50 protein-coding genes and 1 tRNA gene (1 of these 51 running past the window's edge) are annotated in these 57,671 nt (G+C 71.4%); 32 read left to right on the top strand and 19 right to left on the bottom strand.

Features of this window, described 5'->3' with window-relative positions; all coding sequences use genetic code 11:
* The 4 genes from PSH03_RS05985 to PSH03_RS06000 form a co-directional block, all read left to right on the top strand.
* The coding region (locus PSH03_RS05985) for an SCO7613 C-terminal domain-containing membrane protein (protein WP_372494709.1) at positions 1-638 on the top strand (638 nt) is incomplete at its 5' end.
* A gap of 136 nt (positions 639-774) precedes the next feature.
* Entirely contained in the window at positions 775-1,824 is a 1,050-nt protein-coding gene (locus PSH03_RS05990) for a fatty acid desaturase family protein (protein WP_210785372.1), read from the top strand.
* A 154-nt stretch (positions 1,825-1,978) separates the two neighbouring features.
* Positions 1,979-2,272, top strand: coding sequence for a 4a-hydroxytetrahydrobiopterin dehydratase (locus PSH03_RS05995; RefSeq protein WP_210785371.1), 294 nt, complete (start codon positions 1,979-1,981; stop codon positions 2,270-2,272).
* The gene (locus tag PSH03_RS06000) at positions 2,269-3,423 is read left to right on the top strand and encodes an FHA domain-containing protein (RefSeq protein WP_210785370.1); all 1,155 of its coding nucleotides are present in this window, start codon (positions 2,269-2,271) and stop codon (positions 3,421-3,423) included. The genes PSH03_RS05995 and PSH03_RS06000 overlap by 4 nt, the downstream gene beginning before the upstream one ends.
* A gap of 53 nt (positions 3,424-3,476) precedes the next feature.
* Here PSH03_RS06000 and rocD read toward each other — a convergent pair whose 3' ends face one another.
* The 3 genes from rocD to PSH03_RS06015 form a co-directional block, all read right to left on the bottom strand.
* Entirely contained in the window at positions 3,477-4,691 is a 1,215-nt protein-coding gene (gene rocD, locus PSH03_RS06005) for an ornithine--oxo-acid transaminase (RefSeq protein WP_210785393.1), read from the bottom strand.
* On the bottom strand, positions 4,691-5,506 hold the full coding sequence (gene ddaH / locus PSH03_RS06010; RefSeq protein ID WP_181518433.1) for a dimethylargininase: 816 nt from the start codon (positions 5,504-5,506) through the stop codon (positions 4,691-4,693). Before ddaH ends, rocD begins: the two co-directional genes overlap by 1 nt.
* Positions 5,507-6,124: 618 nt before the next feature.
* Entirely contained in the window at positions 6,125-7,024 is a 900-nt protein-coding gene (locus PSH03_RS06015) for a sulfite exporter TauE/SafE family protein (protein WP_238688496.1), read from the bottom strand.
* 309 nt (positions 7,025-7,333) lie between these two features.
* Between PSH03_RS06015 and PSH03_RS06020 the strand changes: the two genes are divergently transcribed.
* Positions 7,334-8,143, top strand: coding sequence for an Fpg/Nei family DNA glycosylase (locus PSH03_RS06020; RefSeq protein ID WP_238688497.1), 810 nt, complete (start codon positions 7,334-7,336; stop codon positions 8,141-8,143).
* A gap of 140 nt (positions 8,144-8,283) precedes the next feature.
* Here the strand turns inward: PSH03_RS06020 and PSH03_RS06025 are convergent, their stop codons facing one another.
* Positions 8,284-9,165: an aminoglycoside phosphotransferase family protein gene (locus tag PSH03_RS06025; protein ID WP_238688498.1), complete on the bottom strand. Its 882-nt coding sequence runs from the start codon at positions 9,163-9,165 to the stop codon at positions 8,284-8,286.
* 100 nt (positions 9,166-9,265) lie between these two features.
* On the opposite strand from PSH03_RS06025, the gene PSH03_RS06030 reads away from it, so the two are divergent.
* From PSH03_RS06030 to PSH03_RS06045, 4 genes are all read left to right on the top strand, one after another.
* A complete protein-coding gene (locus PSH03_RS06030) occupies positions 9,266-10,117 on the top strand; it encodes an LLM class flavin-dependent oxidoreductase (RefSeq protein WP_238688499.1) in 852 nt (283 codons plus the stop codon).
* Positions 10,114-10,539, top strand: a complete 426-nt coding sequence (locus tag PSH03_RS06035; RefSeq protein WP_238688500.1) for a nucleoside deaminase — start codon at positions 10,114-10,116, stop codon at positions 10,537-10,539. Before PSH03_RS06030 ends, PSH03_RS06035 begins: the two co-directional genes overlap by 4 nt.
* A gap of 235 nt (positions 10,540-10,774) precedes the next feature.
* The gene (locus tag PSH03_RS06040) at positions 10,775-12,040 is read left to right on the top strand and encodes an AGE family epimerase/isomerase (RefSeq protein WP_308194355.1); all 1,266 of its coding nucleotides are present in this window, start codon (positions 10,775-10,777) and stop codon (positions 12,038-12,040) included.
* Positions 12,037-12,990 carry a carbohydrate kinase family protein gene (locus PSH03_RS06045; RefSeq protein WP_238688501.1) on the top strand — a complete coding sequence of 318 codons (954 nt, stop codon included), beginning with the start codon at positions 12,037-12,039 and terminating at the stop codon, positions 12,988-12,990. Before PSH03_RS06040 ends, PSH03_RS06045 begins: the two co-directional genes overlap by 4 nt.
* Positions 12,991-13,194: 204 nt before the next feature.
* On the opposite strand, the gene PSH03_RS06050 is transcribed toward PSH03_RS06045, so the two are convergent.
* The 3 genes from PSH03_RS06050 to PSH03_RS06060 all read right to left on the bottom strand — a co-directional run bounded on the left by PSH03_RS06050 (position 13,195) and on the right by PSH03_RS06060 (position 16,781).
* Positions 13,195-14,163 (bottom strand): LacI family DNA-binding transcriptional regulator, encoded by a 969-nt coding sequence (locus tag PSH03_RS06050; RefSeq protein WP_238688612.1) that lies wholly within the window; start codon positions 14,161-14,163, stop codon positions 13,195-13,197.
* A gap of 72 nt (positions 14,164-14,235) precedes the next feature.
* Complete coding sequence (locus PSH03_RS06055; RefSeq protein WP_210785363.1) at positions 14,236-15,615, bottom strand: FAD-dependent oxidoreductase; 1,380 nt, start codon at positions 15,613-15,615, stop codon at positions 14,236-14,238.
* A 23-nt stretch (positions 15,616-15,638) separates the two neighbouring features.
* Complete coding sequence (locus PSH03_RS06060; protein WP_372494710.1) at positions 15,639-16,781, bottom strand: carboxylate-amine ligase; 1,143 nt, start codon at positions 16,779-16,781, stop codon at positions 15,639-15,641.
* Positions 16,782-16,936: 155 nt separating this feature from the next.
* Here PSH03_RS06060 and PSH03_RS06065 point away from each other — a divergent pair, with 155 nt between their 5' ends.
* The 3 genes from PSH03_RS06065 to PSH03_RS06075 all read left to right on the top strand — a co-directional run bounded on the left by PSH03_RS06065 (position 16,937) and on the right by PSH03_RS06075 (position 19,537).
* On the top strand, positions 16,937-17,230 hold the full coding sequence (locus tag PSH03_RS06065) for a DUF6412 domain-containing protein (protein ID WP_238688503.1): 294 nt from the start codon (positions 16,937-16,939) through the stop codon (positions 17,228-17,230).
* A 102-nt stretch (positions 17,231-17,332) separates the two neighbouring features.
* Complete coding sequence (locus PSH03_RS06070) at positions 17,333-18,088, top strand: YidC/Oxa1 family membrane protein insertase (protein ID WP_238688504.1); 756 nt, start codon at positions 17,333-17,335, stop codon at positions 18,086-18,088.
* A gap of 63 nt (positions 18,089-18,151) precedes the next feature.
* Positions 18,152-19,537 (top strand): chitinase, encoded by a 1,386-nt coding sequence (locus PSH03_RS06075; protein ID WP_238688505.1) that lies wholly within the window; start codon positions 18,152-18,154, stop codon positions 19,535-19,537.
* Between the two features lie 51 nt (positions 19,538-19,588).
* On the opposite strand, the gene PSH03_RS06080 is transcribed toward PSH03_RS06075, so the two are convergent.
* Both PSH03_RS06080 and PSH03_RS06085 read right to left on the bottom strand, forming a co-directional pair.
* Positions 19,589-20,260, bottom strand: a complete 672-nt coding sequence (locus PSH03_RS06080) for a DedA family protein (RefSeq protein ID WP_238688506.1) — start codon at positions 20,258-20,260, stop codon at positions 19,589-19,591.
* 70 nt (positions 20,261-20,330) lie between these two features.
* Entirely contained in the window at positions 20,331-20,945 is a 615-nt protein-coding gene (locus PSH03_RS06085) for a DUF1349 domain-containing protein (RefSeq protein WP_238688507.1), read from the bottom strand.
* 85 nt (positions 20,946-21,030) lie between these two features.
* Here PSH03_RS06085 and PSH03_RS06090 point away from each other — a divergent pair, with 85 nt between their 5' ends.
* Entirely contained in the window at positions 21,031-22,683 is a 1,653-nt protein-coding gene (locus PSH03_RS06090; protein WP_210785357.1) for an alpha-amylase family protein, read from the top strand.
* Between the two features lie 43 nt (positions 22,684-22,726).
* Complete coding sequence (fabG, locus tag PSH03_RS06095) at positions 22,727-23,485, top strand: 3-oxoacyl-ACP reductase FabG (RefSeq protein WP_238688508.1); 759 nt, start codon at positions 22,727-22,729, stop codon at positions 23,483-23,485.
* Positions 23,486-23,593: 108 nt separating this feature from the next.
* Here the strand turns inward: fabG and PSH03_RS06100 are convergent, their stop codons facing one another.
* Positions 23,594-24,010 carry a hypothetical protein gene (locus tag PSH03_RS06100; protein WP_238688509.1) on the bottom strand — a complete coding sequence of 139 codons (417 nt, stop codon included), beginning with the start codon at positions 24,008-24,010 and terminating at the stop codon, positions 23,594-23,596.
* Positions 24,003-24,395: a hypothetical protein gene (locus PSH03_RS06105; RefSeq protein WP_181539482.1), complete on the bottom strand. Its 393-nt coding sequence runs from the start codon at positions 24,393-24,395 to the stop codon at positions 24,003-24,005. The genes PSH03_RS06100 and PSH03_RS06105 overlap by 8 nt, the downstream gene beginning before the upstream one ends.
* A 322-nt stretch (positions 24,396-24,717) precedes the next feature.
* Here PSH03_RS06105 and PSH03_RS06110 point away from each other — a divergent pair, with 322 nt between their 5' ends.
* Positions 24,718-25,620, top strand: a complete 903-nt coding sequence (locus PSH03_RS06110; RefSeq protein ID WP_238688510.1) for a Gfo/Idh/MocA family protein — start codon at positions 24,718-24,720, stop codon at positions 25,618-25,620.
* Positions 25,621-25,782: 162 nt separating this feature from the next.
* On the opposite strand, the gene PSH03_RS06115 is transcribed toward PSH03_RS06110, so the two are convergent.
* A complete protein-coding gene (locus PSH03_RS06115) occupies positions 25,783-25,974 on the bottom strand; it encodes a DUF2795 domain-containing protein (protein ID WP_210785757.1) in 192 nt (63 codons plus the stop codon).
* 128 nt (positions 25,975-26,102) lie between these two features.
* Between PSH03_RS06115 and PSH03_RS06120 the strand changes: the two genes are divergently transcribed.
* Entirely contained in the window at positions 26,103-27,359 is a 1,257-nt protein-coding gene (locus tag PSH03_RS06120; protein WP_238688511.1) for an erythromycin esterase family protein, read from the top strand.
* Positions 27,360-27,462: 103 nt separating this feature from the next.
* On the opposite strand, the gene PSH03_RS06125 is transcribed toward PSH03_RS06120, so the two are convergent.
* From PSH03_RS06125 to PSH03_RS06135, 3 genes are all read right to left on the bottom strand, one after another.
* The gene (locus tag PSH03_RS06125) at positions 27,463-29,688 is read right to left on the bottom strand and encodes an MMPL family transporter (RefSeq protein WP_238688512.1); all 2,226 of its coding nucleotides are present in this window, start codon (positions 29,686-29,688) and stop codon (positions 27,463-27,465) included.
* A complete protein-coding gene (locus PSH03_RS06130; RefSeq protein ID WP_210785754.1) occupies positions 29,688-30,275 on the bottom strand; it encodes a TetR/AcrR family transcriptional regulator in 588 nt (195 codons plus the stop codon). The genes PSH03_RS06125 and PSH03_RS06130 overlap by 1 nt, the downstream gene beginning before the upstream one ends.
* A 102-nt stretch (positions 30,276-30,377) precedes the next feature.
* Positions 30,378-30,812, bottom strand: a complete 435-nt coding sequence (locus tag PSH03_RS06135) for a winged helix-turn-helix transcriptional regulator (protein ID WP_238688513.1) — start codon at positions 30,810-30,812, stop codon at positions 30,378-30,380.
* Positions 30,813-30,887: 75 nt separating this feature from the next.
* Here PSH03_RS06135 and PSH03_RS06140 point away from each other — a divergent pair, with 75 nt between their 5' ends.
* The 6 genes from PSH03_RS06140 (at position 30,888) to PSH03_RS06165 (ending at position 37,907) form a co-directional block, all read left to right on the top strand.
* Positions 30,888-32,372 (top strand): MFS transporter, encoded by a 1,485-nt coding sequence (locus tag PSH03_RS06140; protein WP_238688514.1) that lies wholly within the window; start codon positions 30,888-30,890, stop codon positions 32,370-32,372.
* Between the two features lie 31 nt (positions 32,373-32,403).
* Positions 32,404-33,363, top strand: a complete 960-nt coding sequence (locus PSH03_RS06145) for a DNA polymerase domain-containing protein (RefSeq protein WP_210785752.1) — start codon at positions 32,404-32,406, stop codon at positions 33,361-33,363.
* 60 nt (positions 33,364-33,423) lie between these two features.
* Complete coding sequence (locus PSH03_RS06150; protein WP_441005694.1) at positions 33,424-33,882, top strand: helix-turn-helix transcriptional regulator; 459 nt, start codon at positions 33,424-33,426, stop codon at positions 33,880-33,882.
* 5 nt (positions 33,883-33,887) lie between these two features.
* On the top strand, positions 33,888-34,298 hold the full coding sequence (locus tag PSH03_RS06155; RefSeq protein ID WP_210785750.1) for a VOC family protein: 411 nt from the start codon (positions 33,888-33,890) through the stop codon (positions 34,296-34,298).
* 29 nt (positions 34,299-34,327) lie between these two features.
* Positions 34,328-36,709: an ATP-binding cassette domain-containing protein gene (locus PSH03_RS06160; RefSeq protein WP_210785749.1), complete on the top strand. Its 2,382-nt coding sequence runs from the start codon at positions 34,328-34,330 to the stop codon at positions 36,707-36,709.
* A gap of 283 nt (positions 36,710-36,992) precedes the next feature.
* Positions 36,993-37,907, top strand: a complete 915-nt coding sequence (locus PSH03_RS06165) for a hypothetical protein (protein ID WP_238688515.1) — start codon at positions 36,993-36,995, stop codon at positions 37,905-37,907.
* 89 nt (positions 37,908-37,996) lie between these two features.
* On the opposite strand, the gene PSH03_RS06170 is transcribed toward PSH03_RS06165, so the two are convergent.
* The 4 genes from PSH03_RS06170 to PSH03_RS06185 form a co-directional block, all read right to left on the bottom strand.
* A tRNA-Arg gene (locus PSH03_RS06170) sits at positions 37,997-38,071 on the bottom strand.
* A gap of 90 nt (positions 38,072-38,161) precedes the next feature.
* Positions 38,162-38,854, bottom strand: a complete 693-nt coding sequence (locus PSH03_RS06175) for a winged helix-turn-helix domain-containing protein (protein ID WP_210785747.1) — start codon at positions 38,852-38,854, stop codon at positions 38,162-38,164.
* A 238-nt stretch (positions 38,855-39,092) separates the two neighbouring features.
* Positions 39,093-39,761 carry a DUF305 domain-containing protein gene (locus PSH03_RS06180; RefSeq protein ID WP_238688516.1) on the bottom strand — a complete coding sequence of 223 codons (669 nt, stop codon included), beginning with the start codon at positions 39,759-39,761 and terminating at the stop codon, positions 39,093-39,095.
* Between the two features lie 8 nt (positions 39,762-39,769).
* The gene (locus PSH03_RS06185) at positions 39,770-40,567 is read right to left on the bottom strand and encodes a thioredoxin-like domain-containing protein (protein WP_210785745.1); all 798 of its coding nucleotides are present in this window, start codon (positions 40,565-40,567) and stop codon (positions 39,770-39,772) included.
* A gap of 97 nt (positions 40,568-40,664) precedes the next feature.
* Between PSH03_RS06185 and argS the strand changes: the two genes are divergently transcribed.
* The 10 genes from argS to PSH03_RS06235 all read left to right on the top strand — a co-directional run.
* Positions 40,665-42,332 (top strand): arginine--tRNA ligase, encoded by a 1,668-nt coding sequence (argS, locus tag PSH03_RS06190; protein WP_210785744.1) that lies wholly within the window; start codon positions 40,665-40,667, stop codon positions 42,330-42,332.
* Position 42,333: 1 nt separating this feature from the next.
* Positions 42,334-43,719: a diaminopimelate decarboxylase gene (gene lysA, locus PSH03_RS06195; RefSeq protein WP_238688517.1), complete on the top strand. Its 1,386-nt coding sequence runs from the start codon at positions 42,334-42,336 to the stop codon at positions 43,717-43,719.
* 8 nt (positions 43,720-43,727) lie between these two features.
* Positions 43,728-45,038, top strand: coding sequence for a homoserine dehydrogenase (locus PSH03_RS06200; protein ID WP_208740978.1), 1,311 nt, complete (start codon positions 43,728-43,730; stop codon positions 45,036-45,038).
* Between the two features lie 139 nt (positions 45,039-45,177).
* Positions 45,178-46,227: a threonine synthase gene (gene thrC / locus PSH03_RS06205; RefSeq protein WP_238688518.1), complete on the top strand. Its 1,050-nt coding sequence runs from the start codon at positions 45,178-45,180 to the stop codon at positions 46,225-46,227.
* 141 nt (positions 46,228-46,368) lie between these two features.
* Positions 46,369-49,647, top strand: coding sequence for an efflux RND transporter permease subunit (locus PSH03_RS06210; protein ID WP_210785742.1), 3,279 nt, complete (start codon positions 46,369-46,371; stop codon positions 49,645-49,647).
* A gap of 135 nt (positions 49,648-49,782) precedes the next feature.
* Positions 49,783-50,454, top strand: coding sequence for a polysaccharide deacetylase family protein (locus PSH03_RS06215; RefSeq protein WP_238688519.1), 672 nt, complete (start codon positions 49,783-49,785; stop codon positions 50,452-50,454).
* Positions 50,455-50,560: 106 nt separating this feature from the next.
* Positions 50,561-51,805, top strand: a complete 1,245-nt coding sequence (locus PSH03_RS06220; protein ID WP_210785741.1) for an MFS transporter — start codon at positions 50,561-50,563, stop codon at positions 51,803-51,805.
* A 64-nt stretch (positions 51,806-51,869) separates the two neighbouring features.
* Positions 51,870-52,814 carry a homoserine kinase gene (gene thrB, locus PSH03_RS06225; RefSeq protein ID WP_210785740.1) on the top strand — a complete coding sequence of 315 codons (945 nt, stop codon included), beginning with the start codon at positions 51,870-51,872 and terminating at the stop codon, positions 52,812-52,814.
* 297 nt (positions 52,815-53,111) lie between these two features.
* Complete coding sequence (gene rho / locus PSH03_RS06230) at positions 53,112-55,274, top strand: transcription termination factor Rho (RefSeq protein ID WP_238688520.1); 2,163 nt, start codon at positions 53,112-53,114, stop codon at positions 55,272-55,274.
* 197 nt (positions 55,275-55,471) lie between these two features.
* Positions 55,472-57,671, top strand: the 5' portion of a protein-coding gene (locus PSH03_RS06235; protein ID WP_238688521.1) for a phosphodiester glycosidase family protein. The gene runs 1,295 nt beyond the window's last position; the window shows 2,200 of its 3,495 coding nt (coding positions 1-2,200); it begins with the start codon at positions 55,472-55,474; its stop codon lies off the right edge, out of view.

The following is a 57,671-nucleotide window of genomic DNA, read 5'->3' on the forward strand; positions in this document are numbered from 1 at the left end:
CCGCGCAGGCCGTCGCGCTGGTGGCGGCGGTGCTCGCCGTCGAGGCGGCGCGGCACCTCGCCACCGTCTGCGTGCTCTGGGGCGTCGCCGTGGCGCTGCGGCTGCTGCGCCGGGGCGAACCGGCCGGGCGGCGGTGGGCGTTCGCCGGGATCGCCGCCGGCAGCGAGCTGCTCGGGGCCTGGGTGCTGCTGGCCGCCGGTGGAGTGACAGTGCTGGAGGCGTACACCCTGCCGGCCGCGGCGCTCGCTGTCGGAGCGGGTCTGTTGGCGCTGCGCACCCGGCCGGGGCTGACCAGCTGGCCGGCCCTCGGCCCGGGGTTGGTCGCGGCGTTGCTGCCCAGCCTCGTGTCGGTGCTGGCCGGGGCGGACCCGCAGCCGTGGCGGCGACTGCTCCTCGGCGCGGCGGCGACCGGCGCGGTGCTGGCCGGCGCGACCCGCCGGTGGCAGGCGCCGGTGCTGCTCGGCGGCGGGGTGCTGACGCTGTTGGCGCTGCACGAGCTGGCCCGGGGATGGGATCTGCTGCCCCGGTGGATCTACCTGGGGATCGGCGGGCTGGCGCTGGTCGGGCTCGCCGCCACCTACGAGCGGCGTCGCCGTGACCTGGCTCGACTGCGTGCCGCGGTGGGCCGACTGAGCTGAGTCGAACCAGTAGGGGTAGGGCCTGCCCTACCCCCCATTCGGGGGTTGTCGGGGTTACTCAGGGCTACCGCGATCGGGAGACTTGACATTAAGCCCGAACCACCCCGGTACGGGCGCAAGCGGAACGGGAGCAGCGATGGCGCTCGGAGCGGTGGCGGAACCGCCGGTACGACGGCGAGGCAGTGACTACGCACAGTTGTCCCGACGGATCAGCCAGGCAGGCCTGCTGGAACGGCGCCCCGGCTGGTATGTCACCCGCATCGTGCTCACCCTCGGGGCCTTCGTGGCCGGCTGGGTGGCCGTGTTCATGCTCGGCGACTCCTGGTGGCAGCTTCCGCTCGCGGCAGTGATGGCAGTGGCCACCACCCAGGTCGCCTTCCTCGGTCACGACGCCGGGCACCGCCAGATGTTCCGTCGGCGTGGCCCCAGCGAGTTGGTGGGGCTGCTCGCCGGCAACGTGGCGGTGGGGATCAGCTACGGCTGGTGGGTCGACAAGCACAACCGCCACCACGCCAACCCGAACCACGAGGACGAGGACCCGGACGTCGGCGCGGGTGCCCTGGTGTGGACGCCCGAGCAGGCGTTGGAGACCCGTGGGTTCGGCCGTTGGATGGCTCAGCGGCAGGCGTACTTCTTCTTCCCCATGCTGCTGCTCGAGGGCCTGAGCCTGCACGTGGCGAGCATCCGGGCGATCGTCGGCCGGGAGGACGGCAAGTACACCGTCCCGATGCGGCGCCGGGCGGTCGAGGCGGCGTTGCTCGTCGCGCACACCGCCGCCTACGTGGCGCTGCTGTTGGCGGTCATGTCCCCGGTCAAGGCGCTGCTCTTCGCCGTCGTGCACCAGGCGCTGTGGGGCCTCTACATGGGCTGCGCGTTCGCGCCGAACCACAAGGGCATGCCGATGCCGACCGCCGAGGACGAGCTGGACTTCCTGCGTAAGCAGGTGCTGACCTCCCGCAACGTGCGCGGCAGCCGACTGGTGGACACCACGCTCGGCGGTCTCAACTACCAGATCGAGCACCACCTCTTCCCGAACATGCCCCGCGCCAACCTGCGCCGGGCCCAGCCGATCGTCCGCGCCTACTGCGTCGAGCAGGGCATCCCGTACGCGGAGACCGGGCTGGTCGAGTCGTACCGGCAGGCGCTCGGTCACCTGCACGAGGTGGGCCGGCCGCTGCGCGGCTGAACAGCACGGCCGCTGCGCGGCTGACACGATATTGATCGGCGGGGCGGCATCTGACGATGCCGCCCCGCCGTCGCGTTCCTGGCAGTTCGCTCCGCCACCGCCACCGCCGGTGGCGCGTCCGGTCAGCCAGCCGCCCCACCGGTAGGGTCTGGTCATGGCAGACCTGCTCACCGCGGACGCGGTGCGAGAAGAGCTGAGCCGGTTGCCCGACTGGTCGGGTGACCCGACCGGCATCGGTCGTGACGTCCAGCTCGGCAGTTTCCCGGCGGCCATCGCTGTGGTGGACCGGGTGGCGACGGTGGCCGAGGAGCTCGACCACCATCCCGACATCGACATCCGATGGCGGACCCTGACCTTCCGCTGTGTCACGCACTCGGCCGGTGGGGTCACCCACCGGGACATCGAGCTGGCCCGGCGAATTGACGACATCGTCCGGAGTGCGGCATGAGATTCGAGATCAGCAAGGTTCTGGATGCCATCGAGGGTCGGGTCTGCACGGACCCGTCACTGGCCCGAGCCGTGGTCGACCTGGCCGAAGTGATCCGCTACCAGGACATCGACGGTGGCCGACCGGCCAGCCTGCTACGCCTCGGCATGGTCATCGACGCGCTCTCCCGCGAGCTGGAGGAGGACAGCGTCCAGGTCTACGCGGTGGTGCACCGGGCGTTGCTCTCCGACGCCGACCTCACCTCGAACGAGCGGATGGTCGTCCGCCGCTGGGCCGACGACGGGCTCGTCGAGGTGCTCGACAACCCGGGTGACCGGATGTTGGAGGTCGCCGACCTGCTCGGTCTGCCGGTGCTCAGCCGGGTCCGCTTCGACGGGTTGCGCGGTCGGTTCCCCTGGCTGGTCGAGCAGCCTGGTCGGGTGGTCGCACCGGTGCCGGGTGCCGGCGGGCCGGTGTTCATCGCGCACGTCGGTGGCGGGCACTCGCCGGTGGCCGGCAAGCGGTCGCCGACCGGCGTCAAGCTGCTGGCCCGCCAGTGGCGCTGCCCGGAGTCGGGCTGCGCGCTGTTCGGCGGCGGTGGTGGGGGTGGCGCGTTCGCCGACCTGGCCGGGGGTGCCGACCGCAGCCCCGCAGCGCAGCCGCCGCCCGCGCTGCGGGCCGGCGTGCCCACCTGCCCCCGGCACGGCGTACGGCTCGGTGACGCCGGCCCGCGTCCGCGTACCGAGGTGCTCGCGGTGCGCGTCGGTGGCCTGGTCCGACGGCGGTTCGTGCTCAGCGAGGAGCAGCCGATCGTGGCCGGCCGGGCTCCCGAGCAGGACGGCGGGATCATGCTCGGGCAGTGGCTCAACGACGAGGCCCGGCGGTGGATCAGCCGTGGTCACGTCCGCTTCGAGCTGCGGGTCGGCGAGGTCATCGTGACCGACGTCAGCACCAACGGCTCCGGCATCCGCCCGGCCGGTTCGATGACCGAGTCCGACCGGATCCCGCTGGCGCCGCAGCAGTCCCGGGTGCTGGGTGAGAACGACATGGTGGAGCTGTACCCGGGGGTGCAGATCGGTCGGGCCGAGGAGTTGCCCACCGGTGCCCCGTTCACCCCCACCTCGGTGATGGCCGAGGCCCCGACGATGGCCATGCGCCTGCCCCGCCCCTGACGCGAAAGGCGGGCGCCGGAACCCCGACGCCCGCCTTTCACCACGGTCCTGGATCAGCCGGCCAGCACCTCGGCCAGCCGGGTCACCGCCAGGTCGATCTCCTCCTCGGTGATCACCAGCGGCGGGGCGAGCCGGATGGTGGAGCCGTGGGTGTCCTTGGCGAGGATTCCGCGCGCGGCAAGCCGCTCACACGCCTCCCGACCGCTCATCAGCGCCGGGTCGATGTCCAGACCGGCCCACAGGCCACGGACGCGTACCCCGACCAGCCCCTTGCCGAGCAGCCCTTCCAGGCCGGCCCGCAGCCGCTCACCCAGCTCGGCCGAGCGGCGCTGGAACTCGCCGGTGGCCAGCAGCCGGACCACCTCGATGGCCACCGCGCAGGCGAGCGGGTTGCCGCCGAAGGTGGAGCCGTGCTGACCGGGCTTGAGCACGCCGAGCACGTCGGCGTTCGCAGCCACCGCGGACACCGGCACGATGCCGCCGCCGAGCGCCTTGCCGAGCAGGTACATGTCCGGCACGACGCCCTCGTGGTCACAGGCGAAGGTCGCGCCGGTACGCCCCAGACCCGACTGGATCTCGTCGGCGATGAACAGCACGTTGCGCTCGGTGCAGACCTGGCGTACGCCCGGCAGGTAGCCCTCCGGCGGCACCACCACACCCTGCTCACCCTGGATCGGCTCCAGCAGCACGGCCACTGTGTTCTCGTCGATCGCGGCGGTCAGCGCGGCCAGGTCGCCGTACGGCACGACAGTGAACCCCGGGGTGTACGGCCCGAAGTCGGCGCGGGCGTCCTCGTCGGTGGAGAAGCTCACGATGGTGGTGGTCCGGCCGTGGAAGTTGCCCTCGGCGACCACGATGTTGGCCTGCCCGGCGGCCACGCCCTTGACCTGGTAGCCCCACTTGCGGGCCACCTTGATCCCGGTCTCCACCGCCTCGGCGCCGGTGTTCATCGGCAGCACGAGGTCCTTGCCACACAGCTCGGCCAGTTCCCGGCAGAAGTCGGCGAACTGGTCGTGGATGAACGCCCGGCTGGTCAGCGTCAGCCGGTCCAGTTGGGCATGCGCGGCGGCGATCAGCTGCGGGTGCCGGTGGCCGAAGTTCAGCGCGGAGTAGCCGGCCAGGCAGTCCAGGTAGCGGCGGCCGTCCACATCGGTGAGCCAGGCGCCCTCGGCGGACGAGATCACCACCGGCAGCGGGTGGTAGTTGTGCGCGGTCCAGCGCTCGGCGTCCCGGACCGCTCCCGGCGTACGCAGCTTGTCATCCACTATCACTTGCTTGCCTTTCCCTGACGGAGTCGCAGCGTGCAGCACTTCGGTCCGCCGCCGGCCTTACGTAGCTCGGACAGGTCGACCCCGATGGTCTCGTAGCCCCGGTCGCGCAGCTTGGCGGCCAGGTCGGTGGCCTGCGCGGGCAGCACCACGTGCCGCCCGTCGCTGACCGCGTTCAGCCCCAGCACCTCGGCGTCGGCCATGGTGGCGTGCACCGCGTCGGGGAACAGCCGGCGCAGCACGGCCTGGCTGCCCGGGGAGAACGCCTCCGGCAGGTACGCCACGGTCCGCTCGTCGAGCACTGTCAACGCGGTGTCCAGGTGGTAGAAGCGTGGGTCGACCAGTTGCATGGTGATCACCGGGTAGCCGAAGACCTCCTGCAACTGGGCGTGTGCGGCGTGCGCCGTGCGGAAGCCGGTGCCGGCCAGCAGGTGGTCACCGGCCAGCAGGACGTCGCCCTCGCCCTCGTTGACGTGCTTCGGGTCGTACATCTCGAAGCCGGCGGCCTCGAACCAGGCCCGGTACGCGGGCGCCTCGTCGGCGCGCTGCGGGTCGCGGAACTGCACGGCCATCGCCTTGCCGTCGATCACGGTGCCGCCGTTGGCGGCGAAGACCATGTCGGGCAGGCCGGGCACCGGAGTGATCTCCTCGACGGTGTGGCCCAGGTCAAGGTACGTCTGGCGCAGCTGCTCCCACTGCCGGACGGCCAGCGCGGCGTCGACCGGCGCGCTCGGGTCCATCCAGGGGTTGATCGCGTAATCGACGGCGAAGTACGTCGGCCGGCACATCAACAGGCGCTGGCTGGTGGCGTCCATCGTCATTGTCCTGCTCCCAGGGGTCGGGCGCGCCCGGCCACCGTGGCCCACGGGCTGGCGCCGTTGCTCAACGGTATGCGGCGTCAGCGGCAGGATCCACCACCGAGAGTTGCGCAGACCGGAGATTCGTTGCGTGTAGCGGGCCATCTGAAACGAATCGTTGCGTTGGAGCGTGGAGGCGCCGGTGGCCGGTGGGCCGGTGGCCGAGAGCTGTGGGCCGAGAGCCGGGGCCCGGGAGCCGGCGGGCTCGCTCGCAGCCTTTGCTCTGCTGCCCTATGTGCACCACCAGACCGGGCCACCCGCACCGACGAGTACCGGATCCGCCGGCCACTTTTCGGCGCCGCGCGACGGTCGCCTGCCGGACGGACGCCCCGTGGCGCATATAGGTATGCAGAGCAAAGGGTGTTGTATGTGGTTCTCCCGGCTGCGGGGACGCACGAGATCGCCGCTCGGCGACCTGGACCGGAAGGAACCGTCGAACCCTGGAAACACTTCAGGGGCGGCGAACCGCCGCCCCTGAAAGGGTGTCGCCCGGCCGGTGAACCACCGGACTGATCGGGCTGCCGGCGAACCGCCGGCTGTTCGCCGGTGCATCACCGGCGAGCGGAACAGTGCCCGCTAGAAACGATCCACAAACTGTGAGTCAAGCCACTCTCGGAAGCGCGGCACCCAGTCGCCGTCGGTGGTCGGCCAGTCGAACTGCCCGGTCATCGCGAGCACCCCGATCACGACCGCGGCCAACCCGATCAGCACGCCGAAGAGCGCGTCGGTCTTGCCGGCGACGTGCCGACGACGGGTGGCCATCAGGCCGAGCACCGCGAGCACCGCACCGAACGCGCCGAGCCCGATGCCGTACCCGGCCAGGGTCCCGGTCAGCACGAACATCGCGCCGGCGACCGAGACGATCAGGCCGAGGGTGGCGAGCAGGCTGGCCCGCGGCTTCGGGCCACGCGTCACCGGCGGCTCGGGCGTGCTCACGCCCGGCGTCGGGTCGACCGGGCGGTCCGTGGTGACCCGATCGGTGGAGTCGGGCCGACGGGTGGTGCTGTCGGGGTCGGCGCCCCGCTCGGCGGTGCGCGCCGTGGCCGGGGCGACGGTGGGCCGGGAGTCGGTTTCCACCGTGCGGGCCGTGCGGGGCTCGGGTGTGACCGGGCTGGTCGTGTCGGTCACCGGCTCGGGTGCGACGGGGCGGGTCGTGCCGTTCACGGGCTCGGGTGCGACCGGGCGGGCGGTGCCGCGGGGCTCGGTCTCCGCCGGTCGCGCGGTGGCGGCTCGGGCCACCGCCGCCCGCTCGTTGGCCCGCCGCTCGGCCTCGCTGGTCTGGCTGTCGGTCGCGCCGGCACTGCGGTACGTCGTCTGGTCGGCGTCCCGGTCGGTGACCACCGGGCGACCGACGCCGTCGTCGGACTGCCCGGTCTCGGTGACCGGGGCGTCACGGCCGTCCACGCGGCCGTCGAGGTTCTCGTCCCGCGTCGGTGCCGGCTCGGACCGGCGGGACAGCGAAGGAATCCTGACCACTACACACCTCCTGATGCATGCGTGGTGGCCGACGGAAAGGGTGGCACCCACGCGGTGTCGCCCCTCAAATACCCACCTGGGCGTTTCCTGACACCAATCCTGGGTACGGACGCTGAGACGGCCTTGACCGGCCCGGTTGGCCGTCGTCGACTCGGTTGCCTGGAAGTCGCGGTGTCCCGTCTCCGTGGACACCCTGGTTTCCTGAAACCCGGGTCGATCAACGCGGCGGGGACCGGGTTGATCGGGCGGCGGCGGGCCCGAGCCGATCAGCGCGGTCCGGTCGGGCGGGGCTGGCTATCCTTGGCACCTGTGCCAGAGGGACACACGATCCATCGCCTGGCGGCCCGGCACGCCGAGCTGTTCGCCGGGGACAAGCTGCACGCCGCCAGCCCGCAGGGCCGCTTCGCCGAGGGCGCCGCCCGGCTCTCCGGGACCGTGCTGGAGGGCACCGAGGCGTACGGGAAGCACCTGCTGCACCACTACGCCGGCGAGCTGACGTTGCACGTACACCTCGGGTTGTACGGCAAGTTCACCGACGGACCGGGGGAGCCGCCGGAGCCGGTCGGGCAGGTGCGACTACGGCTGGCCAGCGACCGGCACTGGCTCGACCTGCGTGGGCCGACGGCCTGTGAGCTGCTCACCCCACCCGAGGTGGCCGCGCTGCGGGACCGACTCGGGCCGGATCCGTTGCGCGCCGACGCCGACCCGGAGCGGGCGTACGCCCGGATCGCCCGCAGCCGCACCCCTCTCGCCGCGCTCCTGCTGGACCAGTCGGTGGTGGCCGGCACCGGTTTGATCTTCGTGACCGAGGCGCTGTTCCGGGCGGGACTGCCGCCGACGATGCCGGGCCGACAGTTGACCAGGACCGGCTGGGACGCGCTCTGGGTCGACCTGGTCGGCTTGATGCGGCTCGCGGTCGAGCACGGCCGGATCGACACGGTCCGCGACGCGCACCTGCCGGACGCGATGGGCCGGCCGGCGCGGGTGGACCGGCACGGCGGCGAGGTGTACGTCTACCGCCGCCCGGGAGCACCCTGCCACGTCTGCGGCACCAAGGTCAGCCGCGGCGAACTGGCCGCCCGCAACCTCTACTGGTGCCCCACCTGCCAGACCACCTAACCCGCCCCGCCCCACACCGGCGCCGATCTTGCAGTTTCTGTTGTCGACATGGGCGGATATGCGCCGTAGGTCGGGACAGAAAGTGCAAGATCGCGGGGCTGGGTCGGGTAGCGCCGCCCCCGTGATCGCCGAGCCCGGCCTCAGTCGGTGTCGAGCAGCCAGCGGACCACCTCGATCTTCTCGGGGAAGACGGTGTCGTCGGCGAGGCTCCAGGACAGCGTGTGCCCGACCGTCCAACCCCGGACCCGTTCCCGGTCCAGGCCCAGTTCGGTGCTGAGCCGGTGCAGTCGATGCCGGACGGCGGCCGGTGAGTGGCCCAACTCCGGGCCGCGCACCATCGGCACGACCGAGAACTCCCGTTCCCCGATGAGCGGCTTCGGGTCGATCGCCAACCACGGCCCTCGGCCGGCGGCGAGCGCGTCGGCGGCGAGGATGTTGCCGGCGTGCAGGTCCTGGTTGACCAGCACCTGCTCGCCCTGGCTCGACGCCAGGCCGGTGAGCAGGTCGAGCGCCGCGTCCAGCAACCGCCGCTCGTACGGCCGACCAGCCCGTTCCCAGGACCGGGGCATCCGGTCGATCCAACCGGCGGCCTCCTGCGCCAGCGGGGTGAACGGCGCGCCGGCCGGTCGCCAGAGCCGGGGGAGCAGTCCGATCACCACGTCCAGGGCCCGGTCCGGCGGAAGATCGTGCAGGGGGGTGCCGGGCTGGCAGCGTTCGAGCAGCAGGGCACGCCGCCCGGGGTCGTGGGTGAGCAGACGGATCGCCCCGTGGCCGTCCCAGTGGGCCAAGGCATCGGCCTCGTACCGGCTCTCCTCGTCGGGGTACTGCAGCTTCAGCACCGCCGCAGTGCCGTCGGGCAGGTGGGCCGGGAGTGCCAGTGACGCGTACGCCTGCCGGAAGGGCGGCCCGACCCGCAGCGACCAGCGCTCGGCGCACTCGTTCAGCCACGTCGGGAGTGCGGCCAGCCAGGCGCGACCCGACGATGTTCCGCGTACCCAGTCGAGTCCCTCGGGCAGATCCATCCGGTGCTCCTGAGTCGTGCGGCGATTCGTGCCGGCTGCCAGGTGATTCAGCCCGGCCACGGGCGTTCACACATCGGTCCACAGTGGCTAGCGTGGACGGGTGCAGATTGGTGTGAACGTACCGAACTTCGCCCCGGGTACCGACCCCGACGTGCTGCGTCGGTGGGCGCAGACGGTGGAGGGTCTCGGCTTCGACCTGTTGATGGTCTCCGACCACGTCGTGGTGACCCCGGACGTGGCCGAGCAGTATCCGGCGCCGTTCTACGAGCCGTTCACCACGCTGTCCTGGCTGGCCGGGGTGACCAGCCGGGTTCGGCTGGGCACCACGGTGCTCATCGTTCCGTACCGGCACCCGCTGCTCACCGCCCGGATGGCGGCGAACCTCAACCGGCTCAGCGGCGGCCGGCTCGTCCTCGGTGTCGGCGTCGGCTGGGCCCGGCAGGAGTTTGAGGCGCTCGGCGTGCCGTTCCGGCAGCGCGGCGCGCTGACCGACGAGTACCTGCACACCATGCGCGAGGCCTGGCAGGACGCCGACGACTACGACACGGCGGCGATCCCGATCTGGGTCGGCGGCAACAGCGAGGCCGGCATGCGCCGCGCGGTACTGCTCGGTGACGCCTGGCACCCGCTGCGGGTCACGCCGGGACGGCTGGCCGAGGCGGTCGGACGACTGACGGACATCGCCGACGAGTTGGGTCGCCCAGTGCCCGCGTTGGTGCCGCGGATCGCGCTCCAGGAGACCCGAGAACCGATCACCGACCCGGAGCGGCTCGCCGGTGTCGGCACCATCGATCAGATCGTCGCCGACCTGGACAAGCTTCGTGCGCTCGGCGCGGAGACGGTGGTGCTGGACCCGTTCAACGGCGACCTGACCGAGATCCGCCAGCCCGAACGCGCCTGGCGGACCCTTGCGGCAGTGGTCGCACATCACGCAACCCAGGAGGACCGATGACCCCCGACGACGAGAAGTTTCTCCGCCACGCCGTGGAAATCGCCAGGCGGGCGGGAGCTTCCGGCGAACGGCCGTTCGGCTCGTTGCTGGTCGACGCGGCCGGCGTCGTCCTGATCGAGGACCACAACACAGTGGTCTCCGACGCGGACATCAGCGCTCATCCGGAGTTGAAGCTGGCCCGGTGGGCGGCTCGGGAACTTGCCCCCGAGGCAGCCGCCGGCACCACCATGTTCACCAGTTGTCAGCCCTGCGCGATGTGTGCGACGGCGATCGACCGGTCCGGCCTCGGGCGGGTGGTGTACGCGCTGTCCACCGAGCAGTTCGAGGAGGTCAAGCCGGCCACCCCGCCGCTGCCTCCGGTCCGCTATGAGGGGCCGGCGTTGTTCGATGAGGCACGCCAGCCGATCGACGACTACTACTGACCGGAGCTGCCCCGCGGCGGTGTGACGCAGCCGGAATTGACAGTCGGCCGGCTGCCGGAGCAGGGTTGAGCGGTGACAACGATGTCAACGGGCAAATGGGAGGATAAGCCTCCCGCCGCGCGCCGACCCTGGCCAGTCGATTCGTGGCGTACCGTTGGCGGTTTTGCGGCGCGGACCCGGTCCGTCGCCGATCCTGGCCGTATGTCCCTTTCCTACCCGACGGTGACCAGCTGAGATGACCGACGTGCCCCGATCCGACGCTGTAACGACCCCTGCTCCGGCGGGGTCACCAGACCTGCCCGATCTGGACGAGTTCCTCGTCGACCAGACCCGGACGCTGCTCGACACCGCCCGCCGCTCGGTCCGGCCTGAGGGCGGTTTCTGGTGGCTCACCGACGACCGCACCCCGGATCGCGGCGAACCGGTCCAGACCTGGATCACCTGCCGGATGACCCACGTGGCCGCCCTCGCCCACCGTAACGGCGACCCGGACGCCGCCGCCCTGGTGGACCACGGGATCGCCGCGCTCAGCACGCTACTGCGCGACGACCGGTACGGCGGCTGGTTCGGCGCGGTGGACCAGCAGGGAGCGCCCGTCAACGACCGCAAGGCCGGCTACGACCACGCGTTCGTCCTGCTCGCCGCCTCCAGCGCCGCACGCGCCGGACGGCCCGGCGCGGACCGGCTGCTCGCCGACGTGCTGACCGTCGTGCGGGACCGGTTCTGGGACGACGACGCCGGCGCCGTCCGCGAATCGTGGAACCGGGACTGGACGGTCACCGAGGACTACCGGGGCGCCAACAGCAGCATGCACATGGTCGAGGCTTTCCTCGCCGCTGCCGCCGCCACCGGCGACGCGAGCTGGGCCGACCGGGCCCTGCGGATCGCCACCCACCTCGTGCACGGTGAGGCGGCCCGACACGACTGGCGGCTGCCCGAGCACTTCACCACCGACTGGACGCCGCTGCCCGACTACAACCGGGACCAGCCTGCCGACCCGTTCCGGCCGTACGGCTCCACGATCGGGCACTGGCTGGAGTGGGCCCGGCTGCTGCTGGAGTTGGAGGCGGTGCTGCCGCAGCCACCCCGCTGGCTGCTCGCCGACGCCCGCGCCCTGTTCGCCGCCGCCGTGCGTCGCGGCTGGGCGGTCGACGGCGCGGACGGCTTCGTCTACACCATCGACTGGGACGACCGGCCGGTGGTGCGCTCGCGGATGCACTGGGTTCTCGCCGAGGCCATCGGTGCGGCGATCACCCTGCACCGCCGCACCGGGGACACGGTCTACCTCGACTGGTACCGGGTCTTCTGGGCGTACGCCCGTCGCAGTCTCATCGATCAGACCGGATGGCGGCACGAGTTGGACGCGCAGAACCTGCCCTCCGACACCGTCTGGCACGGCCGACCGGACGTCTACCACGCCTACCAGGCGGTACTGCTGTCCCGCGCGGCCGACGGGCTCGGCGGCCCCGGCCCGCTCGCACCGGGGGAGGTGACCGCGTGATCGTCGTCGCGGGTGAGGCGCTGATCGACCTCGTCGTCACCGCCGAGGGGCAGCGGGCCGTGCCCGGCGGCTCCCCGGCGAACGTCGCGGTCACCCTGGCCCGGCTCGACCAGCCGGTACGGCTGCTGGCCCGACTCGCCAGCGACGAGTACGGTCGGCAACTCGTCGAGCATCTGAGCGCCAACCGGGTGGACCTGGAGTGGGCGGTACGCGCCGAGGAGCCCACGTCGGTGGCGGTGGCCACCCTGAACGCCGCCGGGCAGGCCAGCTACGAGTTCCGGCTGGCCGGTGCGGCCGACTGGCAGTGGACGCCGCAGGAGCTGCCCGAGCTGGCCGGTTCACCGGCGATCGCGCTGCACACCGGATCCCTCGCGCTCGCGTTGGCACCCGGCGCGGACGCGCTGGAGGGCCTGCTCGCCCGGGAACGCCGGCGCGACGGGCTCACCGTCTCCATCGACCTCAACCTGCGCCCGAGCATCGTCACCGATCGGGCGGCGGAGCAGGAGCGGGTACGCCGGCAGATTCGCCTCGCGCACCTGGTGAAGGCCAGCGACGAGGACCTGGCCTGGCTCTACCCGGACCGTTCGGTGGCCGACGTGATGACCGAATGGCGGACGGCCGGCGTGTCCTGCGCCGTGGTGACCCGGGGCGGGGACGGCGCCTGGCTGCTCGCGCCGGACGGCTCGCTGCACGAGGAGCCGGCGGTCCGCACCACGGTGGTCGACACCGTCGGTGCCGGCGACTCGTTCACCGGTGGCCTGCTGGCCGCGCTGGCCGACCTCGACGCGCTCGGTGACCGCCCTGCCGACCGGCTCGCCGCGGTGACCCCGCAACAGTGGGGTGCGGTGCTCCGGCAGGCCGCTACTGTGGCCGCGCTGACCTGCGGCCGTCGGGGTGCCGACCCGCCCCGCCGCTCGGAGGTAGCGGCCCGCCTCACCCCCGCAAACTGACTCCTTTGCTCTGCACCCGCGGATGCGACGGCTACGAGCCGTGACCGACCGTGACCGACCGTGACCGGTGGTGACCGACCGTGACCGGTGCGCATGAGGGTGCAGAGCAAAGGAGGGGGCAGGGGGTTGTCGGCCTTGCTCCTCCGGGGCGAGCACGTCCTGCTCAACGCTCGCGGTTCCGCCACCGGATGGGGTGGGCGGGGGTCAGGTGAGGCCGCGGGGTCGGAGCCGCGTGGGGAGCACCGTGGTTGTCGGTGGGGAGTCGTCGCCGGCTATGCGCTCGAACAGCCGTTCTGTGGCGACCCTCGCCAGCTCCCGGGTGTCGTAGGCGACGACGGTCAGCGGTCGGGGCATCAGGTGGGCCAGCTCGAAGTCGTCGAAACCGACCAGCGCGGCGTCACTGCCCCGCCGGTGCAGCTCCTGGAGCGCGCCGACGGTGAGCCGGTTGTTGGCGCAGAAGAACGCGGTGGGCGGCTCCGGAAGGTCGAGCAGCGCGGCGACCGCCCGGCCGGATTCCTCGGGAGCGATGAGCCGTTCACGGATCAGCGACTCGTCCGGCTCGACTCCGGCGGCGTCCAGCGCCGCCCGTGCCCCGGCCAGCCGCTCCCGCATGGTGGGCACGCTCGGCGCGCCGAGCAGCAGCCCCACCCGTCGGTGCCCCTCGTCGAGCAGCGCGCTCACCCCGGCGTGGCTGCCACCTCGGTTGTCCAGCAGCACGGCGTCGGCCTGCAGCCCCTGCGGCGGCCGGTCCAGGAACACCACAGGCATGCCCAGCTCGACCTCCCGGCGCAGGAACGAGTGGTCGAGGCCCGCCGGCACCACCAGCAGGCCGTCGACCCGGCGCTGGGTGAAGTCCTGGAGCAGGGCGCGTTCTCGCTCCGGGTCCTCCTCCGACGACGCGGTGATCAGCATGGTGCCGTGGGCGGCGGCGATCTCGGCGGCGACACTGGCGATGGTCGCGTAGAACGGGTTGGCGATCTCCTCGATCAGCAGCCCCACTGTGGCGTTGAGCTGCCGGGAGCGCAGGTTACGAGCGATGTCGTTGCGCCGGAAGCCCAGCTCGGCGATGGCGGCCAGCACCCGGCCGACCAACTCCTGCCCCACCGGCTCGTCGTTCACGACCCGGGAGACCGTCTTCAGGCTGACGTCGGCCCGCCGGGCCACGTCGACCATCGTGGGACGCCGACGCACTGTCGGCCGGGTCGGGGTCTGGGTCACGGGGTGGTCCTCCACGGCGGGCGCGGGTCAGCGGTCGAGGGCGGCGAGCGCGTCGACCGCTTTTCGGGCAGCGATGAGCACCGGATCCCACACCGGCGCGTACGGCGGAGCGTAGCCCAGGTCCAGCTGCGTCATATCGTCCACCGTCATGCCGTTCCACAGCGCCACGGCCAGCGAGTCGATCCGTTTGGCCGCCTCGGACCAGCCGACGATCTGCGCGCCGAGCAACCGGCCGCTGGGGCGCTCGGCGATCAGCTTGACGGTCATCGGCCGGGCACCCGGGTAGTAGCCGGCCCGGTTGGTCGACTCGGCGATCACCGAGACGAACTCGAAGCCGGCAGCCGTGGCGTCGCGCTCGCGCAGACCCGTCCGACCCACCTCCAGGTCGCAGACCTTTGTCACCGCCGTGCCGATCACGCCCGTGAAGGTGGCGTACCCGCCACCGATGTTGATTCCGGCGACCCGGCCCTGCTTGTTGGCGTGCGTGCCGAGCGGCACGTGCACCGGCAACCCGCTGATCCGGTGCAGGGTCTCGACGCAATCGCCGGCCGCCCAGACCCCGGGGTGCCCGGGCACCCGCATCCGCCGGTCCACCCGGATCGCGCCGGTCGGCCCGAGGGGCAGCCCGGCCGCCTCGGCGAGCGCGGCGTTGGGGCGTACGCCCAGACCCATGACCACGACGTCGGTCGGGATCGGCCCCTCGGCGGTGACCACGGCGGACACCCTGCCGTCCCGCTCCTCCAGGCCGGTCACCGGCAGGCTGCCGCGGATCGTGATGCCGAGGCCGCGCATCGCCTCGGCGACCAGCTCGCCCATGTCGCTGTCGACGGTCGACATGGGCTGCTCGCCGGCTTCCACCAGGGTCACCGAGAGGCCGCGTTGGATGAGGGCCTCGGCGATCTCGACGCCGATGTACCCGCCGCCGACCACAACGGCCCGGCGCGGCTGCGGGTCGGCGTCCAGCCAGTCGCGTAGCGCCGCACCGTCGTCGAGGGTCTGCATGCCGAACACGCCGCCCGCGTCGGTGATCGCCCACGACGGTTTCACCGGCACCGCGCCGGTGGCGTACATCAGGTCGTCGAAGCGCTCGCGGACCTCGCCGCCGCCCTTGAGGTCCCGGGCCACCACCTCGCGGCGTTCCAGGTCGATGGCCGTGACCTCGTGGCGCATCCGGACGTCCATCGCGTACTCGGTGCGGAACGTCTCCGGGGTGCGGGCGATCAACGCCTCGGGGCCGGGAACCAGGCCGCTGATCCAGTACGGGATGCCGCACGCCGAGTAGGAGGTGAAGTGGCCCCGCTCGAAGACCACGATTTCCAGGTCGCCACGGTCACGGCGGCGTCTGGCCTGGGACGCCGCCGACATTCCGGCGGCGTCCCCGCCGATGACGATCAGCCGTTGCGCCACGGGTTCATCCTGTCACGCGGTGATCAGCCGCGGGTCTGCCGTGCGACGTCCTGCACCACGTCGGTGAGTCGGCCGGTGCGCTCGAACACCGCGCGCTGCCGCGCCGCGCCGCTGCCGTGCCGGCGCAACCCGCCCAGCAGGTCGGTCACCTCGGCCCAGTCGCCGTGCTGCTCCAGCGCCGGCCGCATCCGCTCCACGAACCGGTCCAACAGTTCCCAGGCTGGGCGCAGCTCACCGTTCGTGACGTCGACGGCTTCACCTTCCAGGCCGTCATGGGCGGCCCGCCAGTGCGCCCCGACCAGCAGGTGGTGGTCGGTCTGCAACGCCGGCCGGCCGGCCTCGACATCCGCCATGGCGGTGGCCACCAGCGCCCGGACCAGCGCGGCGACCAGCACCGCGTCGTCCACCGACGGGCAGACGTCGCCGATCCGCAGTTCCACTGTCGGGTACTTCGCCGACAGGCGGGCGTACCAGTAGAGCATCCCCTCGTCGAGCATCACCCCGCTGGAGATCAACTGGCGGATCAGCCGCTGGTAGTGCTCGTGCGACTCCAGGTACGGCGTCGGCGCCACCGACGGCCAGCGCTCCCACTCCACCGAGCGCCAACTGGCGTAGCCGGTGTCCTCGCCCCGGGAGAACGGCGAGTTGGTGGTCACCGCGTGCAGCATCGGCATCCACGGCCGTACGTGGTTGAGCACCTGCACACCGGTGTCCGGGTCGGGCACCCCGACGTGTACGTGCATGCCGTTGTTGCCGGGGCCGGGGACGAGCAGCCGGAACCGCTCGATCATCCGGTCGAAGCGGGGCTTGTCCACCACTGGCGGCACCGGGCCGTCCACCGGGCCGGTGCCGATGGCGAGCAGGCGTACGCCGGCCCGCTCGGCGGCGTCGGAGAGCGCCCGACGCAGTACGCCGAGGGAGTGCCGGATCGACGAGAGTTCCAGGCCGGGCGGGCTGCCGATCTCGATCTGACTGGTCTGGAACTCCCGCTCCACCTGCCCGCGAAGTTCGGCCGGCACCTGCTCCATGACCAGGTCCACGGCCGGAACCGCGGCCCCGGTGTGCGGGTCGACGAGCAGGAACTCCTCCTCGACACCCACGGTGAGCAACCCGGTCGCCGCAGCCATGTCGCTGGGCGCCTCCGCCACCTGACCGGTCATCGACATCACCCGTCCGTTCCTACCGTCGCGGTCCGTCCGCGTTGGTCCTTCGTTGGTTACCCAACGTGGCGATGCCGGGAAACGTGGCGGCGGCGCGTCGTGCTCGGGGCGGGCCGCCGGATTCGGCTGGGTGACGTGACAGCGGGTCCTATGCTGGGCCCGTGTCGGTGCTGCTGGGCTATGTCGGGGTCGCGTGGATGTCCGCGTTCGCCCAGCTCACAGTGCTCGCGGGCCGTCCGGTCGACCTGCTGGCGGGCGCCGCGTTGACCGCCCTGGTGCTGCTCGCGGTGGTGCTGGCGGCCCGGGTGCACGACCGGGCGGGCGTGCCCGGTGCCGGTCGGCGGTGGGCCGGGCTGCGGGCCCGCTCCCGAAGCCGCCGAATGCCTCGCCAGATCGACCCGGATGCGGCCGGTCGTCATCGTCCCCGTGCTCCGGGGCACCCCTCGGCCGCGTAGCGCCACGCCGCCGCGCGGCCGATCCCGCCGTCACCGGCCCCCCTTGTTGAGCGGACACCGCCCGGGGGAGGGCCTCACCGGAATCGGACCGAGGGGTTTCCCATGCTTGCCTTCGCACCGCTGCACGACGCTGTCGCCGCTGCCGGCAGCGCGCTGTCCTGGCTCACCGAGCTGCTCGAACCACTGGCCGGCGGCGGAGCGACCGCTGCCGCCATCGTGCTCTTCACCATCGCCGTCCGCCTGCTGATCTCGCCGCTGACCGTCGCGCAGGTCCGCGGCGAGCGGCGCCGCGCGGCGCTCGCCCCGCAGGTGCGTGACCTTCAGAAGCGGTACGCGGACGACCCGGCGACGCTTCAGCGGGAGGTGTTCACGTTGTACCGCGAGGCCGGCGCGAACCCGATCGCCGGGTGCCTGCCGCTGCTCATCCAGGCGCCGTTCCTGCTGGTGCTGTACCGGTTGTTCAGCACCAGTGAGGGTGGCACCGGGTTGCTGGACGAGCGGTTGGCCGGCGTGCCACTGGGTCACCATCTCAGCGACGGGCTGGCCGGTGCGGCCGGACCGCTGTTCGGCGTACTGCTGGTGGTGTTGCTGGTGGTGGCCTGGTGGTCGTCGCGGCGGGCCCGGCGGGCGTCGGCGGCGGTGGGCACGGTGGCCGGTACGCCGACCGAGGGACCGGGGGCGGCCACGCTCGGCCGGCTGCTGCCCCTGCTGCCGTTCACGACAGTGCTGGTGGCGCTGGTGCTGCCGCTCGCCGCGGTGATCTACCTGGTGACCACCAGCGTGTGGTCGGCTCTTGAGCAGGCGGTGCTCCGCCGCCCGCAGGCGGTCTCGACGCGCCCTCTGGACAGAAACAGTTAACTGTCTTAATAATTGGCAGCAACGTTGACGTCCATAAATGCCCGTCCGGGCCCGGAGGGTCGCATGAAACGCTCCAGATCGCTTGTCCTGTCCCTCGTCGCCGCCCTCGCGGCGACACTCGGCGCGGCCTGGGTGGCGCTGCCCGCGTACGCCGCCGGCGCCACCGCCAGCTTCGTCAAGACCGCCGATTGGGGCTCCGGCTGGGAGGGGAAGTACACCATCACCAACGGCGGCAGCTCGACCATCAACGGCTGGAGCCTCGCCTTCGACCTGCCGTCCGGCACCACCCTCGGCAGCTACTGGGACGCGTTGCTCAGCTCGTCCGGCCAGCGGCACACCTTCACCAACCGATCCTGGAACGGCACGATCGCCCCCGGCGCGTCGGTCTCCTTCGGCTTCCTGGCCAGCGGCTCCGGCTCACCGGGCGGCTGCCAGCTCAACGGCGCGTCCTGCGGCGGCGGCACCCCACCCACCACGCCGCCACCCACCACGCCGCCACCCACCACCCCACCGCCGACGACGCCCCCGCCGACCGACCCGCCCACCGGTGGGTTGCCGAAACACCTGCTCACCGGGTACTGGCACAACTTCGACAACCCCGCCGTCGAGCTGCGGCTACGCGACGTCCCCGCCGAATACGACCTGGTGGCGGTCGCCTTCGCCGAGGCCACCGCGACTCCCGGCGCGCTCACCTTCGGCGTCGACCCCGGGCTGGCCGCCGCGCTCGGCGGCTACACCGACGCGGACTTCACCGCCGACGTCCGCACCCTGCACAGCCGGGGCAAGCGGGTGATCCTCTCCGTCGGTGGTGAGACCGGCCGGGTCACAGTGAACAACGCCGCCTCGGCCACCGCGTTCGCCGACACGGCCGCCGCGTTGATCGCCCGGTACGGCTTCGACGGGATCGACATCGACCTGGAGAACGGGCTCAACCCCACGTACATGGCGCAGGCGTTGCGAGCGCTGCGGGCCACTGTCGGGTCGGGGCTGATCATCGCGATGGCGCCGCAGACCATCGACATGCAGAACCCGGCCGGTGGCTACTTCAAGCTGGCGCTCGACATCAGGGACATCCTCACCGTCGTCAACACCCAGTACTACAACTCCGGCGCGATGCTCGGCTGCGACCAGAACGCCGCATACGGCCAGGGCACCGTGAACTTCATCGTCGCGTTGGCCTGCATCCAGTTGGAGGCCGGGCTCCGCCCCGACCAGGTCGGCCTCGGCCTGCCCGCCGGAGCGGGGGCGGCCGGCGGCGGCATCGTCGCGCCCAGCGTGGTCAACGCCGCCCTGGACTGTCTGGCCCGGGGCACCAACTGCGGCAGCTTCCGCCCACCGCGCACCTACCCCGGCATCCGGGGCGCGATGACCTGGTCGGTGAACTGGGACGTCAGCAACGGCAACGGCTTCGCCAACACGGTGGGCCCGCACCTGGACACCCTGCCCTGAGCGCGCTCGCCGGCGTCCGGGCAGGACGCCGGCGGTAGGCGGTAACGCGGATCAGCGACCGGCGGTCACCGACCGCCGGTCGTCGCGACCCCGACGCTTGCGAACCTTACGGATCGCCCAACTGACCACCATCGCGACGAAGACCGCGGCGATCGCGTAGTTGAACCAGTCGCTGTAGCGCTCGACGTCCTGCCAACGGCGCCCGAGCGCGTAACCCGCGCCCACGATGAGACCGTTCCACACCCCGCTGCCGATGGTGGTGAGCAGGATGAACTCACCCAGCGGCATCCGGTTGGCCCCGGCCGGCACGGAGACCAGACTGCGGACCACCGGCACCACCCGGCCGATCAGCACCGCCCACCGGCCGTGCCGCTCGAACCACTTGTCGGCCTTCTCCAGGTCGTCGCTGTCCACCAAGGGGATGTGGTCCAACCAGCGCTTGAGCCGTTCCTCGCCCAGCGCCGCGCCCAGCCAGTAGAGCACCAACGCGCCCACCAGCGAGCCGACCGTCGCGGCCAGCACCACGAGGAAGACGTTGAACTCGCCCTCGTGCGCCAGGAAACCGGCGAGCGCCAGCACGATCTCACTGGGGATCGGCGGAACGATGCTCTCCAGCGCCACCAGCAGCGCCACTCCGACCGGACCCATCGCCTCGATCACCGAGGCCACCCAGCCGGTCAACCCGGTGAACTCGGACGGGTCGCCAGCCTGGGCGTACGCCATAGGTCGTCCTTCCGGTCCGCTTTCGGGGATCGGAGGGTCATACCCGGCGGGGCCCGAACTACACCTGCGCTCAGTGCTCCGGGTGCAGCGCGGTGTCCGCCGGCCCCTGTCGCCAGCCAGTGAACACCACTGTCAGGCCGGCGCGGGACGGCGCGCAGCAGAACGGGCCCGCGACGGCCTCGGCCGTCGGGTCCAGCGGGGCGAGCCGGACCAGTCGCCACGGCTCGTCGTCGACCCGGGCGCGGACGGTCAGCGCGTCACCGGCCCGGCTCACCCGGACGGTCACCTCCCGGCCCGCCCACTCCGGCACCGGCCCCACCGACCAGTCGGAGAACTCCCGGGTCACCACCGCGCCGAGCTGCGCCTCGCCGTCGCTCACCTCCACGCCCGCCTTGGTCCAGGTCCGTTCGTCGACGCGGACGAACGCGCCGGCCTGGTCGAACTGGGCCGAGAAGTCGAGCCGGAAGCTCACCTCCATGGCGGCGCCCACCGGCAGCGGCGCCAGCAGCGCCGGGCCGTTGTCGTGCACGAAGCCGTAGCTGGTCCGCCGCCAGAAGTCGCTCTCCGCCGCCGGCTCGACGATCAACTCGCCGGCCGGGCCCTCCTCGACGCGTACCGGCGGGTGCAGCCAGCTGCCCCGGGACCAGTCCAACAGTTCGCTCGGCGGTACGAGGTCGTTCTCCATGGCGGCACGGTAGCCAACGCCACCCCGCGCCCGCCGCCCGCCGGACGGGTTTGCCGCGGTGATCGAACGGAGATGTTCCTCCGGCATGGGTGACCGTTGGTATTCCGAAGCCGTCGTCTACTGCCTCGACATCGACACGTACGCCGACTCCGACGGCGACGGGGTCGGTGACATCCGTGGGCTGATCGGGAGGTTGGACTACCTGGCCCGGCTCGGGGTGACCTGCCTGTGGCTGCACCCGATCCACCCGTCGCCCAACCGCGACGACGGCTACGACGCCACCGACTTCTACAACGTGGACCCGCGCTTCGGCACCCTGGGCGACTTCGCCGAGCTGCTGCACCAGGCGCAGAACCGGGGCATCCGCGTGATCATCGACCTGGTGGTCAACCACACCTCCGACGAGCACCCGTGGTTCCAGTCCGCCCGCTCCTCGCCGGACTCGCCCTACCGGGACTGGTACGTCTGGTCCGACACCGAGCCGGACGACAGGCACCAGGGCATGGTCTTCCCCGGCGAGCAGGACGAGACCTGGAGCTACGACCGGACCGCCAAGGCGTGGTTCTACCACCGGTTCTACAAGTTCCAGCCGGACCTCAACTTCGCCAATCCGCAGGTCCGGGACGAGATCAAGAAGATCATGTCGTTCTGGCTCCAGCTCGGCGTCTCCGGCTTCCGGATGGACGCGGTGCCGTTCATCATCGAGCTGACCGAACCGGGCAACCCGAACTCCCCGAAGGACTTCGAGTTCCTGACCGAGATGCGCCAACACGTCCAGTGGCGCCGCGGCGACGCCGTCCTGCTGGCCGAGGCGAACGTCGAACCGGACCAGCTACCGACGTTCTTCGGCGACGCCAGCGGTTCCGGCAACCGGATCCACATGCTCTTCGACTTCATGCTCAACGGGCGACTCATGCTCTCCCTGGCCCGCCAGGACCCGGAGCAGTTGATCGACGCGTTGCACGACACCCCGAAGCTGCCGGTCGGTGGGCAGTGGGCCACCTTCCTGCGCAACCATGACGAGATCGACCTGTCCCGGCTGACTACCGAACAGCGCAACCAGGTGTACGCGGAGTTCGGCCCGGACGAGAACATGCGCATCTACGACCGGGGCATCCGTCGCCGACTCGCCCCGATGCTCGGCAACGACCGGCGGCGCATCGAGCTGGCGTACGCCCTGCAGTTCTCGATGCGCGGCACGCCGGTGCTGCGATACGGCGAGGAGATCGGGATGGGTGAGGACCTGTCGCTGCGCGGCCGGGACTCGATCCGTACCCCGATGCAGTGGTCGTACCAGCCGAACTCCGGCTTCTCCACGGCGGACCCGGAGAAGCTGGTCCGCCCGGTCATCGACAAGGGTGAGTTCGGCTACCAGACGGTGAACGTCACCGCCCAGCGGGGCGACCCGAAGTCACTGCTCGCCTGGTTCGAGCGCATGATCCGTACGCTGCGGGAGGCGCCGGAGATCGGCTCCGGCTCGACCAGCCACATCGACGTGCCGGTGCCGCCCGGCGTGCTGACGCACCGGGCGGACGGGCCGACCGGGACGATGGTCTTCGTGCACAACCTGGGCACCGACGACGTCGAGGTGGATCTCAGCAGCCTCGAACCGGAGGCCGACCTGCCGATCGACGTGCTCGCCGACCGGGGCTACGGAGAGTTGGGCAAGCTCGGCGCGGTGAAGGTCTCCGGCCACGGATACCGGTGGATTCGCCTATGCCGGGGGTCGGCCTGTTGAGGTTAAGCTCCTCCGATCGACCCCAAGTTACCGGGAGGTAATCATGTCGGAGGAGTCCCGCGTCGCCATCGTCACCGGAGCCGCACGCGGCATCGGCGCGGCCACCGCCCGACGGCTGGCCGCCGACGGAATGGCAGTCGCCGTGGTCGACATCGAGGAGGCGGCCACGAAGGAGACGGTGGACGCCATCGCCGGTGCCGGTGGCCGGGCGCTCGGGGTGGGCGCCGACGTGTCCGACCGGGACCAGGTCGAGGCGGCGGTGAGCCGCATCGCCGCCGAGCTGGGCGCGCCCACCGTGCTTGTCAACAACGCCGGTGTGCTCCGCGACAACCTGCTGTTCAAGATGACCAACGCCGACTGGGACACGGTCATGGGGGTGCACCTGCGCGGCGCGTTCCTGTTCAGCCAGGCCGCCCAGAAGCACATGGTGGACCGGAAGTGGGGGCGGATCGTCAACCTCTCCAGCACCTCCGCGCTGGGCAACCGGGGCCAGGCGAACTACGCCGCCGCCAAGGCCGGTCTACAGGGCTTCACCAAGACGCTCGCCATCGAGCTGGGTCCGTTCGGGGTGACAGTGAACGCTGTCGCGCCCGGCTTCATCGTCACCGACATGACCGCGGCCACCGCCGCCCGCATGAAGGTCGACTTCGACGACTTCCAGAAGCACGCCGCCGCCGAGATCCCGGTCCGCCGCCCGGGCCGGCCGGAGGACGTCGCGCACACCATCTCGTTCCTGGCGAGCGAGGGCGCGGGCTTCGTCTCCGGTCAGGTCATCTATGTCGCGGGCGGCCCACGGGACTGACCCGTACCCCCGACGAGGGCGCTCCGGCAGGTGGGCCGGCGCCCTCGTCGCCGGGCCTCGTCGCCGGGTCAGCCGGGTCGGCACCGGGTCAGCCGGTTGAGCGGCGGGTCAGGCGGGGGCGTGGCGGGTGCGCCAGAGCCAGATCAGGCCGAGCACCGGCAGCACCAGTGGGATGTAGCCGTACCCGCTGCCGAACTGCGACCAGACCGTCTCGTCCGGAAAGAGGTCCCTGTCGACCAGGCTCAGGATGCCGACCGCGACCACCCCGACCAGCTCCACCGAGCAGCACGCCAGCGCGACCCGACGGCCGGTGTGACCGGCTCGGGCCAACCCCACCGCCGCCACGATGTAGATGAGCGCGGCCACCCCGGAGAGCAGGTACGCCACCGGCGCCTCGTCGAACTTGGTGGCGAGCTGCAGGCCCGCCCGACTCGTCGCCGCGATCGCGAAGAGCAGGTAGACCGCGATCAGCAGCCGACCCGGGCCGGAGTTCGTGCGCTGCCGAGCCGGTCCTGTCTCAACCACCGAGCACCTCCCAGGTCTGCTGCAACCGGACCACCACCACCGGGGTCACCAGGCAGACCGCGCACACGATCGCCGAACCCCAGCGGGTCGGTTCCATCCGGGCCAGCACCCAGGCCAGTGGCGGCAGGCACACCAGCGTGACCAGGTAGCCGAAGAACGCGCCGGGCTCGCCGGGCCGATCCCCGCCGCCGACCGCGACGAGCGCCAGCACGCTCAACACCAACAACGCCACTTCGAGTACGGCCAGACCGACGAACTGCACCCGGTCCGGCGGTCGGTGGCGTACCGCCGCCACCAGCGCCCACACCGCCACGAGCAGCGACAGCACGATCGGCACTGTCGCGACGATCCCGTCCACCGGCGAATCGGCGCCCACGCTGGTCACCGGCGCCACCCGGTCGTTGCCTCGGTCACCGGCACAGCCTACTAACCGTCGTAGTAAAGGGGTGCCCTGCCTCTCCGCGTGTGACGCGCACCCGTCCAGGGGTCCGCAGCCCCGGTGCCACGCTTCTCGGACGGGGTCAGTCGCCTGCTTGCAGCCAGGAGACGGAGACGGCGAGGAGCGGGTCCGGTCCGTCGTTGTGAATCTGGAAATGAAGGTGAGCTGCTTCGATTGGTCGAACCCGCCGCCGTCATGGCCGCCCGGGCGACTAGCGTGGATCACGTCCGTGGCGTTGTCGCGGTGCGGGGAAACAGCGGAGGTACACGTGCTGCGGTTCGGCTTGTTCGGCACCGGTCACTGGGCGATCGAGACGCACGGGAAGGCGCTGCACGCCCATCCCGACGCGGAGTTGGTCGGGGTGTGGGGCCGCAACCCGGAGCGGGCCTCCGCGCTGGCCGAGCGATACGGCGTGCCCGCCTACGCCGACGTCGACGCGCTGATCGAGCAGTGCGAGGCGATCGCCGTCGCCCTGCCGCCGGACATCCAGGCCGACATCGCGGTCCGGGCCGCCCGCGCCGGCCGCCACCTGCTGCTGGACAAGCCGCTGGCGCTCAGCGTGGCCGACGCCGACCGGGTCGTGGCCGCCGCCGAGGAGTCCGGGGTCGCCTCGGTCGTCTTCTTCACCCAGCGGTTCCAGCCGAACGTGACCGCGTTTCTCGCCGCCACCGCGGCCGCCGGGGGCTGGCAGCACGGCCGGACCACCGCGTTCGCCTCGATCTTCCAGGACGGCAGCCCGTACGGCGGCTCGTTGTGGCGTCGGGAGCACGGTGCGCTCTGGGACATCGCCCCGCACGCGCTCTCGATCCTCCTGCCGGTGCTGGGCCGGGTGACGCAGGTGGCGGCAATGGACGGACCGAACGGGATGGTGCATCTGCTGCTCACCCACGAGGGCGGTGCCACGAGCAGCGCCTCGCTCTCCCTGGATGCCCCGACCGAGTCGATGGCCCGGGAGTTCGTGTTCTACGGCGAGAACGGCATCGAGAACGTCCCGTTCGGCGAGAACGACGCCGCCACCGCGTTCGGCGTCGCCATCGACCAGCTGGTCGAGCAGGTGCGGGCCGGCACCCGGGACCACCGCTGCGACGTCCGCTTCGGCCGCGAGGTCGTCACCATCCTCGCCGCCGCCGAAACCGCCCGAACCGAATCCCGCACCATCCCCCTCCCCTAACACCCCACCCCACCCCACCTCACCCCACCCACCCCAACCGCCAGCCCAAGTTGATCAAGAGGTTTGCGTCACGACACGCCACGCGGCATGACGCAAACCTCTTGATCACCCGGGTTCGGGCTGGGCGGGGCCGGGTTGGGGCTGGGGTTGGGTTGGGCGGGTTTAGGTGGGGGTGGAGAGGGCGGCGTTCAGTTCGTCGGGGGAGTTGAACTGCTCGGGTGTTAGGGCCTGGAGCATCTGCAACATTGCCGTGCTGGCCCCGTTCTCCTGACCCCAGCGGATCAGGTCCTCCCGCGAGACCGGGTAGTCGAGCCCGGCCAGGTACTCCTGCAACTGAACCCCGGTGACGGTCATGTCGGCCGGCTACCCGCTCGCGGTGGTCGTACACCGGCGGGGTTGGGGCCCACGACGGCCCGGCGGTCGGCGTGTCGGCCCGCGACGCGCGCACGGTTTGCCGCAGCGGCGGCCGGGTAGCCGCTGGCATGCTGGTTCAGCGGCTCGGCGCGCCGAGCGATTTCGACCCGTTGCTGGAGCGCGTTCGGAACGCCAGGGTGGTGATGATCGGTGAGTCCACCCACGGCAGTTACGACTACTACCGGTTGCGCGAGCAACTCACCCGCCGGTTGATCGCGGAGTGCGGTTTCTCCTTCGTCGCCGTGGAGGGTGACTGGCCCGACTGCGATCGGGTGCACCGTTCGGTGACGGCCGCGCCGGGCGGCGCGCTCGAACCGCAGCTCGCACTCGACCAGTTTGAGCGATGGCCGACCTGGATGTGGGCCAATGCCGAGGTGGCCCGGTTCGCCAGCTGGTTGCGGGCCTGGAACGTGGAGCGGCCGGAGGAGCAACGGGCCGGGTTCCACGGCCTCGACGTCTACAGCCTCTGGGAGTCGATGCAGGCGATCTTCGACTACCTGGGGGAGGAGGACCCGAAGTCGCTGGAGGCGGCGCAGGACGCGTACCGGTGCTTCGAGCCGTACGGCAAGAGGGTCGAGGAGTACGGTGCGGCCAGCCGGTTCGTCTCCGCGCGGTGCGAGGAGGAGGTTGTCCGGTTGCTCGCCCGTACCCGCGAACACGCTCTCTCCGACGGCCCGGACCGCTTCTCGGCCTGGCAGAACGCGGAGGTGGTGGCCGGCGCCGAGCGCTACTACCGGGCGATGGTGGCCGGCGGGCCGGACTCGTGGAACATCCGCGACACCCACATGCAGGACACCCTGGACCGGCTGTTGGACCGCTACGGCCCCGACGCCCGGGGCATCGTCTGGGCGCACAACACGCACGTCGGGGATGCGCGGGCCACCGACATGGCCGCCGACGGCATGGTCAACATTGGTCAGTTGGCCCGGGAACGGCACGGCGAGGACGCGGTGGCCCTGGTCGGCTTCGGCAGCTACCGGGGCACTGTGATCGCCGCACCCCGGTGGGGTTCACCGCCCGAGGCGATGGTGGTGCCCCCGGCTCGGGAGGGTTCGATCGAGCGGCGGTTGCACGAGCTGATGCCGGAACGGGCGGTGCTGATCTTCGGCGGTGACGACCAGCCGGGCTGGGTCACCGAGACCGTGGACCACCGGGCGATCGGGGTCGTCTACGACCCGTCGTTCGAGTCCTGGGGCAACTACGTGCCCACCCGGCTCGGCGACCGCTATGACGCCTTCATCTGGTGCGACGACACCACGGCCCTGCACCCGCTACCGGTGCCGGCGGTCCCCGGCGAGATGGAGACCTACCCGGCGGGCGTCTGACGCCCGCTCGATCGCATCGATCATGGAGTTGTGGTGCTGGACGAAGGCCCCTGATCGGGGCACGACGGGCACCACAACTCCATGATCGACAGGGTGGTGGGGGTCAGACGCGGGTTGGGGTGCGGTCTTCTAGGTGGGTGCGCAGGCCCTCACCTTCGATGTCCACGTTGGGCAGGGCGCGGTTGAGCCAGCGGGGCAGCCACCAGGCGCGGTCGCCGAGGAGCGACATCACCGCCGGGACGATGGTCATCCGGACCACGAACGCGTCGATGGCGACACCGATGGCGAGCGCGAAGCCCATCGACTTGATCACCGGGTCTTCCAGGAAGACGAAGCCCCCGAAGACCGAGATCATGATCAGCGCGGCGGCCGTGACCACCCGTGCACCGTGCCCCATGCCACTGATGGTGGCCTGCCGGGCCGTCTCACCGTGCACGAAGTCCTCCCGCATCCGGGACACCAGGAACACCTCGTAGTCCATGGCGAGCCCGAACAGGATGCCGATGAGCAGGATCGGCAGGAAGCTGATCAGCGGGCCGGGCGTGTCCAGGCCGACCAGGTCGGCGAGGTGCCCCTGCTGAAAGACGGCCACCGTGATGCCGAACGTGGCGGCGACGGTGAGCAGGAAGCCCAGCGCCGCCTTGATCGGCACCAGCAGCGAGCGGAACACCAGCATCAGCAGCAGCACCGAGAGCCCGACCACCAGCAGCAGGTAGATCGGTAGCGCGTCGGAGAGCTTCTCGGAGACGTCGATGCCGATGGCGGTGACGCCGGTGAGCAGCACGTCCGCGTCGGGGATCCCGCTCACCGCGCCACGGATGTCGTGCACCAGGGTCTCGGTGGCCTCGTCGGTCGGGCCGGTCTTCGGCACCACGCCGAGCAGCGCGGTCCGGCCGTCCGGGCTGAGCTGGGGCGGCGCCACCGCGAGGACGTTCTCGGTGCGCTGGAGCAGGGCGGTGACCTGCGGCACGGCGGCCGAGGTGGCCTGTGGCGTGTCACCGGCGACCACCACGGCGAGCCGGCCGGTGAAGCCCGCTCCGAAGCCCTCGACGGTCAGGTCGTTCGCCACCCGGGCGGGCGAGCCGACAGCGGCCGTCGCGGCGCCCGGCAGGGCCAGCCGCATGTCCGGCGTGGGCAGCGCGAGCAGCCCCAGGCCGAGCAGGCCGACCAGGATGACCGGTACGCGGAACCGGGTGACCAGTCGCGCCCAGCGGAAACCGAACCGGTTGCGCTCCTCGGTCGTGGTCGTCGTCGCGGCCGGCCGGTCGGTGACGTCCGAGTCGTCCTCGTCAGCGGCGGTGCCGTCGGTGGGAACGGAGCGCAGCCGGCGGGGGAGCACCCGGCGACCGGCGAAGCCGAGCAGCGCCGGCTGGAGGGTGATGGCGACCAGTACGGCGACGGTGACGGTGCCGGCGGCGGCGAGACCCATCACGGTGAGGAACGGGATGTCCACCACGGCGAGCCCGGCCAGGGCGATGACCACTGTGGCGCCGGCGAAGACCACTGCCGAGCCGGCGGTGCCCACGGCCCGGCCGACCGCCTCCTCCGGGGACAGGCCGTCGAGCAGGTTCTGCCGGTGCCGGGAGGTGATGAAGAGTGAGTAGTCGATGCCGACCGCGAGACCGAGCATCAGCGCCAGGATCGGCGCGGTGCTGGTGAGCTGGACGACGCCGCTCAGCGCGAACAGTCCGGCCATGCCGGCGCCCACGCCGATCAGCGCGTTGAGCATCGTCATGCCGGCGGCGACCAGGGAACCGAACGTGATGATCAGGACGATCGCGGCGACCAGTACGCCGAGCGCCTCGGTGGAGCCGATCTCCGGCTCGCCGCCGAGCACCTCGCCGCCGGGGGCGACCTGCCAACCCTGCGCCTTTGCCGCTGCGCCGACCTGCTCGTAGGCGGTGCGCTGCTCGTCGGTGACGTCGTCCCCGCCGCTGGCGAACTGGACCTGGACCAGCGCGTACCGGCCGTTGGGTGATACCGCGCCGACCTGGAGCGGGTTGACCGCGCCGACCACGCCGGGCAGTGCCGACGCCTGCTGGACGAGTTCCTGCACCACTGCCTGACCCTGCGGGGTGGCCAGTTGGCCGTCGGCGGGCGCCTTGACCGCGATGGTGCCGGTGGCGCCGCTGGCAGCGGGGAACTGGTCGGCCAGCAGGTCGAGCGCGCGCTGGCTCTCGGTGCCGGGCATTGTGAAGTTGCTCGCCGTCGGGCCGCGCAGGGTCGCCGCGGCCAGGCCGGCGGCGACGAGTACGACGAGCCAGAGCGCGACGACGAGCCGTCGCCGGCGCAACGCGCCCCGGCCGAGCCGGTAGAGCAGGGTGGCCATCAGGAGTCCTTGTCCTCGGTCGTGGGTGGATGGGGCAGTGGCGCGTCGACGGGTTCGACGGCCCGCCGGGCGAGGGTGAGCAGGGCGAGGCGCAGTTCGTCGTCGGGGATGTCGGCGAACTCGCCGCACGCCTCGGAGATGCCGGCGAGCAGCACCAGCGCGGCGATCCGGGCGCCCGGCCGGTCGGAGTGCCCGGCCAACGCGTCCCGCAGCCGGTCGGAGATCTCCTGGATGTGCGCGAAGGCCGGCTGGCACAGCAGTTCCGGGAACTCGCCGCGCAGTACCGCGATCTCCTGCCGGAACCGGACCGCGAGGTCGACGAAGCCCTGTGCGGCGACTTCCTGCGCGGCAGCTCCGGTCAGGCCGGTGAGCTGTTCGTCGAGGCTGCGGAGCACCTCGATCGCGGGGGCCATCAGCTCGGCGAGCAGGGCTTCCTTGTTGGCGAAGTGGTAGAGCACCGTGGCCTTGGAGCAGCCGACCTCCCGGGCGATGTCCTGCAGGGAGGTGCCCCGGTAGCCGGTCACCGTGAACTGCCGCGCCGCCGCGGCGAGGATCTCGCCGTGCGTGTCGGGTACCGCTCTGACCATGCCCGGTCCACCTCCCGCAGACCAGCATGCCTGACCGATCGGTCAGACCCTGACCGATCGGTCAGATGGAAGCGGTGGCGTTCGCCACACCCCTCGCTGGGTTTACCCGGCGTGCTGGGTGTCGTACCTGGTCCGCGCCTCGGCGATGGCCCGCCGGTGCCGCTCGGCCCAGCTGGTCAGCGCGACCAGCGACTCGTAGAGCTCCAGCGCCATCGGGGTGGCGGTGTATTCGACCTTGGGCGGAACGGTCGGGTAGACAGTGCGGTGCAGCAGGCCGTCCCGCTCCAGGTTGCGCAGCGTCAGCGTGAGCATCCGGCGGCTGATCCCCTCGATGTGCCGCTCCAGCTCGGTGAAGCGCACCGGCCCGTGCGAGGCGGCCACCAGGATGCCGATGCTCCACTTGCCGCCGACCCGGTCCAGCACCTCGCGGACGGTGCACGCCCGAGCCTGGCCCGGGGTGAACGGCACGTTCTCGGCCGCGCAGGTCAGCTCGGCCTTGACCAGCGCGGACACATCGCTGTTCCTCTGGGACATCAAAGTGCCTCCTTCCGCTCCGGTTCATGGTCACAGACGATGACCTCGGTAACAAACAGTGCACCAAGGAGGCGTTTCGTGGAGCGTGTCGTCCCATCCCGTTGGCCGGCGCTGCTGGTGCTCTGCGCCGGCAGCCTGATGATCATCCTGGATGGCACCGTCGTCGCGGTGGCGCTGCCCGCCATCCAACGCGACCTGGGCTTCAGCGCCGCCGACCTGGCCTGGGTGGTGAACGCCTACCTGGTCGCGTTCGGCGGGCTGCTGCTGCTCGCCGGCCGGCTCGGTGACCTGCTGGGCCGGCGCAGGGTCTTCCTGGCCGGCGTCGCGTTGTTCACAATGGCCTCGCTGGCCTGCGCGGTCGCCACCGGGCCGGCCCTGCTGGTGGGCGCGCGGTTCGGGCAGGGCATCGGCGGCGCGCTGGCCATGGCGGTCAGCCTCGGCATGATCGTCCGGCTCTACCCCGAAGCGGCCGAGCGGGCCCGCGCCATCGCCGTCTTCAGCTTCACCGGCGCCGCCGGTGCGTCGGTCGGCACTGTCGCCGGAGGGGTGCTCACCCAGGCCGCCGGCTGGCGGACGATATTCCTGGTCAACGTGCCGATCGGGGCGGTCATCCTCATCGCGGCCCTCCGCCGGCTCCCGGCCGAACGAGGGATCGGCCTGCGCGCCGGCCTGGACCTGCCCGGCGCGCTGCTCGCCACCGCCGGGCTGATGGCCGCCGTGTTGGGCATCGTCGGCACGGGCGAGCACGGCTGGACCAGCCCTCGGACGCTCGGCGCGGTGGCCCTCGCGGCACTGCTGCTCGGCGGGTTCGCGCTGCGTCAACGGGTGGCGGCGGCCCCGCTGGTGCCGTCCCGGGTGCTGCGCGTCCCGGGCCTGGTGGCGGCGAACGCCGTGCAGTTCCTCATGGTCTGCGCGTACTTCGGGTTCCAGTTCCTGCTCGCCGTGGAGCTGCAACTGGTGCTGGGGCTGGATGCCGCCGCGACCGGCTGGGCCTTCCTACCGACCCCGGTCGTGATCGCCGTGGTCTCGCTCGGCCTGGCCGGTCGGCTGATCGCCCGCTTCGGTGCCCGGATGGTTCTGCTGGTCGGGCTCGGCCTGGCGACCGTCGGCTTCCTCCTGCTCGCCCGGCTGCCCGCCGACGGCGGCTACGTCGCGGACGTACTCCCGGCGATGTTGATCTTCGGGGTGGCCGGCGGGTTGACCCTGCCGGCGGTCACCACACTGGCCATGGCCGGCGCGACCGACACCGACGCCGGGCTCGCCTCCGGCCTGGCCAACACCACCCAACAGGTCGGCGGGGCGGTCGGCCTGGCCGCGCTGGCCACCCTGGCCGCCACCCGCAGCGACGGGCTGCGGGCCGCCGGCTGGGCCGAGACCGCCGCGCTCGCCGGCGGCTACCGGACCGCGTTCGCCGTGGCCGCCGCTCTGGTGGTCGCCGCGTGGCTGGTGGCGCTGACAACCCTGCCCCGACGCCCGGCCCGGCCGTCGTCGGTCACCGATCCGTCGGAACCGGCCGGGGTGGGTGCCGGAATCGATCCGTACCGAAGCGCCGCGTCCAGTTGACCGACGGCACCGGGGCCGGGAGGGTGGTCGGGTGAGCGAGGCTGACGAGACCCGGGACGGCGTGGCCCTGACCAACCTGGACCAGCCGCTGTCCGACCGCGACGACGCGACGAAGCGTGACCTGGTCGACTACCTCGACGCGGTTCGGGACCGCCTCCTCCCGCAGTTGCGGGGCCGGCCGCTGTCGGTGATCAGGGTCCGCCCCGGCCAGCCGCCGTTCATGCAGAAGAACCTGCCCCGCTACACCCCGGACTGGGTCCGCCGGGCACCGGTCTGGGCGGAGGCGTCGCACCGGGAGATCTCGTACGCCCTCTGCGACGACCGCCGCACCCTGCTCTGGTTCGCCAACCAGCGGGCCGTGGAGTACCACCCGACGCTGGCCACCGTGGCGGATCTGCACCGCCCGACCCACCTGATCCTCGACCTGGACCCGCCGGACGGCGACGGGTTCCGCGCGGCGGTCGACGCCGCCCTGCTGGTCCGTCAGGCGCTCGCCGACGCCGGCCTGGCCGGCGCCGTCAAGACCAGCGGCGCCAAGGGCGTGCACGTCTTCGTCCCGGTGACCGACGAACCAACGGCCGAGGAGTTGGCCGCCGCCACCCGGGCGCTCGCCGTCCGCGCCGAGCGGCTCGACCCGGCGCTGGCCACCACGGCGTACATCAAGGAGGACCGGGGTGGCCGGGTCTTCGTGGACGCCACCCGGGCGGGCGGGGCGACGGTGGCCGCCGCGTACAGCCCCCGGCTGCGCCCGGGGATGCCGGTCTCGTTCCCGGTCGACTGGGCCGACCTGACCGAGGTGACCCCCGCCGACTTCACCATCCGGACCGCGCCCGCACTGCTCGCCGACGGCGACCCGTGGGCCGCCCTGATGCCGGCCCCGCAACCGCTCCCCGCCGACCTGGTGGCCGAGGGCCGGACCATCCCGGTGGCCCGGGTGCAGGCCATGCACGAGGGGAAGCGCCGGGCCCGCGCCCGCCGCGAGGCCGGCTGACCGGCCCGTGGGCCACCGCCCGCGCCGGCGTGCGGCGGATTGTCGGTGGGTTGTGGCACGATTTCGCAGGTGAGCAGCAAATCCGATGCGACCCAGCGGCTGGCCGACCTGGCGCGGCTGCGCCGGGTCCGCGACCGGATCGACAGGGAGTACGCGCAGCCGTTGGACGTCGAGGCGCTCGCCCGTGGCGCGCACATGTCGGCCGGGCACCTCAGCCGCGAGTTCCGGCTCGCCTACGGCGAATCTCCGTACAGCTACCTCATGACCCGACGGATTGAGCGGGCGATGGCCCTGTTGCGCCGTGGCGACCTGAGCGTCACCGACGTCTGTTTCGCTGTCGGTTGCTCGTCGTTGGGCACCTTCAGCACCCGCTTCACCGAGCTGGTCGGCGTGCCGCCCAGCGTCTACCGGCGGCAGGCGGCGCAGGCGACGGCCGGAATGCCGTCGTGCGTGGCGAAGCAGGTGACCAGACCGGTCAGGAATCGAGAAGCGCGGGTCACCGAGCCGCAACTAGCGTGACCAGCATGGACATCACCATTCATTCGAGTTTCCTGCCGCACACCGACCCGGACGCCTCGCTGGCCTTCTACCGCGACGTCCTCGGCTTCGAGGTCCGCCTCGACGTCGGCTACGAGGGGATGCGGTGGATCACTGTCGGGCCGGTCGGCCAGCCCAGCACGGCCATCGTCCTGCACCCGCCGGCAGCCAACCCCGGCATCACCGACGACGAGCGGCAGACCATCATTGAGCTGATGGCCAAGGGCAGCTACTTCGGCGTCAACCTCGCCACCACCGACCTCGACGCCACCTTCGCCAAGCTGGAGGCCAGCGACGCCGAGGTCGTCCAGGAGCCGACCGAGCAGCCGTACGGCGTGCGCGACTGTGCCTTCCGGGACCCGGCGGGCAACATGGTCCGCATCCAGGAAGTGCGCTGAGTCCTGCGCGCCCGACAGATGGAGACACGATGAGCACGGCCATCCAGCCGTCCGAGCCGCACGTCGCCGACAGCCACGACCTGATCCGGGTGCAGGGCGCGCGGGTGAACAACCTCAAGGACGTCAGCGTCGAGATCCCGAAGCGGCGGCTGACGGTGTTCACCGGTGTCTCCGGCTCCGGCAAGAGCTCGCTGGTGTTCGGCACCATCGCGGCCGAGTCGCAGCGCATGATCAACGAGACCTACAGCGCCTTCGTTCAGGGCTTCATGCCGACGTTGGCGCGGCCCGAGGTCGACCTGCTGGATGGCCTGACCACGGCGATCATCGTGGACCAGGAGCGGATGGGCGCCAACTCCCGCTCCACCGTCGGCACCGCCACCGACGCCAACGCGATGCTGCGCATCCTGTTCAGCCGGCTCGGGCAGCCGCACATCGGCTCGCCCAACGCGTACTCGTTCAATGTTCCGTCGGTGAAGGCGACCGGGGCGATCACAGTCGATCGCGGCGCTGGCAAGACGAAGACCGAGAAGGCGACCTTCAACCGTCTCGGCGGCATGTGCCCGCGGTGCGAGGGCATGGGTGCGGTGACCGACATCGACCTGTCGGCGCTCTACGACGACAACCTCTCGCTCAACGAGGGCGCGATCACCATCCCCGGTTACAGCATGGAGGGCTGGTTCGGCCGGATCTTCCGGGGCTGCGGCTACTTCGACCCGGACAAGCCGATCGCCAAGTTCACCAAGCGGGAGCTGCAGGACCTGCTCCACCGGGAGCCGACCAAGATCAAAATCGACGGGATCAACCTGACGTACGCGGGCCTCATCCCGTCGATCCAGAAGTCCTTCCTCGCCAAGGACATCGACGCGTTGCAGCCGCACATCCGCGCCTTCGTGGAGCGCGCGGTGACCTTCACGACCTGCCCCGAGTGTGCCGGCACCCGGCTCAGCAAGGAGGCCCGGTCGTCGAAGATCAAGGGCAGGAACATCGCCGACGCGTGCGCGATGCAGATCAGCGACCTGGCCGCCTGGGTGCGCGGGATCGAAGAGCCGTCGGTGGCCCCGTTGCTGGCCGGCCTGCAACACCTCCTCGACTCGTTCGAGGAGATCGGGCTGGGCTACCTGTCGCTCGATCGACCGTCGGGCACCCTCTCCGGCGGTGAGGCGCAGCGCACCAAGATGATCCGTCACCTCGGTTCCTCGCTCACCGACGTCACCTACGTCTTCGACGAGCCGACGATCGGGCTGCACCCGCACGACATCCAACGAATGAACGAGTTGCTGCTCCAACTACGCGACAAGGGCAACACAGTGCTGGTCGTGGAGCACAAGCCGGAGGCCATCGCCATCGCCGACCACGTCGTCGACCTCGGGCCCGGCGCCGGCACCGAGGGCGGGACCGTCTGCTACGAGGGCACAGTGGAAGGTCTGCGGGCCAGCGGCACCATCACCGGCCGCCACCTCGACGACCGGGCGGCCCTCAAGGAGACGGTGCGGACGCCCACCGGCAAGCTGGAGATCCGGGGCGCCACTGCCAACAACCTCCGGGACGTGAACGTCGACGTACCCCTCGGGGTGCTCGTCGTCGTGACCGGCGTCGCCGGCTCCGGCAAGAGTTCGCTCGTGCACTCCTCGATCCCGGCCGGCGCGGGCGTGGTCTCGATCGACCAGGGCGCGATCCGCGGCTCACGGCGTAGCAACCCGGCCACGTACACCGGGTTGCTCGACCCGATCCGCAAGGCGTTCGCGAAGGCCAACGGGGTGAAGCCGGCGCTGTTCAGCGCCAACTCCGAGGGCGCCTGCCCGAGCTGCAACGGCGCCGGCGTCATCTACACCGACCTGGGGATGATGGCGGGCGTAGCCGCCCCCTGCGAGGACTGCGAGGGCAAGCGGTTCCAGGCATCGGTGCTGGAATACCGCTTCGGCGGTCGCGACATCAGCGAGGTGCTCGCGATGTCGGTGACGGAGGCCGAGAAGTTCTTCGGCGCCGGCGAGGCGCGCACGCCGGCAGCGCACGCCATCCTCGACCGGCTCGCCGACGTCGGGCTCGGCTACCTGAGCCTGGGGCAGCCGCTCACGACTCTGTCCGGCGGGGAGCGGCAACGGCTGAAGCTGGCCACCCACATGGCGGAGAAGGGCGGCGTGTACGTCCTCGACGAGCCGACCACCGGCCTGCACCTGGCCGACGTGGAGCAACTGCTCGGCCTGCTCGACCGCCTGGTCGACTCCGGCAAGTCGGTGATCGTCATCGAGCACCACCAGGCGGTCATGGCGCACGCCGACTGGATCATCGATATCGGCCCCGGCGCCGGCCACGACGGTGGCCGGATCGTCTTCGAGGGCACTCCCACCGACCTCGTCGCCGCCCGCTCCACCCTCACCGGCGAGCACCTGGCGGCGTACGTCGGCAGCTGACCAAAGGCCCTGGCCGCCGATCGAACCACTACGCGACCGGCGGCCAGGGTGCGTGCGCGGCCGAGACGGCTAGGGAATCGTCGAGTCGTCAATCGGGGTCGCAACGCCGCGCTTCCGGTGAGACGAGGTGCTTGTCGTTCCTATTCGAGCGACATGTACGGGTCGTTTTGGTCGCCCCGCAGGTCGACGTCGATGCGTTCTGGGCGGGGCCTGTCACGTATAGGACGACCACGGGTCGGCTGGCCACCCCTTCTCACTTCCCGCCTAATCTATGATATTGCCTATGGCGGATCTCCTGGATGTCTCGGACAAGATCGCTTCGGTTGTCTCGGCCGTCGCCGGCATCGCCAGCGCAGTGATAACTGTCCGAGTGTTGCGTAACGGTGGTCCCCGAAACCCGAGACCAAACGATTCATCCGCTTCGACGAAAGCCGAAGCGGCATCGTCGCCGGCTGCCGACATGGCGTTGCACGTAGCGATCCAGGGAACCCAGGAAACCTCGGCGGCCTCGGAGCCACCAACAATCCCGGAACCCGCCATGACGACAGCGGACGCCAGGCCGATGGAGGGACAACCAGTCTCCGGGTCACCTGCAACGAGCGACCCGGCGGCAACGGATGCAGGCCCTGAGGTGATCGCGACACTGGCGGCACGCGAGTCGCCGGCGACGATCGAATCAAGCGCGCCCACGCCAAGCTTCGAAAATTCCGGAGATGCCGCAGTTGCGGATGGAGTCCCCACCGAAGGGTGCTCCGGCTTCTTCGGGGCGGCGCGTGAGTGGGTCGTGCCGGCCACCTGGTTTATCGTGGCTCCATTATTGCTGACCATGGCACACCTCACCTGGATAGGCAGGTCAGCGAACGCCAAGATTCAAGAAGCCGGAAGATTCGACGCCGATGTCCAAGCCTTCTGGGAATGGACTACCAGCCACCCAGTGTCGATGCTGGCAGTAGCTTTATCCCCAGTTCTTGTTATCGCCGTGGGATGTCTCGCCAGTGCCGCTTCTTCATACTTCACTGCCCGTCCGGCACCTGCGACCCGCCCAGCAGGCCAGCCCTCCCCTCCTCGCACAAGCCGAGAGGAATGGAAAGAGGGGTTGGGTTTATTGCTGATCAGCGTTTTTGCGATGGCAATCGCTATTCCGGTGTTGGCGATCGCGATGATAGTTGTGCTCGATGTTGGCGTCCTGGTGTTCTGATCGAAGCACGCCGCCGGCCTGACTGGGCACATGAGTAATGCCCCTGACCGGGTTTCCCTGGTCAGGGGCATCTTTGTGCCAAGCAATCTTGGTGCCCCCGGCAGGATTCGAACCTGCGCCCCCGCCTCCGGAGGGCGGTGCTCTATCCCCTGAGCTACGGGGGCTCAGCGACTGGAGAAGACTAGCAAACCTCCCCTGCGTACGCCGAATCGGTATCGGGTGAGCCGATCGTGTCGGACCGGCCCACCCGGCGCTCAGGCGGCTACCGCCCGCCCGCAGCTGGGCAGCGGGTGCAGGACGATTCGCCGAGGGAGCCGGCGCGGCCACTCGTTGCGCGGCCAGGAGCCGTCCACTATCAGGTGGACGGTGCGCTGCTCCTCGCCACTGAGCCGCAGCACGAAGTCGCGGGGGAGCGGCGGGTCCACCGTCGGCGTGGTGATCATGAAGCGCACCCGGCCGCGGGACGAGACGGCGGAGATCACGTCGGCGGCCGGCATCGTGCCGCGCAGCCGGATCCGGCCGATCCAGTAGACCTCCGCGAGGTGCTCCTGGGCGGCCCGGGTGATCCCCGGGTACTCGCTGCGGACCCAACGCTCGACCGCGCTGACGCAGAGCCCGCAGGCCCGCTCGCGCGGCTCCCGCGGACCCAACCCCCAGGCCCGCAGGTACGCCCCGACCGCGCCGGCGTCCAGCGGTAGCTCGAAGCGCCGCTGGATGAGCGTGGTGAGGCTCTGCCGCGTCCACAACTCCTCGTCCAGGCCGAACTCGTCGGGATGGACGCCTCGCAGCGTGTCGATCAACTCGAGTTCCTGTTCGCGGCTGAGCAATCCCGGCTCGCCCTGCCGCTGTCCGCGACGGACGGCTGCCACCGCCCCGTCACCACCGATGGTGTGGCGTCGGCACCAACTGGTTACCGAGCGCCGTGCGTCTCTGAGTGCAACCCCCACGTCTTGGGCAACGAGCCCGAATCGCAACTGGTCACGATATGTGGGGAGAAAACTCTCTAAGCAACGTAATCGCCTGTGCCTCGCAAAACGCCCACAAGGGACGAGAAGGGCTTTCAGGTCATAGGCCACGGGTTCGGCCGTGCGGGGTCGGGGTGGGTGCATGGCCTCGACACGGTGCGGCCCGCGTCACCGCCCATGGATCGGCGGGGACGCGGGCCGGGTGCGCCCGTCCGGTCGGTCAGCCCCTGGCCTGCGCCTGGAGCTGCCGGAGGTTGTTCAGCTCGGTCTGCTGGGTGTTCTTCATGGTGTTCGCCACCCGGACCACCTCGGCGTTGTCGGTCGCGCCGAGCGCCGCGTCGATCATGTGGATGCCGCCCAGGTGGTGGTCGTACATCAGGGCCAGGAACTGCCTGTCGACCTCGATGCCCTGAGCGTCGCGCAGGGCGGTCATCTGTTGCGGCGTGGCCATGCCCGGCATCAGACCGTCCTTGACGGTGGCCCCGTCGGACATCCACGACATCGGCGGCTTCGACCCGGTCGGGCTGAGGCCCCATTCGCGCAGCCAGGTCTGCATCGCGCCGATCTCGCCCTGCTGCCCGGTGGCGATGTCGACGGCGATCTGCCGCACCTCGGGGAGGGCCGCCGACCGGTACGCGATCAGGCTCATCTCCACCGCCTGCGCGTGGTGGGTAGTCATGTCCCGGGCGAAGCCCGCCTCGACCGAGGCGTCACCGGGTCGGGTGATCCGTGGGGTGAGCAGACCACCCGCATACCCGAGGAGGAGCCCCACCACCAGCATGATGGCGAGCGCCAGCACGCCGTAGCGCGACGCCGGGGCCCGGCCGCCCTCGTCCGGGGCGGCCGGGATCTCGTCGTACTCGCTGTCGGTGGTTGCCGGAGCGGTCATTGCCGTCCTTACTGGGTGGGCTGCTGCTGGAGTTCACGCGGCGTGGTGCCGGTGGCGGTGATGCCGGTGTTGCAGAGCGCCGTCGGGCCCTCGACGGAGGCGTTCACCCGCAGGTCCTTGATGAACTCGTCGATCCGCGAGTCGTCGGCGTTGTCGAGCTTGAGCTGGTAGCCCCAGGCCTGCAGCGAGATGGGCTTGTCCAGGCCCTCGTACGGGCTCATCAGCATCTTCTCGACGCCACGCACCTTGCCGGCGAGCTTGTCGACCTGGTCCTTGGGCAGGTCCGGGCGGTAGGTGATCCACACCGCGCCGTGCTCCAGGCTGTGCACCGCGTGCTCGCTGGCGATCGGGGCGTCGTAGACGTCGCCCATGCAGTTCTGCCAGGCGGCGTTGTGCACCCCACCAACCGGCGGCGAGTAGTTCCAGGTCAGCGGGCCCGACTTGTGCGACTCGTACTTCAGGCTGTCCGGGTCGGACTTGCGGATGTTGGCGATGCCGTCGATGGCGTTGGCCCGCTTGTCCCACGGCTTGGAGCCCTGGAACGACGCCCACGCGCCGTACCCGATGATGCCGGCCGCGAGCACGCCGACCGCGACGAAGAGCGCGATCGGCCCCCACGCGCGGCCCTGGCTCACCTTGACCGGGGTGACCGGCTTGCGCGGGCCCTTGCCCCCGGCCCGGGGGGAGCCCGTCGGCTTGCCGGAACCGGCCTTGGCGCCGGAAGCCGGCCGGCCTGCGGCCGGCTTCTTGCCGGTGCTGACCACGGTCGGGCGGCGCTCAGGGCCACCCGGGGTGCTGATGCTCATCGTGCCTCGTCAAGTCGGTCGGTCAGGGGAGTGGCGGGCCGGATGACGCGCAGGGGAGCCGCCGAGTGCCCGAGTCTACCCCCGATAACATGGTTGGGTGACTCCTGCAGAACTAGCCTCGGTCGTCCTCGCCGCCGCCCACGCCGTCTTCGAGCAGCGTGGGCTCGACCGCGCCGCGTTGCCGGCGAGCACTGTGGTGGAGCGACCGCGCAACCCCGAGCACGGCGACTACGCCTCGACGCTCGCGCTGCAGTTGAGCAAGAAGGTGGGCGTCCCGCCCCGGGAGCTGGCGACGGCCCTGGCCGACGAGCTGGGCCGGGCGCCGGGGGTCAAATCGGTGGAAATCGCCGGGCCGGGCTTCCTGAACATCCGGCTCGACGCCGCCGCGGCCGGTCAGCTCGCGCGGGTGATCGTGGAGAGCGGCGCGGAGTACGGCCGCAGCGACCGGCTCGCCGGCGAAAAGATCAACCTGGAGTTCGTCTCGGCCAACCCGACCGGGCCGGTGCACATCGGCGGGGTCCGCTGGGCGGCCGTCGGTGACGCGCTGAGCCGGCTGCTGCGGGCCACCGGCGCCGACGTCGGCACGGAGTACTACTTCAACGACGCCGGTTCGCAGATCGACCGGTTCGCCCGGTCGCTGCTCGCCGCCGCCAAGGGTGAGCCGGCGCCGGAGGACGGCTACGGCGGGGCGTACATCGCCGAGATCGCCGCCGAGGTGCAGGCCCGCCGGCCGGAGGTGCGCTCGCTCGACGACGACGCCGCCCAGGAGGTCTTCCGGGTCGAGGGCGTCGCGCTGATGTTCGACGAGATCCGCACCTCGCTGCGCGACTTCGGGGTGGAGTTCGACACCTACTTCAACGAGAAGGACCTGCACGACCGGGGTGAACTCGACCTGGCGCTGAACCGGCTGCGCGAGCAGGGGCACCTCTACGAGTCCGAGGGCGCCACCTGGCTGCGCACCACCGACTTCGGCGACGACAAGGACCGGGTGCTGCGCAAGTCCAACGGTGAGTGGACGTACTTCGCCGCTGACTGCGCCTACTACCTGGACAAGCGCGAGCGCGGCTTCGAGCGGGTCGTGATCATGCTGGGCGCCGACCACCACGGCTACATCGGCCGGATGAAGGCGATGTCGGCCTGCTTCGGCGACGACCCGGAGCGCAACCTGGAGATCCTCATCGGGCAGCTGGTCAACCTGCTGCGCGACGGCGCGCCGATGCGGATGAGCAAGCGGGCCGGCACCGTGATCACCCTGGAGGACCTGGTCGACGCGATCGGCGTGGACGCCTCCCGGTACGCGTTGGCCCGCTACTCCAGCGACTCCCCGATCGACATCGACATCGAGCTGTGGACCCGGGCGACCCGCGACAACCCGGTCTACTACGTGCAGTACGTGGCAGCCCGGACGGCGGGCGTGGCCCGCAACGCCGCCGAGGTGGGGCTGGTTCCGGGCGACGCCGACGCGTTCCGCCCCGAGCTGCTCGACCACGAGAAGGAGAACGAGCTGCTCAAGGCGCTCGCCCAGTTCCCCGCGGTGGTGGCGACGGCCGCCGAGCTGCGGGAGCCGCACCGGGTGGCCCGCTACCTGGAGGAGAGCGTCGCCGCCTCCTACCACCGGTTCTACGACAACTGCCGGGTGCTGCCGCTGGGCGACGAGGAGATCACCGACCTGCACCGCGCCCGGCTCTGGCTCAACAACGCCACCCGCACGGTGATCGCCAACGGCCTCTACCTGCTCGGCGTCTCCGCACCCGAGAGGATGTGACATGAGGGCTCATGAGGCTGGTGCGCTGCACGCGGACATCAGCAACCAGGGGCCGGCCTGGCTGCGTACCCCGGCCGACGTCAACGCCCTCGTGCCGGCGCTGTGGCCGCGGTCGGTGACGCGCGGCGCCGACGGCGCGGTCGCCGTCGCGGGCCTGAGCGTCCGCGACATCGCGGCCGAGTTCGGCACCCCGGTGTACGTCCTCGACGAGGCCGACCTGCGCTCGCGCTGCCGCGACTTCCGGGAGGCCTTCCCGACCGAGGACGTGTTCTACGCGGGCAAGGCGTTCCTCTGCCGGGCGGTGGTCCGGATGATCGCCGAGGAGGGGCTGCACCTGGACGTCTGCACCGGTGGCGAGTTGGCCACCGCACTGTCGGCCGGGATGCCGCCGGAGCGGATCGGCTTCCACGGCAACAACAAGTCGGTCGCCGAGCTGGGCCGGGCGCTGGACGCCGGGGTGGGCCGGATCATCGTCGACTCGTTCACCGAGATCGACCGGCTCACCGCGCTGGCCCGCGAGCGCGGGGTCCGGCCCCGGGTGCTGGTCCGGGTCACGGTGGGGGTCGAGGCGCACACCCACGAGTTCATCGCCACCGCACACGAGGACCAGAAGTTCGGCTTCTCGCTGGCCGGCGGCGCCGCTGCGAACGCCGCGTTCAAGATCCTCGACGAGGGCGTGCTGGAGCTGCGCGGTCTGCACTCGCACATCGGCTCGCAGATCTTCGACGCCAGCGGCTTCGAGGTCTCGGCCCGGCGGGTGCTCGCCCTCCAGGCGCAGATCCGCGACGCGCGCGGGGTGGAGCTGCCCGAGCTGGACCTGGGCGGCGGCTTCGGCATCGCGTACACCACCCAGGACGACCCGGCGACCCCGCAGGATCTGGCCAAGCGGCTTCGCAAGATCGTCGATTCGGAGTGCGCGGCGGAGAACCTGGCAGTGCCGCACCTGTCGATCGAGCCGGGCCGGGCCATCGTCGGGCCGGCCGTGTTCACCCTCTACGAGGTCGGCACTGTCAAGGACCTCGACGGCCTCCGGACGTACGTCAGCGTCGACGGCGGGATGAGCGACAACATCCGCACCGCCCTCTACGACGCGTCCTACTCGGCGACGCTGGCCTCGCGGGCCTCGACCGCGCAGCCGTTGCTCGCCCGCGTGGTGGGAAAGCACTGTGAGTCCGGGGACATCGTGGTGAAGGATGAATTCCTGCCCGCCGACGTGCAGCCCGGAGATCTTGTCGCAGTGCCCGGCACCGGTGCGTACTGCCGAAGCATGGCCAGCAACTACAACCATGTGCCCCGGCCACCGGTGGTCGCGGTGCGCGACGGCCAGGCGCGCCTGATCGTCCGGCGGGAAACCGAAGAGGACCTGCTGGCTTTGGATGTGGGATGACGTCACCTGTGCGCTTGGCGCTGCTCGGCTGTGGCACTGTCGGCCAGGAGGTGGTCCGGCTGCTGCACGAGCAGTCGGCCGACCTCACCGCGCGGATCGGCGCTCCGCTGGAGATCGCCGGCATCGCCGTCCGTCGGCTCGGCCGCGACCGGGGTGACCTGCCGGTCGACGAGGACCTGTTCACCACCGACGCGCTCGGCCTGATCAAGCGCGACGACGTGGACGTGGTGATCGAGGTGATCGGTGGCATCGAACCGGCCCGGAGTTGGCTGGTCGAGGCGCTGCGCGCCGGCAAGAGCGTGGTCACCGCGAACAAGGCGCTGCTCGCCGAGGACGGCGTGGCCCTGCACGAGGCGGCGGCCGAGGGCGGCGGCGACCTCTACTACGAGGCGTCCGTGGCGGGGGCCATCCCGCTGCTGCGTCCGCTACGGGAGTCGCTGCACGGCGACCGGATCAACCGGGTCACCGGCATCGTCAACGGCACCACCAACTTCATCCTCTCCGCGATGGACGCCACCGGCGCCGGCTTCGCCGAGGCCCTCGAAGAGGCCACCGCCCTGGGGTACGCGGAGGCCGACCCGACCGCCGACGTGGAGGGTTTCGACGCGGCGGCGAAGGCGGCGATCCTCGCCTCGCTGGCGTTCCACACCCGGGTCGGCGCCGCCGACGTGCACCGCGAGGGCATCACCGAGGTGACCGCCGCGGACATGGCCAGCGCCCAGGCGATGGGCTGCACGATCAAACTGCTCTGCATCGCGGCCCGGGGTGTCGACCCCACCGGCCGGGAGACGGTCAGCGTCCGGGTGCACCCGGCGATGATCCCGCGCAGCCACCCGCTGGCCAGCGTCGGAGACGCGTTCAACGCGGTCTTCGTGGAGGCGGACGCGGCCGGGCAGTTGATGTTCTACGGTCGGGGCGCCGGTGGCGCGCCCACCGCCAGCGCGGTGCTCGGTGACGTGGTCGCGGTGTCCCGCAACCGGCTCGCCGGGGTGCGCGCGGCCAGCGAGAGCGCGTACGCGGACCTCGCGGTCCGGCCGATGGGTGAGGCGTTGACCCGCTACCACGTGAGCCTCGACGTCGCCGACCGCCCGGGTGTGCTGGCCTCGGTGGCGAGCGTGTTCGCCCGGCACGACGTGTCGATCGCGACAGTGCGGCAGGGCTCGGCGGGCGGGCCGGCGGGCCGCGACGGCGACGCCGAGCTGGTCATCGTCACGCACGTGGCACCGGACGCCGCGCTCGCCGCGACCGTCGGTGAGCTGCGCGGTCTGGACATTGTCCGGTCGGTAACCAGTGTGCTGCGGGTCGAGGGTGACGCCTGAGTCGTTACATCATCGACGGGACCGCTCGCGCGTCCCGCCAGGTGGGTAGGCGGGGGTGTGCCATTGACCACTCCAGCAGGCTGGTCCAAGGTGGCCCTGACAATCGGGTGGGCGCGTCGGTAGAGGCGAGGAGAGCGACATGTGGCGGGGTCTGATCGAGGCGTACCGGGATCGGCTGCCGGTCACCGCGGCCACGCCGGTCGTCACGCTGCACGAGGGCAACACCCCGCTGTTGCCGGCGCCGGTGCTGTCCGCCCGGCTCGGCTGCGACGTGCACCTCAAGGTGGAGGGCGCCAACCCGACCGGTTCCTTCAAGGACCGGGGGATGACCCTCGCGGTGTCCAAGGCGGTCGAGGCCGGCAACAAGGCCATCATCTGCGCGTCCACCGGCAACACCAGCGCCTCCGCCGCGGCGTACGCGGCCCGGGCCGGGTTGACCTGCGCCGTGCTGGTGCCGCAGGGCAAGATCGCGCTGGGCAAGCTGGCCCAGGCGCTGGTGCACGGCGCGAAGCTGCTCCAGGTGAACGGCAACTTCGACGACTGCCTCGCGACGGCCGCCAAGCTCGCCCAGGACTACCCGGTCGCGTTGGTCAACTCGGTGAACATCGACCGGTTGCACGGCCAGAAGACCGCGGCCTTCGAGATCGTCGAGGCGCTCGGTGACGCGCCCGACATCCACTGCCTGCCGGTCGGCAACGCCGGCAACATCTCCGCCTACTGGATGGGATACGAGGAGGAGTCGGCCGCCGGCGCCACCACCCGCACCCCGAAGATGTACGGCTTCCAGGCCGCCGGGGCGGCCCCGATCGTGACCGGCCAGGTGGTGCCGGAGCCGTCCACCATCGCCACCGCGATCCGGATCGGCAACCCGGCGAGCTGGACCAAGGCACTGGATGCCCGGGACGCCTCCGGTGGCATGATCGCGGCGGTGACCGACCGGGAGATCCTCTCCGCGTACCGTCTGCTCGCCCGTGAGGTGGGGGTCTTCGTCGAGCTGGGCAGCGCGGCCAGCGTGGCCGGCCTGTTGCAGCAGGCCGCGGCGGGCGCGGTGCCGCCCGGTTCCACAGTGGTCTGCACGGTGACCGGCCACGGGCTGAAGGACCCGGAATGGGCGATCTCCACCGCGCCGGCGCCGGTGACCATCGCGAACGACCCGCTGGCTGCGGCGCGCGCCCTCGACCTGGCCTGAGCGCGCCACCGTCCGGGTGGTGATCGACGGCGGGTAGCTGGACGGCGCGACGGCCCGGGGGCGGCGGGGGCCGAGGTATGCGAGTCCGGCACACTTTCGGGTATCCCCGCCCGCATTCTCGTTCAGGAGTGAGCCAGGCCGATGTCGCTGCTCGCCAGATTCAGCCTCGCCAACCGAGGGCTGATTGCCCTCATCGCGGTGGTGACCACGGTGTTCGGAGTGTTCGCCGTGCCGTCGCTGAAGCAGCAACTGCTGCCGTCGCTCGAGTTCCCGGCCGCGTTCATCGTGGCTCCCTACCCCGGCGCCGGCCCCGAGATCGTCGAGTCGCAGGTGACCGAGCCGATCGAGAACGCCCTCCAGGGCATCCCGGGATTGGACCAGGTCACCTCCACCTCCCGCGAGGGGGCGGCCACCGTCCAGGTGACGTACGAGTTCGGCACCGACCTCGACGACGTGGTCAACAAGATGCAGACCGCGTTGAGCCGGATCGACGCCCAACTGCCGGAGGGCGTCGACCCGCAGGTCATCGCGGGTAGCACCGACGACCTTCCGGCGGTGGTGCTGGCCGCGGCCGGCAATGCGGACGAGCGGGCGCTCGCCGAGAAGCTGCGCGCGACTGTGGTGCCGGAGCTGGAGGGCGTCGAGGGGGTACGCACGGTCGAGGTGACCGGCACCCGCGACGACGTCGTGGTGGTCACCCCGGACCCGGCGAAGTTGGCCGCCGCGAAGATCCAGCCGACGGCGATCGGCGCGGCGCTGAAGACCAACGGCGTGGCGGTTCCGGCCGGCGCGGTGACCGACGGCGCACTGGCCCTCCCGGTGCAGGTCGGCACGCCGATCTCCACCCTGGAGGAGCTGCGCGGCATCGTGGTCGCCCCGGCCGCGGCACCCGTTCGCCTCGGTGACGTGGCGACGGTCGAGCAGCAGCTCGCCCCGGCTACGGCGATCACCCGGACCAACGGCAAGGACAGCCTCGGTATCGCTGTCACCGCGGCACCGGACGGCAACGCCGTGGAGATCTCGCACGAGATCCGGGACCGGCTCGACGATTTGAAGGACGCCTCCGGCGCGGAGCTGACAGTGGTCTTCGACCAGGCGCCGTTCGTCGAGAAGTCGATCGAGTCGCTGACCACCGAGGGCCTGCTGGGCCTGGTGATGGCGGTTATCGTCATCCTGGTCTTCCTGCTGTCGGTGCGCTCGACGGTGGTCACCGCGGTCTCCATCCCGCTCTCCGTGCTGGTGGCGCTGATTGCCCTGTGGATCGGTGACTACTCGCTCAACCTGCTCACCCTCGGCGCGTTGACCATCGCGGTCGGTCGGGTGGTCGACGACTCGATCGTGGTGTTGGAGAACATCAAACGACACCTGGAGTACGGCGAGGAGAAACAGCACGCCATCATCACCGGCGTCCGGGAGGTCGCCGGTGCGGTGACCGCGTCCACCCTCACCACGGTGGCGGTGTTCGCGCCGATCGCGCTGGTCGGCGGGTTCGTGGGCCAGCTCTTCGCGCCGTTCGCGATCACCGTGACGGTGGCCCTGCTCGCCTCGCTGCTGGTGTCGCTGACAGTGATCCCGGTCCTCGCGTACTGGTTCCTCAAGCCGCGCGGCGGCACCGCGGACGACGAGGCGGTACGGCACGCCGCTGAGGAGAAGGAGCTGCGCAGCCCGTTGCAGCGGGCGTACCTGCCCGTCATCGGGTTCGCCACCCGCAAGCGGTCGACCCGTTGGATCACCGTCGGGCTCGGCCTGCTGGTGCTCTTCGGCACCTTCGGTCTGGCGCAGAAGTTGGAGACCAACTTCCTGGACGACTCCGGCCAGGACACCCTCAACATGAGCCAGGAGCTGCCGGCCGGCAGTGGCCTGGCGGCCACCGACGCGGCGGCCAAGCAGGTCGAGTCGGTGCTGTCCCGCACCGATGGCGTCGAGACGTACCAGGTGACCGCGGGCGGTGGGGACAATCCGTGGGCGGGTGGCGGCGGCAACAACGTCGCCAGCTGGTCGCTGGCGCTCGACGGTGACACCGACGCGAAGCAGATGCGTGAGGTGCTGCGCAAGGAGTTCGACAAGCTCGGCGCCGGTGTGGGCGAGATCAGCTTCGGTGGCGGGCAGGAGGCGTCGACCAGCCAGCTGGAGGTGATCGTCCAGGCCAGCGACCCGGAGGCGCTGACCCGGGCCGCCGAGGAGGCGCGGGCCGCGATGGCCGGGATTCCGGACGTCGAGGAGGTCTCCACCAGCCTGGCCGCACGGGTGCCGCGGGTCGACGTGGTGGTCGACCGGGTCGCCGCCGGTCGGGTCGGGCTCACCGAGGCCGCCGTGGGGCAGCTCGTGTCGCAGGCGTTCCGAGGAGCGCCGCTGGGTCAGGTGGCGCTCGACGGCCAGCAGCAGAACGTGGTGCTGCGGTTGGGCACGCAGCCGCCGACGACCGTGGAGCAGCTGCGGGCACTGCCGGTCGGTCCGGTGAAGCTGGGCGACATCGCGCAGGTCACCCAGGGCGAGGGCCCGCAGCAGGTCACCCGCATCGACGGTGAGCGCAGCGTGTCGGTGACCGGCGCGGCGACCGGCTCGAACCTGGGCGCGACCAGCCAGGAGTTGCAGAAGCGGCTGGACGGCATCAACGTGCCGGGTGCGAGCCTCACCATCGGTGGTGTCAGCGCGGATCAGGCGGACGCCTTCGCGGACCTGGGCCTGGCGGTGCTGGCCGCGATCGCCATCGTCTTCCTGATCATGGTGGCCACGTTCCGTAGCCTCACCCAGGCGCTGATCCTGCTGATCTCCATCCCGTTCGCGGCGACCGGCGCCATCGGTCTGCTGTTGGTCACCGGGACCCCGCTCGGTGTGCCGGCGCTGATCGGTGTGCTGATGCTGGTCGGCATCGTGGTGACCAACGCGATCGTGTTGCTCGACCTGATCAACCAGTACCGGGCGCAGGGCATGGGGGTCCGGGAGGCGGTGGTCGAAGGTGGCCGTCGCCGACTGCGCCCGATCCTGATGACGGCGGTGGCGACCATCTTCGCGCTGCTGCCGATGGCATTCGGGTTGACCGGTGAGGGCGGCTTCATCTCTCAGCCGCTGGCGGTAGTGGTGATCGGTGGTCTGCTCAGCTCGACCCTGCTCACGCTGATCCTGGTGCCGACGCTGTACACGATGGTGGAGCACACCAAGGAGTCGCTGCGGGGTCGCCGCGCACGGCGGCGTTCCGGAGGATCGGCGGTGACCACGACGGAGACCGACGAGGTGCCAGCGCCGAACCAGGTCGCGGTGCCGAGCGGCGCGCCCGCCCCGGTCGCGGCCGAGGGTGTGCAACCGGCCGGGCGACCCGCGCCGTCGGCCGCGTTGGTGGAAGGCACGGACCAGTTCGAGGTGCTGCGGCTGCCGCGTAGCCGTACCTCGCCGCTGCCTCCGGCGGAGCCGACCGAGTAGGTCGCAGCGTGCTTCGCAACGCCCCCGACGGATTTTCGTCGGGGGCGTTTCGGGGTTCATTGGACCGGAAACACTCCGACTCGCCCACCCCATACTTTCTGTAACTTCTTGCATACTCCTCGTAGACGAGTGGGGGTGTGGGTGAAGCGGGGCGGGCGGATGGCCGAGGGCGCGGGCGGGTGGGGGCGGCGCGATCTGCTGCGCCGTGGCCTGCTGGTGGCGGGCGGTGTGGCCGTCGGCGCGGGGATGTCCGAGGCGTGGTGGATCACCCATCGCCGAATGTCGATCACCGGCGGCCCCGCCAGCGCCACCCTCGGTAATGGCCAGCAGGACGTCGGCTCCGGCGCGCTGGAGGTCGTCTGGTCCGGGCGGACCAACCAGCGCCTGGTGGCCCTCACCTTCGACGACGGCCCGGCACCACAGTGGACTCCCATGGTGCTCGACACCCTGGCCCAGCATCGGGTTCCGGCCACCTTCTTCATGGTCGGGGCGCAGGTCCGCCGGCACGCCGACGTCGTACGCGACCGGCTCGACGGGCACGAGGTGGGAAACCACAGCTGGGAGCACCGGGACCTGGCCGAGCTGGACGCCGCCGAGGCGTACGGCGACCTGCGTCGCAGCCACGACGCGATCGCCGACCTGACCGGGGTGCCGCCGGCGCTCCTCCGCCCGCCGTACGGCCACCTGGGCGGGGCGGTGCTGCACACGGCGGCCCGGCTGGACTATCGGCTGCTGCTCTGGTCGTTGCAGATGGTGGAGCGCGAGTTCCCCGGGCGCGCCGGCGGCTGGTCGCACTGCGGGGTCTGACCGAGATGATCAACCGGCTACGGTCGCGCGGTTACACCTTCGTCACGGTTTCGGCGCTGCTGGGAGCGGGTGTGGCTCAGACGACGACCAGGTAGGGTCGCGCTCCGTGGCGTCCACCCTCTCGGTTCTGACCGGCAATCGGAGCTTCCGCAACCTGTTCCTCGCCGAACTGGTGGTCTTCGGCGCCGACTGGTTCGTCATGGTGCCGCTGCTGGTGCTGCTGCCGCACCTGACCGGCAGCGGCGTCTGGGGCGCGCTGGTGTTGGCGGTGGACACCGGCATCGTTGCGTTGCTGCTGCCGTACACCGGCACGATCGCCGACCGTTTCGACCGTCGGAAGATCATGATCGCCGCGAACGTGGCCGCGCTGGCGGGCGTGTTGCTGCTGCTCGGCGTGCGGAACGCCGCAACGGCGTGGCTGGCGCTGGTCGCGATCGGCGTGGTGGCGGTCGCCAAGGCGTTCTACTCGCCGGCCGCCCAGGCCGCGCTGCCCAACGTGCTGGAGCCGCACGAACTCGCCGCGGGCAACGCCGTCGCCGGCTCGGCCTGGGGCACCATGACAGTGGTCGGCGCCTCGCTCGGCGGCGTGCTCAGCACCGCTGCCGGCCCGTACGTCTGCTTCTGGGTGGCGGCGGCGGGCCTCGCGGTGGCCGCGACCCTCGCCACCCGGATCCGCCGGCCGTTGCAGGCGCCCCGGGACGCCGACCAACCGGCCCAGCGGACCTGGTCGGCGGTTCGCGAGGCGCTCGGCTACATCGGTCACCGCCCCCGGGTGCTCGCGCTGGTCACTGTCAAGTCGGCGGTGGGCCTGGGCAACGGCGTGCTGACCGTGTTCCCGCTGCTGGCCGGCGTGTACGGTGTCGGCCCGCTCGGCGCCGGCCTGCTCTTCGCGGTACGCGGCGCGGGAGCGTTGGTGGGGCCGATCCTGATGCGCCGGGTGTTGACCAACCGGGCCTGGCTGCTGCCCGGCCTCGCGCTGTCCATGTCGCTCTACGGCCTGTCCTACCTGGGCACCTCGGTGGTGCGATGGTTTCCGCTGGTGCTGCTGCTGGTCTTCGTTGCGCACTTCGCGGGTGGCAGCAACTGGGTGATGTCGAACTTCGCCCTCCAGGGTGAAGTTCCGGACCGGCTGCGGGGCCGCGTCTTCGCCACCGACATGATGCTGGCGACGCTGGCGATCTCGGTGAGTCAACTGGCGGTGGCCCTGGTGGTGGACTCGGTCGACGAACGGGTGGTGCTCGCGGGCTGCGGTCTGATCACCCTCGTCTACGCGGTCGGCTGGCGGATCGCCACCCGCCGACTGTCGCTCACCGATCCGGCCGTCGAGCCGGTCCCGGACCCGGCCGGCTGAACTCGGCGGTCCCAGGCAGCGGGCGCGGGACCGGTTCGTCGGTCCCGAGCCCTAGCATGAGCGCGTGCCGACGAACTTCACCGCCGAGCCGGTCCGGGTCCGCGTCCCGGCGACCAGCGCCAACCTGGGCCCGGGCTTCGACGCGCTGGGTCTCGCCCTCGGGCTCTACGACGACGTGGCCGCCGAGGTCGCCACGGGTGGTGTCCGGGTGACAGTGACCGGGCAGGGCGCCGGTGAGCTGCCCGACGACGACCGGCACCTCGTGGTGCGAGCCATGCGCGCCGCGTTCGACGTGCTCGGGGCCCACCCCTCGGGGCTGAGCGTGGAGTGCGTCAACCGGATCCCCCAGGCACGCGGGCTGGGCTCCTCTTCCGCCGCGATCGTCGCCGGGGTGCTGCTGGCCCGTGCCCTGGTCGTCGATGGGGAGCACCGCCTCGACGACGCCGGCGCGCTGCGGCTGGCCGCCGAGATCGAGGGCCACCCCGACAATGTGGCGCCGTGCCTGCTCGGCGGTTTCACAGTGGCCTGGTCCGAGCCGGGCGGCGCCCGGGCCGTCTCCCTGCCGGTCGCCCCAGCGGTGCGGCCCACTGTTTTCGTCCCGGCGGAACGCGGTTTGACAGCGACAGCGCGGGCGGCTCTGCCGGCAACCGTGCCGCACGGTGACGCCGCGTTGACCGCCGGGCGGGCAGCGCTGCTGGTGCACGCGCTCACCACGGACCCGACCCTGCTGCTGCCGGCCACCGTCGACCGACTCCATCAGGATTACCGCGCAGCCGGGATGCCGGGCACATCTGCCCTGGTCAGCGAGTTGCGAGCGGCCGATGTGGCAGCTGTGGTCAGTGGGGCGGGGCCGACTGTGCTGGCGCTCAGCCAGCCTCCGGCGGGCTTCCCAGTGGGAACAGACTGGGAGATCTGGCAGTTACCGATAGACGTCAGCGGCGCGCGGGTCGCACGGGGTAGACTTGGACACGCCGAGCGGGACCCTGTTGCCGCAGGTCGGAAGAGTTGATTACGCTCTAGACCTAGCACAGCCGCGAAGCACGCGATCTCCTGCGGGGCGGCGCACCCCCGAAGCTCTCGGCGGTCAGCCCGTCTACCCCTGCCAAAGGCCCACGCCGCACCGCAGTTTCCACAGGTCGCCGCAGACGGCGAGACCTGCTCACCGACGTTGGTGAGTCGGGATACCGACCGGCTGCTGTGTCACAGACTCCCGCGACGCGTCCTTGCGAGGCGGGTGCACCGAGGCCGCCCGGCCACCTGAGCTCCGACTCCGGGCAGTCCCGGCCTTATCGAGGGAAGGAATCCATTGAGCGACACCACCGACGTGACGTCGGATGTTTCCAACGTCGCTGGCGATGCCACCGCAGCCGCTCCCGCCCGTCGTCGGCGTAGCGGCACCGGTCTGTCGGCGATGCTGCTGCCAGAGCTGCAGAGCCTGGCTGCGTCGCTCGGCATCTCCGGCACGGCTCGCATGCGCAAGGGCGAGCTGATCGCCGCGATTTCCGAGCGGCAGGGCGGCAACGCCGCCGGGACCCCTCGACCACGGGCCGAGGTCGCGGCCGCGGCCGCCCCGACCCGTGAGGGAGTGCGTGCCGAGGTGCGGGAAACCGCCGACCGGCCGGCAGCCGAAGGACGCGGTGCCGAGCAGGCGCCGGCCGAGCCGGCCGCCGAGACCGAGGGCCGTAGCCGCACCCGACGGAGCCGGACCGCAACTGCGGAGGCCCGTAGCACCGAGGCTCGCCCCGCTGAGGCGCGGGGGACCGAGTCGCGGGGGACTGAGGCGCGGGCGACCGAGACGCGTACCGACGAGGCGGAAGCCGGCGAGCGGGCCGACCGTGGCGAGAACCGCCGCGACCGGGCTGAGCGTCCGGAGCGTGCCGACCGGACCGAGCGGACCGAGCGTGGCGAGCGGACCGAGCGGACCGAGCGTGGCGAACGGACCGAGCGTGCCGAGCGTGCCGAGCGGACCGAGCGTGCCGACCGTGGCGAACGGACCGAGCGTGGCGAGCGGACCGAGCGTGCCGACCGTGGCGAGCGCAACGACCGGGGCGAGCGTGCCGATCGTGGCGAGCGCAACGACCGGGGCGAGCGTGCCGATCGTGGCGAGCGTGCCGAGCGCAACGACCGACCCGACCGCGGTGACCGCAACGACCGCAACGACCGCAACGACCGTGGTCAGCGTGCCGAGCGGGACAGCGACGACGACGACGAGGGTGGCGGCCGGCGCGGCCGGCGCAGCCGTTTCCGGGACCGTCGCCGCGGGCGCGGCGAGCGCACCGAGACCGGTGCCGAGACCGGCGGGCGTGAGCCGCAGGTCAACGAGGACGACGTGCTCGTCCCGGTGGCCGGCATCATCGACGTTCTCGACAACTACGCCTTCGTGCGGACGACCGGTTACCTGGCCGGCCCGAACGACGTGTACGTCTCGATGTCCCAGATCAAGAAGTACGGCCTGCGCCGCGGTGACGCGATCACCGGTGCGGTGCGGGCGGCCCGCGAGGGCGGCAACAGCGGCGACCAGCGGCGCGACAAGTACAACCCGCTGATGCGGCTGGACACGATCAACGGGATGGAGCCGGAGGAGGCCCGGCGTCGTCCGGAGTTCTACAAGCTCACCCCGCTCTACCCGCAGGAGCGCCTGCGGCTGGAGACCGAGCCGCACATCCTGACCACCCGGGTCATCGACCTGGTCATGCCGATCGGCAAGGGCCAGCGGGCACTCATCCAGTCTCCGCCCAAGGCGGGTAAGACGATGGTGCTGCAGGCGATCGCGAACGCGATCACCCGCAACAACCCGGAGTGCCACCTGATGGTGGTGCTGGTGGACGAGCGGCCTGAAGAGGTCACCGACATGCAGCGGTCGATCAAGGGCGAGGTCATCGCGGCCACGTTCGACCGTCCGCCGCAGGACCACACCACTGTGGCGGAGTTGGCCATCGAGCGGGCCAAGCGCCTCGTCGAGCTGGGGCACGACGTCGTCGTGCTGCTCGACTCGGTGACCCGGCTCGGTCGGTCGTACAACCTGGCGGCGCCGGCCAGCGGCCGGATCATGTCGGGTGGTATCGACTCCACAGCGCTGTACCCGCCGAAGCGCTTCCTCGGCGCGGCCCGCAACATCGAGAACGGCGGGTCGCTGACCATCATCGCCACGGCGCTGGTGGAGACCGGGTCCATGGCGGACACGGTCATCTTCGAGGAGTTCAAGGGCACCGGCAACGCCGAGTTGAAGCTGGACCGGAAGATCGCCGACAAGCGGACCTTCCCGGCCATCGACATCAACCCGTCCGGTACGCGTAAGGAGGAGGTCCTGCTCGCACCGGAGGAGCTGGCCATCATCCACAAGCTCCGGAAGGTGCTGCACTCGCTGGACTCGCAGGCCGCGATGGATCTCCTGCTGGACCGGCTCAAGCAGTCCCGCACGAACATCGAGTTCCTGATGCAGATCGCGAAGTCGACGCCGGGGGAGTAACCATCCCCGGGTGACGACGAAGGGGCACGGCCATCGCGGCCGTGCCCCTTCGTCATGTCCCCGGGCCCGACACCCGCAGTCGGCGGGAGCCGCAGCGGGCGGGAGATGACGCCCGCTCGGTGAGGTGTTGGAAATTTTCCTTCGGTTCAGTCGACAGGTATTGAAACTTCTATTCATTGCCGGGTTGACTGTCGTCCATGCGTACCCGCAGACGATCCGCCCGCCGCACCGGCGTCCTGCTGCTGACGCCGCTGCTCGCCCTGGCCCTGTCGCCGCCGGCCACCGCGGCACCCACCATCGACTCGCCCACCGTGGCCTCACGGTCCGTGGCCTCACCCACCATCGCGGAGGACGCGCCGCCCGCGTCCTCCGGCCCGGGCGGCTCGGTCAGCCTGGCCGCCGACCCGACAGTCGCGACCGCCCCGACCGCCGGCGCTGGTGGTCTGGAGCCGGCCGGCGGGCTGGAGACCACGACTGCCACCCGGCCGGTCGCGCCGGGCGTGCAGCTGACGTCCTTCGACCGGTACGACGCCGAGGGCTGGCTGCGCGCCGACGCGCTCACCACCGACCTGGCCGGCGGCTCCACCGTCGACTACGTCAACTCCGGCGCGGTCAGCCGGGCCGAGCCGCTGCGAAAGGCGGTGGACCAGTCGCACGCGGTCGCCGCTGTCAACGGCGACTTCTTCGACATCAACAACTCCGGCGCCGCCCAGGGCGTCGGCATCCGTGACGGCGAGCTGATCCAGTCGGGGGTCAGCGGTCACCGCAACGCGGTGGCGGTCACCACGAACGGGCTCGGGCGGGTGATCGAGGTGAACTTCGACGGCAGCGCCACACTGCCCACCGGGCCGGTCCCGCTGACCCAGTTCAACAACATGGTGCAGGCCGACGGCATCGGCGCCTTCACCGAGCTGTGGGGGACGTACTCCCGGCAGCGTGCCGTGGAGGGCGCGGCCCGGGTGGTCGAGGTCACAGTGACCGGCGGTCGGGTGGCCGCTGTGGGGAGCGTGGCCGGTAGTGGCCCGATCGTCGCCGGCAGCACCGTGCTGCTCGGCCGGGACCTCGGCGCGGACGCGCTGGCCGGCCTGCGCCCCGGTGACCCGGTGGCGGTGGCCTGGCGGCCGAAGCCCTCCGACGGCAGCACCCTGCACGCGGCGGTCGGGGGCGGCAACGTCCTGGTCCGCGACGGCGTCGTGCAGAGCATCGCCGACCCGACCCTCGCCCCGCGCACCGCTGTCGGATTCAGCGCCGACGGTCGAAAGATGATCATGCTGACGGTGGACGGCCGTCAGGTCGACAGCCGCGGCGTGACGCAGACCGAGATGGGCCGGATGATGGCCGAGTTGGGCGCCCACCACGCGCTCAACCTCGATGGTGGGGGATCGTCCACGCTGCTGGCCCGGGAGCCGGGCGCGCCCGCCGTACAGCTGGAGAACGGCCCCTCCGACGGCAGTGAACGGGCCGTGCCCAACGGCCTGGCCATCTACGCGCCGAAGGGCAGCGGGCGACTCACCGGCTACTGGGTCGAGACGGCCAGCGACCCCACCGCCGCCCCGGGCGTCTCACCGGTGCGAGGTGGGCGGCCCGACCGGGTCTTCCCGGGGCTGACCCGCACCCTCACCGCATCCGGCTACGACGAGACGTACGGCCCGGCGGCGGGCGCCCCCACCTGGCGGGCGACCCCGGCGGTACGCGGCCGGGTCGACAGTGACGGCGTGTTCCGCGCCGGCGCGCCGGGGGCCAGCACGGTCACCGCCGCACGGGGGCGGGCCAGCGGCTCGGTGAACCTCACAGTGCTCGGCCCGCTGGCCCGGATCGGCGCCACCGCACCGCGGGTCGGGCTGACCGGCCGCGACGGTGACGCAGTGGTCGGCGTGGTCGGGTACGACGCCGAAGGCAACACCGCGCCGATCGAGCCGGCAGACCTCACCCTCGACTACGACCGGAATCTGCTGCGGATCACCCCCACCGGGGACGGCAACCTGTCCATCGCCGCGTTGCGGGCCACCGGCTCGGGACTGGTGACCGTTCACGTCGGACGCTCGAGCGTTGTCCTGCCGGTCACCGTCGGGCTGACCGACGTGCCGGTCGCCGGGTTCGACGACGCCGCGTCCTGGCGGTTCAGCCAGGCCCGTGCCAGCGGTTCGGTGGCGCCGGCACCCGGGCACACCGGCACCGGACTGCGAATGTCGTACGACTTCAGCCGGTCCACCGGCACGCGGGCCGCGTACGCCGACCCGCCGGCCTGGATCGAGGTGCCCGGTCAGCCGCAGGCTTTCGGGATGTGGATCCACGGCAACGGCACCGGGGAGTGGCCCAGCCTGCACCTGCACGACGCCCAGGACACCCAGCACGTGCTGCGTGGCCCACTGATCACCTGGACCGGCTGGCGGTACG

This window comes from Micromonospora salmantinae (assembly GCF_022230905.1).
Classification (GTDB): domain Bacteria; phylum Actinomycetota; class Actinomycetes; order Mycobacteriales; family Micromonosporaceae; genus Micromonospora; species Micromonospora salmantinae.

Bases quoted from the DNA above. Each gene is read 5' to 3' on its own strand.
- PSH03_RS05990 (WP_210785372.1), top strand. From the start codon at position 775: ATGGCGCTCGGAGCGGTGGCGGAACCGCCGGTACGACGGCGAGGCAGT.
- PSH03_RS05995 (WP_210785371.1), top strand. From the start codon at position 1,979: ATGGCAGACCTGCTCACCGCGGACGCGGTGCGAGAAGAGCTGAGCCGG.
- PSH03_RS06000 (WP_210785370.1), top strand. From the start codon at position 2,269: ATGAGATTCGAGATCAGCAAGGTTCTGGATGCCATCGAGGGTCGGGTC.
- ddaH (WP_181518433.1), bottom strand. From the start codon at position 5,506: ATGGACGCCACCAGCCAGCGCCTGTTGATGTGCCGGCCGACGTACTTC.
- PSH03_RS06025 (WP_238688498.1), bottom strand. From the start codon at position 9,165: ATGGATCTGCCCGAGGGACTCGACTGGGTACGCGGAACATCGTCGGGT.
- PSH03_RS06035 (WP_238688500.1), top strand. From the start codon at position 10,114: ATGACCCCCGACGACGAGAAGTTTCTCCGCCACGCCGTGGAAATCGCC.
- PSH03_RS06040 (WP_308194355.1), top strand. From the start codon at position 10,775: ATGACCGACGTGCCCCGATCCGACGCTGTAACGACCCCTGCTCCGGCG.
- PSH03_RS06050 (WP_238688612.1), bottom strand. From the start codon at position 14,163: ATGGTCGACGTGGCCCGGCGGGCCGACGTCAGCCTGAAGACGGTCTCC.
- PSH03_RS06060 (WP_372494710.1), bottom strand. From the start codon at position 16,781: ATGTCGATGACCGGTCAGGTGGCGGAGGCGCCCAGCGACATGGCTGCG.
- PSH03_RS06070 (WP_238688504.1), top strand. From the start codon at position 17,333: ATGCTTGCCTTCGCACCGCTGCACGACGCTGTCGCCGCTGCCGGCAGC.
- PSH03_RS06075 (WP_238688505.1), top strand. From the start codon at position 18,152: ATGAAACGCTCCAGATCGCTTGTCCTGTCCCTCGTCGCCGCCCTCGCG.
- PSH03_RS06080 (WP_238688506.1), bottom strand. From the start codon at position 20,260: ATGGCGTACGCCCAGGCTGGCGACCCGTCCGAGTTCACCGGGTTGACC.
- PSH03_RS06085 (WP_238688507.1), bottom strand. From the start codon at position 20,945: ATGGAGAACGACCTCGTACCGCCGAGCGAACTGTTGGACTGGTCCCGG.
- PSH03_RS06090 (WP_210785357.1), top strand. From the start codon at position 21,031: ATGGGTGACCGTTGGTATTCCGAAGCCGTCGTCTACTGCCTCGACATC.
- fabG (WP_238688508.1), top strand. From the start codon at position 22,727: ATGTCGGAGGAGTCCCGCGTCGCCATCGTCACCGGAGCCGCACGCGGC.
- PSH03_RS06115 (WP_210785757.1), bottom strand. From the start codon at position 25,974: ATGACCGTCACCGGGGTTCAGTTGCAGGAGTACCTGGCCGGGCTCGAC.
- PSH03_RS06120 (WP_238688511.1), top strand. From the start codon at position 26,103: ATGCTGGTTCAGCGGCTCGGCGCGCCGAGCGATTTCGACCCGTTGCTG.
- PSH03_RS06125 (WP_238688512.1), bottom strand. From the start codon at position 29,688: ATGGCCACCCTGCTCTACCGGCTCGGCCGGGGCGCGTTGCGCCGGCGA.
- PSH03_RS06130 (WP_210785754.1), bottom strand. From the start codon at position 30,275: ATGGTCAGAGCGGTACCCGACACGCACGGCGAGATCCTCGCCGCGGCG.
- PSH03_RS06155 (WP_210785750.1), top strand. From the start codon at position 33,888: ATGGACATCACCATTCATTCGAGTTTCCTGCCGCACACCGACCCGGAC.
- PSH03_RS06160 (WP_210785749.1), top strand. From the start codon at position 34,328: ATGAGCACGGCCATCCAGCCGTCCGAGCCGCACGTCGCCGACAGCCAC.
- PSH03_RS06165 (WP_238688515.1), top strand. From the start codon at position 36,993: ATGGCGGATCTCCTGGATGTCTCGGACAAGATCGCTTCGGTTGTCTCG.
- PSH03_RS06180 (WP_238688516.1), bottom strand. From the start codon at position 39,761: ATGACCGCTCCGGCAACCACCGACAGCGAGTACGACGAGATCCCGGCC.
- PSH03_RS06185 (WP_210785745.1), bottom strand. From the start codon at position 40,567: ATGAGCATCAGCACCCCGGGTGGCCCTGAGCGCCGCCCGACCGTGGTC.
- lysA (WP_238688517.1), top strand. From the start codon at position 42,334: ATGAGGGCTCATGAGGCTGGTGCGCTGCACGCGGACATCAGCAACCAG.
- thrC (WP_238688518.1), top strand. From the start codon at position 45,178: ATGTGGCGGGGTCTGATCGAGGCGTACCGGGATCGGCTGCCGGTCACC.
- PSH03_RS06210 (WP_210785742.1), top strand. From the start codon at position 46,369: ATGTCGCTGCTCGCCAGATTCAGCCTCGCCAACCGAGGGCTGATTGCC.